Origin of the sequence: Ferrovibrio sp. (genome assembly GCF_046297595.1) — a bacterium.
Taxonomy (GTDB): domain Bacteria; phylum Pseudomonadota; class Alphaproteobacteria; order Ferrovibrionales; family Ferrovibrionaceae; genus Ferrovibrio.
This window is the reverse complement of the sequence record NZ_JBKBHT010000003.1, coordinates 537127-591091: the sequence shown is the minus strand read 5'-3', so window position 1 is coordinate 591091 and position 53965 is coordinate 537127. Positions and strand designations below refer to the sequence as shown.

At 64.8% G+C, this 53965-nt stretch carries 57 protein-coding genes and 1 tRNA gene (1 of these 58 cut by a window edge); 37 read left to right on the top strand and 21 right to left on the bottom strand.

The features are described from left to right. Positions 1–27: 27 nt before the first annotated feature. Positions 28–561 carry a TRAP transporter small permease subunit gene (locus tag ACK4FJ_RS11845; protein WP_409766659.1) on the top strand — a complete coding sequence of 178 codons (534 nt, stop codon included), beginning with the start codon at positions 28–30 and terminating at the stop codon, positions 559–561. Continuing rightward, complete coding sequence (locus ACK4FJ_RS11840; protein WP_409766657.1) at positions 558–1871, top strand: TRAP transporter large permease subunit; 1314 nt, start codon at positions 558–560, stop codon at positions 1869–1871. Before ACK4FJ_RS11845 ends, ACK4FJ_RS11840 begins: the two co-directional genes overlap by 4 nt. Before the next feature lie 12 nt (positions 1872–1883). Here ACK4FJ_RS11840 and ACK4FJ_RS11835 read toward each other — a convergent pair whose 3' ends face one another. Next, positions 1884–2486 carry a PilZ domain-containing protein gene (locus tag ACK4FJ_RS11835; RefSeq protein WP_409766655.1) on the bottom strand — a complete coding sequence of 201 codons (603 nt, stop codon included), beginning with the start codon at positions 2484–2486 and terminating at the stop codon, positions 1884–1886. 269 nt (positions 2487–2755) lie between these two features. Here ACK4FJ_RS11835 and ACK4FJ_RS11830 point away from each other — a divergent pair, with 269 nt between their 5' ends. The 4 genes from ACK4FJ_RS11830 to ACK4FJ_RS11815 all read left to right on the top strand — a co-directional run bounded on the left by ACK4FJ_RS11830 (position 2756) and on the right by ACK4FJ_RS11815 (position 7484). Next, entirely contained in the window at positions 2756–3883 is a 1128-nt protein-coding gene (locus ACK4FJ_RS11830; protein WP_409766653.1) for a pentapeptide repeat-containing protein, read from the top strand. Between the two features lie 124 nt (positions 3884–4007). Next, positions 4008–5237 carry a pentapeptide repeat-containing protein gene (locus ACK4FJ_RS11825; RefSeq protein ID WP_409766650.1) on the top strand — a complete coding sequence of 410 codons (1230 nt, stop codon included), beginning with the start codon at positions 4008–4010 and terminating at the stop codon, positions 5235–5237. 214 nt (positions 5238–5451) lie between these two features. Then, positions 5452–6672, top strand: a complete 1221-nt coding sequence (locus ACK4FJ_RS11820) for a pentapeptide repeat-containing protein (protein ID WP_409766648.1) — start codon at positions 5452–5454, stop codon at positions 6670–6672. Between the two features lie 251 nt (positions 6673–6923). Beyond that, complete coding sequence (locus ACK4FJ_RS11815; RefSeq protein WP_409766646.1) at positions 6924–7484, top strand: PAS domain-containing protein; 561 nt, start codon at positions 6924–6926, stop codon at positions 7482–7484. 48 nt (positions 7485–7532) lie between these two features. On the opposite strand, the gene ACK4FJ_RS11810 is transcribed toward ACK4FJ_RS11815, so the two are convergent. Then, complete coding sequence (locus ACK4FJ_RS11810; RefSeq protein WP_409766644.1) at positions 7533–7796, bottom strand: hypothetical protein; 264 nt, start codon at positions 7794–7796, stop codon at positions 7533–7535. Positions 7797–8074: 278 nt separating this feature from the next. On the opposite strand from ACK4FJ_RS11810, the gene ACK4FJ_RS11805 reads away from it, so the two are divergent. Next, a complete protein-coding gene (locus ACK4FJ_RS11805; protein WP_409766642.1) occupies positions 8075–8434 on the top strand; it encodes a hypothetical protein in 360 nt (119 codons plus the stop codon). 10 nt (positions 8435–8444) lie between these two features. Here ACK4FJ_RS11805 and ACK4FJ_RS11800 read toward each other — a convergent pair whose 3' ends face one another. Together ACK4FJ_RS11800 and ACK4FJ_RS11795 are read right to left on the bottom strand one after the other, a co-directional pair. Next, positions 8445–9056, bottom strand: coding sequence for a PAS domain-containing protein (locus ACK4FJ_RS11800; protein ID WP_409766639.1), 612 nt, complete (start codon positions 9054–9056; stop codon positions 8445–8447). A 114-nt stretch (positions 9057–9170) separates the two neighbouring features. Beyond that, positions 9171–9245 (bottom strand) — tRNA-Thr (locus ACK4FJ_RS11795). A gap of 253 nt (positions 9246–9498) precedes the next feature. Here ACK4FJ_RS11795 and ACK4FJ_RS11790 point away from each other — a divergent pair. Genes ACK4FJ_RS11790 through dcd form a run of 3 tightly spaced genes read left to right on the top strand, consistent with a single transcriptional unit; the run spans position 9499 to position 10854 of the window. Next, positions 9499–10083 carry a CYTH domain-containing protein gene (locus tag ACK4FJ_RS11790; RefSeq protein ID WP_409766637.1) on the top strand — a complete coding sequence of 195 codons (585 nt, stop codon included), beginning with the start codon at positions 9499–9501 and terminating at the stop codon, positions 10081–10083. Continuing rightward, positions 10067–10252, top strand: coding sequence for a hypothetical protein (locus ACK4FJ_RS11785; protein WP_409766635.1), 186 nt, complete (start codon positions 10067–10069; stop codon positions 10250–10252). The genes ACK4FJ_RS11790 and ACK4FJ_RS11785 overlap by 17 nt, the downstream gene beginning before the upstream one ends. A 47-nt stretch (positions 10253–10299) precedes the next feature. After that, entirely contained in the window at positions 10300–10854 is a 555-nt protein-coding gene (gene dcd / locus ACK4FJ_RS11780) for a dCTP deaminase (RefSeq protein ID WP_409766633.1), read from the top strand. Here dcd and ACK4FJ_RS11775 read toward each other — a convergent pair. Further along, a complete protein-coding gene (locus tag ACK4FJ_RS11775; RefSeq protein ID WP_409766630.1) occupies positions 10835–11362 on the bottom strand; it encodes a DUF6622 family protein in 528 nt (175 codons plus the stop codon). The genes dcd and ACK4FJ_RS11775 overlap by 20 nt on opposite strands. A 262-nt stretch (positions 11363–11624) precedes the next feature. Between ACK4FJ_RS11775 and murA the strand changes: the two genes are divergently transcribed. The 15 genes from murA to ACK4FJ_RS11700 all read left to right on the top strand — a co-directional run bounded on the left by murA (position 11625) and on the right by ACK4FJ_RS11700 (position 23684). Beyond that, complete coding sequence (gene murA, locus ACK4FJ_RS11770) at positions 11625–12905, top strand: UDP-N-acetylglucosamine 1-carboxyvinyltransferase (RefSeq protein WP_409766628.1); 1281 nt, start codon at positions 11625–11627, stop codon at positions 12903–12905. Between the two features lie 5 nt (positions 12906–12910). After that, positions 12911–13390 carry a DUF2948 family protein gene (locus ACK4FJ_RS11765; protein WP_409766626.1) on the top strand — a complete coding sequence of 160 codons (480 nt, stop codon included), beginning with the start codon at positions 12911–12913 and terminating at the stop codon, positions 13388–13390. Beyond that, on the top strand, positions 13387–14082 hold the full coding sequence (gene hisG, locus ACK4FJ_RS11760) for an ATP phosphoribosyltransferase (protein ID WP_409766624.1): 696 nt from the start codon (positions 13387–13389) through the stop codon (positions 14080–14082). The genes ACK4FJ_RS11765 and hisG overlap by 4 nt, the downstream gene beginning before the upstream one ends. Beyond that, positions 14082–15383 carry a histidinol dehydrogenase gene (hisD, locus tag ACK4FJ_RS11755; protein ID WP_409766622.1) on the top strand — a complete coding sequence of 434 codons (1302 nt, stop codon included), beginning with the start codon at positions 14082–14084 and terminating at the stop codon, positions 15381–15383. The genes hisG and hisD overlap by 1 nt, the downstream gene beginning before the upstream one ends. Continuing rightward, positions 15380–15871: a UPF0262 family protein gene (locus ACK4FJ_RS11750; protein WP_409766620.1), complete on the top strand. Its 492-nt coding sequence runs from the start codon at positions 15380–15382 to the stop codon at positions 15869–15871. The genes hisD and ACK4FJ_RS11750 overlap by 4 nt, the downstream gene beginning before the upstream one ends. 5 nt (positions 15872–15876) lie before the next feature. Beyond that, entirely contained in the window at positions 15877–16329 is a 453-nt protein-coding gene (locus tag ACK4FJ_RS11745; RefSeq protein ID WP_409766618.1) for an arsenate reductase ArsC, read from the top strand. Between the two features lie 66 nt (positions 16330–16395). Then, positions 16396–16794, top strand: a complete 399-nt coding sequence (locus tag ACK4FJ_RS11740; RefSeq protein ID WP_409766616.1) for a hypothetical protein — start codon at positions 16396–16398, stop codon at positions 16792–16794. Between the two features lie 121 nt (positions 16795–16915). Then, positions 16916–17659, top strand: a complete 744-nt coding sequence (locus tag ACK4FJ_RS11735; protein WP_409766614.1) for an SIMPL domain-containing protein — start codon at positions 16916–16918, stop codon at positions 17657–17659. A gap of 177 nt (positions 17660–17836) precedes the next feature. Next, entirely contained in the window at positions 17837–19063 is a 1227-nt protein-coding gene (locus ACK4FJ_RS11730; protein ID WP_409766612.1) for an ATP-binding protein, read from the top strand. Between the two features lie 116 nt (positions 19064–19179). Next, positions 19180–19737 (top strand): molybdopterin-dependent oxidoreductase, encoded by a 558-nt coding sequence (locus ACK4FJ_RS11725; protein ID WP_409766610.1) that lies wholly within the window; start codon positions 19180–19182, stop codon positions 19735–19737. Positions 19738–19933: 196 nt separating this feature from the next. After that, positions 19934–20152: a translation initiation factor IF-1 gene (infA, locus tag ACK4FJ_RS11720; RefSeq protein WP_144067704.1), complete on the top strand. Its 219-nt coding sequence runs from the start codon at positions 19934–19936 to the stop codon at positions 20150–20152. A gap of 21 nt (positions 20153–20173) precedes the next feature. Further along, positions 20174–20779, top strand: a complete 606-nt coding sequence (locus tag ACK4FJ_RS11715) for a Maf family protein (RefSeq protein WP_409766608.1) — start codon at positions 20174–20176, stop codon at positions 20777–20779. Positions 20780–20792: 13 nt separating this feature from the next. Further along, positions 20793–22409 (top strand): ribonuclease E/G, encoded by a 1617-nt coding sequence (locus ACK4FJ_RS11710; protein ID WP_409766606.1) that lies wholly within the window; start codon positions 20793–20795, stop codon positions 22407–22409. A 2-nt stretch (positions 22410–22411) separates the two neighbouring features. Continuing rightward, entirely contained in the window at positions 22412–22627 is a 216-nt protein-coding gene (gene yacG, locus ACK4FJ_RS11705; RefSeq protein ID WP_409766604.1) for a DNA gyrase inhibitor YacG, read from the top strand. Between the two features lie 220 nt (positions 22628–22847). Beyond that, the gene (locus ACK4FJ_RS11700) at positions 22848–23684 is read left to right on the top strand and encodes a VacJ family lipoprotein (RefSeq protein WP_409766602.1); all 837 of its coding nucleotides are present in this window, start codon (positions 22848–22850) and stop codon (positions 23682–23684) included. A 59-nt stretch (positions 23685–23743) separates the two neighbouring features. Here ACK4FJ_RS11700 and ACK4FJ_RS11695 read toward each other — a convergent pair whose 3' ends face one another. The 3 genes from ACK4FJ_RS11695 to ACK4FJ_RS11685 form a co-directional block, all read right to left on the bottom strand. Beyond that, the gene (locus tag ACK4FJ_RS11695; protein ID WP_409766601.1) at positions 23744–25837 is read right to left on the bottom strand and encodes an ATP-binding protein; all 2094 of its coding nucleotides are present in this window, start codon (positions 25835–25837) and stop codon (positions 23744–23746) included. A 71-nt stretch (positions 25838–25908) separates the two neighbouring features. Next, on the bottom strand, positions 25909–26430 hold the full coding sequence (locus ACK4FJ_RS11690) for an N-acetyltransferase family protein (RefSeq protein ID WP_409766599.1): 522 nt from the start codon (positions 26428–26430) through the stop codon (positions 25909–25911). 2 nt (positions 26431–26432) lie between these two features. Further along, positions 26433–27377 carry a hydrogen peroxide-inducible genes activator gene (locus tag ACK4FJ_RS11685; RefSeq protein WP_409766597.1) on the bottom strand — a complete coding sequence of 315 codons (945 nt, stop codon included), beginning with the start codon at positions 27375–27377 and terminating at the stop codon, positions 26433–26435. Positions 27378–27552: 175 nt separating this feature from the next. Between ACK4FJ_RS11685 and ACK4FJ_RS11680 the strand changes: the two genes are divergently transcribed. The 5 genes from ACK4FJ_RS11680 to sugE all read left to right on the top strand — a co-directional run bounded on the left by ACK4FJ_RS11680 (position 27553) and on the right by sugE (position 32606). After that, a complete protein-coding gene (locus ACK4FJ_RS11680; RefSeq protein ID WP_409766595.1) occupies positions 27553–28095 on the top strand; it encodes a peroxiredoxin in 543 nt (180 codons plus the stop codon). A 74-nt stretch (positions 28096–28169) separates the two neighbouring features. Further along, positions 28170–28736: a carboxymuconolactone decarboxylase family protein gene (locus ACK4FJ_RS11675; protein ID WP_409766593.1), complete on the top strand. Its 567-nt coding sequence runs from the start codon at positions 28170–28172 to the stop codon at positions 28734–28736. 380 nt (positions 28737–29116) lie between these two features. Then, positions 29117–31615, top strand: a complete 2499-nt coding sequence (locus ACK4FJ_RS11670) for a methyl-accepting chemotaxis protein (RefSeq protein ID WP_409766591.1) — start codon at positions 29117–29119, stop codon at positions 31613–31615. 12 nt (positions 31616–31627) lie between these two features. After that, the gene (locus tag ACK4FJ_RS11665; RefSeq protein ID WP_409766589.1) at positions 31628–32167 is read left to right on the top strand and encodes a PAS domain-containing protein; all 540 of its coding nucleotides are present in this window, start codon (positions 31628–31630) and stop codon (positions 32165–32167) included. 118 nt (positions 32168–32285) lie between these two features. Then, on the top strand, positions 32286–32606 hold the full coding sequence (gene sugE / locus ACK4FJ_RS11660; protein ID WP_409766587.1) for a quaternary ammonium compound efflux SMR transporter SugE: 321 nt from the start codon (positions 32286–32288) through the stop codon (positions 32604–32606). Positions 32607–32609: 3 nt separating this feature from the next. Here sugE and ACK4FJ_RS11655 read toward each other — a convergent pair whose 3' ends face one another. From ACK4FJ_RS11655 to ACK4FJ_RS11630, 6 genes are all read right to left on the bottom strand, one after another. Further along, positions 32610–33317: an ABC transporter ATP-binding protein gene (locus ACK4FJ_RS11655; RefSeq protein ID WP_409766585.1), complete on the bottom strand. Its 708-nt coding sequence runs from the start codon at positions 33315–33317 to the stop codon at positions 32610–32612. Positions 33318–33319: 2 nt separating this feature from the next. Continuing rightward, positions 33320–34087 (bottom strand): ABC transporter ATP-binding protein, encoded by a 768-nt coding sequence (locus ACK4FJ_RS11650; protein WP_409766583.1) that lies wholly within the window; start codon positions 34085–34087, stop codon positions 33320–33322. Continuing rightward, positions 34084–35373, bottom strand: coding sequence for a branched-chain amino acid ABC transporter permease (locus tag ACK4FJ_RS11645; RefSeq protein WP_409766582.1), 1290 nt, complete (start codon positions 35371–35373; stop codon positions 34084–34086). Before ACK4FJ_RS11645 ends, ACK4FJ_RS11650 begins: the two co-directional genes overlap by 4 nt. A 3-nt stretch (positions 35374–35376) precedes the next feature. Then, positions 35377–36327 carry a branched-chain amino acid ABC transporter permease gene (locus tag ACK4FJ_RS11640; RefSeq protein WP_409766580.1) on the bottom strand — a complete coding sequence of 317 codons (951 nt, stop codon included), beginning with the start codon at positions 36325–36327 and terminating at the stop codon, positions 35377–35379. 94 nt (positions 36328–36421) lie between these two features. Then, on the bottom strand, positions 36422–37672 hold the full coding sequence (locus ACK4FJ_RS11635; protein ID WP_409766578.1) for a branched-chain amino acid ABC transporter substrate-binding protein: 1251 nt from the start codon (positions 37670–37672) through the stop codon (positions 36422–36424). Between the two features lie 120 nt (positions 37673–37792). Beyond that, the gene (locus ACK4FJ_RS11630) at positions 37793–39115 is read right to left on the bottom strand and encodes a serine hydrolase domain-containing protein (protein ID WP_409766576.1); all 1323 of its coding nucleotides are present in this window, start codon (positions 39113–39115) and stop codon (positions 37793–37795) included. A 184-nt stretch (positions 39116–39299) separates the two neighbouring features. Between ACK4FJ_RS11630 and ACK4FJ_RS11625 the strand changes: the two genes are divergently transcribed. Then, complete coding sequence (locus tag ACK4FJ_RS11625) at positions 39300–40052, top strand: FadR/GntR family transcriptional regulator (RefSeq protein WP_409766574.1); 753 nt, start codon at positions 39300–39302, stop codon at positions 40050–40052. 7 nt (positions 40053–40059) lie between these two features. On the opposite strand, the gene ACK4FJ_RS11620 is transcribed toward ACK4FJ_RS11625, so the two are convergent. Beyond that, positions 40060–41262 carry a branched-chain amino acid ABC transporter substrate-binding protein gene (locus tag ACK4FJ_RS11620; RefSeq protein WP_409766572.1) on the bottom strand — a complete coding sequence of 401 codons (1203 nt, stop codon included), beginning with the start codon at positions 41260–41262 and terminating at the stop codon, positions 40060–40062. A 136-nt stretch (positions 41263–41398) separates the two neighbouring features. Then, positions 41399–43675, bottom strand: coding sequence for an NADP-dependent malic enzyme (locus tag ACK4FJ_RS11615; RefSeq protein ID WP_409766570.1), 2277 nt, complete (start codon positions 43673–43675; stop codon positions 41399–41401). Positions 43676–43821: 146 nt separating this feature from the next. Between ACK4FJ_RS11615 and mutS the strand changes: the two genes are divergently transcribed. The 4 genes from mutS to ACK4FJ_RS11595 all read left to right on the top strand — a co-directional run bounded on the left by mutS (position 43822) and on the right by ACK4FJ_RS11595 (position 48129). Beyond that, positions 43822–46479, top strand: a complete 2658-nt coding sequence (mutS, locus tag ACK4FJ_RS11610; RefSeq protein WP_409766568.1) for a DNA mismatch repair protein MutS — start codon at positions 43822–43824, stop codon at positions 46477–46479. A gap of 53 nt (positions 46480–46532) precedes the next feature. After that, positions 46533–47336, top strand: coding sequence for a substrate-binding periplasmic protein (locus tag ACK4FJ_RS11605; RefSeq protein WP_409766566.1), 804 nt, complete (start codon positions 46533–46535; stop codon positions 47334–47336). Positions 47337–47594: 258 nt separating this feature from the next. Further along, positions 47595–47804, top strand: a complete 210-nt coding sequence (locus tag ACK4FJ_RS11600; protein ID WP_409766564.1) for a cold-shock protein — start codon at positions 47595–47597, stop codon at positions 47802–47804. A gap of 16 nt (positions 47805–47820) precedes the next feature. Further along, a complete protein-coding gene (locus ACK4FJ_RS11595) occupies positions 47821–48129 on the top strand; it encodes a YkgJ family cysteine cluster protein (RefSeq protein ID WP_409766562.1) in 309 nt (102 codons plus the stop codon). 15 nt (positions 48130–48144) lie between these two features. Here the strand turns inward: ACK4FJ_RS11595 and ACK4FJ_RS11590 are convergent, their stop codons facing one another. Continuing rightward, entirely contained in the window at positions 48145–48354 is a 210-nt protein-coding gene (locus ACK4FJ_RS11590) for a GNAT family N-acetyltransferase (protein ID WP_409766559.1), read from the bottom strand. A gap of 266 nt (positions 48355–48620) precedes the next feature. Further along, positions 48621–48983, bottom strand: a complete 363-nt coding sequence (locus ACK4FJ_RS11585; protein WP_409766557.1) for a GFA family protein — start codon at positions 48981–48983, stop codon at positions 48621–48623. 506 nt (positions 48984–49489) lie between these two features. On the opposite strand from ACK4FJ_RS11585, the gene ACK4FJ_RS11580 reads away from it, so the two are divergent. Together ACK4FJ_RS11580 and ACK4FJ_RS11575 are read left to right on the top strand one after the other, a co-directional pair. Further along, complete coding sequence (locus ACK4FJ_RS11580) at positions 49490–50749, top strand: threonine synthase (protein WP_409766555.1); 1260 nt, start codon at positions 49490–49492, stop codon at positions 50747–50749. A 4-nt stretch (positions 50750–50753) separates the two neighbouring features. Next, positions 50754–51293, top strand: coding sequence for a hypothetical protein (locus ACK4FJ_RS11575; RefSeq protein ID WP_409766553.1), 540 nt, complete (start codon positions 50754–50756; stop codon positions 51291–51293). Here ACK4FJ_RS11575 and ACK4FJ_RS11570 read toward each other — a convergent pair. The 3 genes from ACK4FJ_RS11570 to ACK4FJ_RS11560 form a co-directional block, all read right to left on the bottom strand. Next, entirely contained in the window at positions 51290–51802 is a 513-nt protein-coding gene (locus tag ACK4FJ_RS11570; RefSeq protein ID WP_409766551.1) for a DinB family protein, read from the bottom strand. The genes ACK4FJ_RS11575 and ACK4FJ_RS11570 overlap by 4 nt on opposite strands. A gap of 124 nt (positions 51803–51926) precedes the next feature. Beyond that, positions 51927–53084 carry a TAXI family TRAP transporter solute-binding subunit gene (locus tag ACK4FJ_RS11565; RefSeq protein ID WP_409766549.1) on the bottom strand — a complete coding sequence of 386 codons (1158 nt, stop codon included), beginning with the start codon at positions 53082–53084 and terminating at the stop codon, positions 51927–51929. A gap of 32 nt (positions 53085–53116) precedes the next feature. After that, positions 53117–53965, bottom strand: the final stretch of a protein-coding gene (locus ACK4FJ_RS11560; protein WP_409766547.1) for a TRAP transporter permease. The gene runs 1191 nt beyond the window's last position; the window shows 849 of its 2040 coding nt (coding positions 1192–2040); its start codon lies off the right edge, out of view — the gene reads right to left on this strand; the stop codon is at positions 53117–53119.

The following is a 53965-nucleotide window of genomic DNA, read 5'->3' as shown; positions in this document are numbered from 1 at the left end:
TCTTTCCGCCTGTTGTCCGGAGCAGCCATGCCGCCCGTCATCGCCGGTTTCGTCGGCGTCGTCACCGCCGTCAACCGCGCGGCCTTTTATTTTGCGATTCTGCTGATCTATCTGATCGCGCCGGTCATGCTGATCGACGTGGTGATGCGGTATGCCTTCAACGCGCCCACCGTCTGGGGCATGGAACTGGCCGTTTTGCTGTTCGGGCCGTATTTCCTGCTGGCCGGTCCCCATGTCTTGCACCTGAAGGGTCATGTGGCGATGGATCTGGTGCGCCAGCGGCTGAGCCTGAAGGCCGACCGCCTGGTCGAGCTGGTCAACCTGCCGATCATCATTGCCTTCTGTGGCATCCTGATCTGGTTCTCGGCCCCGGCCGCCATCGATTCCTTCAATTACGGCGAAACATCCTTCTCGGCCTGGAACCCGCCGATCTGGTGGACCAAGGCCGCCGTTCCGCTGTCGCTCGTGCTGATGCTGCTGCAGGCGCTGGCCGAATTTCTGCGGGTGCTGTTCCGCGCGCCGGGCACCGCCGGTCAGCATCCTGAGGAGGCCGCGCTGTGAGTTCCACCGCCATCCTCATCCTGATGTTCGGCGGCCTGACGCTGTTCATGCTCACCGGCCTGCCGATCGCCTTCGTGCTGGGCGGCCTGTCGCTGCTGATCACCGTGCTGTTCTGGAATCCCCAGGCGGTGATTATCCTGGTGCTGCAGATTTTCGACACCATGAAGTCGGAAGCCCTGCTGGCCATTCCACTCTACATTTTGATGGCGGCCCTGCTGTCGCGCTCGGGCGTGATCGAAAAGCTGTATCGCGCCATGGAATTGTGGTTCGGCCGCCTGCGCGGCGGCCTGGCCGTCGGCACCGTGGTGATCTGCGTGATCATGGCGGCGATGACCGGCGTGGTCGGCGCCGCCGTCACCGCCATGGGCATGCTGGCCCTGCCCGAGATGCTGCGGCGGAAATACAGCCCCGAACTGGCCACCGGCACGATCTGCGCCTCGGGCACGCTGGGCATCCTGATTCCGCCCTCGGTGCTCACCATCGTCTATGCCGTCACCGCCCAGGTTTCCATCGGCAAGATGCTGATCGCCGGCATCGTGCCGGGCCTGATCCTGGCGGCGCTGTATATCGTCTATATCCTGCTGGTGGCCTGGCTGAAGCCCGGCGCCGCGCCATTGCGCGAGGATTATGCGCCGGCCCCGCTGCGCGAGCGGCTGGCGGCGCTGAAGGCGCTGGTGCTGCCGATGCTGCTGATCGTGCTGATCCTCGGCTCGATCTTCCTCGGCATCGCCACGCCCACCGAGGCCGCGGCTGTGGGTGTATGCGGCGCGCTGATCGCCGCCGCGCTGGAGAAGAAACTGAATCTCGATGCGCTGGTCTCGGCGGCGGCCGATACCGGCAAGGCAACGGCAATGATCCTGTGGATCACCATCGGTGCGAAGGCCTATGTGGCGATCTTCACCGGCCTGGGCGGCGCGGATTCGCTGCTCGGTTTGATCAGGTCGCTGGAGGTTGGACCCTATGTGATCCTAGCCGTGATGCTGCTGATCCTGATCTTCCTCGGCACCGTGCTGGATGAAATCGGCATCATTCTGCTCACCGTGCCGGTCTTCATCCCGATCGTGAAATTCCTCGGCTTCGACGAGATCTGGTTCGGCGTGCTATACGCCATCACGATCCAGATGGGTTATATCACGCCACCCTTCGGCTACACGCTGTTCTACATGAAGGGCGTGCTGCCCAAGGCGCTGCATATGGGCATTGTCTATCGCGGCGTGATGCCGTTCTTCCTGCTGCAGGGTGTCGGGTTGCTGATCGCCATGGCTTTCCCGGGCCTGATGACGATTCTGCCGCGCCTGATGGAGAATTGACGCCGGAACGCGCTATTCGGCCTTCGGCGTCACCACATGCGGTCGGCCGGCGCGGAGCATCAGCAGGGCCATGTCGTCCAGGTCGGTCGACAGGCGGCCGAGCGTCACGCCGCCGGCATGCATCAGGCAATGCACGCCCAGTTCGCTCACGGCCTTCACCGTGGCGGCGACCGAATTCTTCTCGCTGGCCAGATAGAGCTTGATGCGGCTGTTGGGCTTGAGATCGATGCGCGGCGCGAAAAGGCAGCCTTCGAGAGACAGGTTGGTGACGGTCCCCTCGGTGACGCCGCCGGCATGTTCCAGCCTGGCGGCAATGCGGGTGTCGCGACGGTCGAAGCGGCGCCGGTTCACGGTCGCCTTCTTCGCTGCCGCCTTCTTCGCCGGTGTTTTTTTGGCCGCGCTTTTGATCTTGCCAGCCGTTTTCGGCTTCGCTTTGGCTTTTGCCTGAATCTTCGCCTTGGTTTTCACCTTGGCTTTGGTCCCGGTCTTGGTACCGGCCTTCGCCCGCGCCGCGCGGGCCTTAGGCGCGGCCTTGGTCTTGGGCTTGGCCTTGGGTCCTGATTTGGAGCGGGCTGGGCTGGGTTTGCGGGTCGCTTTCCGGCTTGCGGCGGCCATAACGCGCGTCTCTCCTTGCATCTCGCGCCACAGTAGCGAGGCTGCTGGAAAGAAGGAAGGACAAATAACGGCTTGGTCATATTACAAAAGCATGGCGACGCCGGCGCCGATTATCTAAAGTGGCATGGCATGCCTTCAAACGAGCACAGAAAATAGTCGCCATGTCCGCGCGGATTCCGCCGGAGCCCGTCGTCTGGGCCTTATCGCGTCACAGCGCCTACCTGAACAGTCGCCCGGGCGGAGTCCGGCTGCAGCGGCGCAGCGAGGACATGTCCGACCTCAAACTCGACGGCGCCATCTTGGATGATGCCATTCTGCCCGGCTGCAGTTTTGCCGGTTCCTCGCTGCAATCGGCGCAGTTCGTCCGTGCCGACCTGTTCGGCAGCGATTTTACCCATGCCGACCTGACCCGCACGATGTTCGACCGCGCCGATCTGCGCGGCGCCAACTTCCTGATGGCGACGCTGAAGCAGACCTCCTTCCGCCAGGCCGATCTGCGGCCGGGCCAGATCGTGCGCCATGAAAAGGAAGGCGAGGAAAAACCCGAGGACGTGCCGGTAAACATGTCGGGCGCCAATCTCGACGAGGCCAATTTGGGCCATGCCCATATGGACCAGGCGAATATGAGCAATTCCAGCGCGGTCGGCGCCACCTTCGTCGGCGCCTCGCTGTTTGCCGTCAATCTCACCGGCGCGGATCTTTCGGGCGCCGATTTCTCCGGCGCGCGGCTGAAGGACACCACTTTCGTCGGCGCCAATCTGGATGGTGCGAAGCTGGCCGGCTGCGATCTGCGCGGTGCCAACCTGCGCAGCGTGGACCTCACCGGCGTCGATCTCACCGGCGCGAATCTTCAGGGTGCGGTCTATCGCAGTCAAGTGCAGCTGCCGGCCGAGATCGAGGCAAAATTGAACGCCCACGGCAAGTGGATTGCCTCCAACGGCCTGTCGGGCGAACGCGCGGTGTTCAGCAACATGAAGCTGCCCGGCGTGGATTTCTCGAGCTGCGACCTGCGCGCCGCCATCTTCCACGACACCAATCTGGCCGGCGCCTATTTCACCCGCAGCCAGCTGCTGTTCGCCAGCTTCATCAATGCCGACCTGCGCAAGGCGAATTTCGACCAGGCCAGTCTGGGGGGGGCCAATCTCTCCGGTGCATTGGTGGCCGGTGCCGTGTTCCGGGGGGCCCAGCTTGTCGGGGTCGAAATCTTCAACGCACTGAACCAGCGCACCGGCAAGACCATCTTCCCCCGCTTCGACAATGCCGACCTGACCGGGGTCGATCTTCGCGGCGCGGTTGTGGAAGGTGTTGATTTCTCTAGTACTATTTTCGACAAAGTGAATATCGGCGGCGCCGATCTGCGCCAGTGCACCGGCATGCGCAGCGGCAAGCGCGGCTGAGCCGACCCCGTTGCCCCTGGGGAAGGCAAGAATTGTAATATTTTAACAATTATGCAGTTTGTGGTTGCCTGTGGGTAACCGCGCTTCCTAGCTTCCGAGTATGTACTAGCAGGCGTTGTTTTCTATGCAGGACCGTTCCCTTCCGCCGCACGATATTCAGGTCATCCTGTCCCGGCATGCCGCCTTCTTGGCCGGCCGGCCGGGTGGCGCGCGCCTGCAGCAGGCGGGCGGGCAATATGCCAACCTGCGGCTCGACGGCGCGATGCTGGACGATGCCATCCTGTCGCGCGCCACCTTCGGCAATGCGTCCCTGGCCGGGGTGCAGTTCCGCCGTGCCGACCTGTTCTGCGCCGATTTCCAGAATGCCGACCTGACCCGCGGCGTGTTCGACCGTGCCGATCTGCGCGGTGCCAATATGGGGCGCGCCATCCTGCGCCATGCCTCGCTGTCCCAGGTCGATCTGCGACCGGGCCAGATCATGCTGGCCGAGACCAACGAGAGCAAACAGGTCAACGCCAATCTCGATGGCGCCAAGCTGGATGGCGCCGATTTCAAGAATTCCCAGATGGACAATGCCAGCATGGCGGTGTCGTCTGCCGTCGGCGCGTCATTCAGTAACACCAGCATGTTCGCGGTGAATCTCGCCGGTGCCGACTTGTCGGGTGCCAATCTTGCCGGCGCCAAGCTGAAGGATGCCAACCTGATCGGCGCCAACCTTGCTGGTGCCAAGCTGAAAGGCTGCGATCTGCGCGGCGCCAACCTGCGCAATGTCGATCTATCCAAGGTGGATACGGATGGCGTGGCCCTGCAGGGTGCAGTCTACCGCAAGGGCGATGCGTTGCCCGAGGACATCGAGAATTTGTTGAAAGCGCACAGCACTTGGATAGCCACAAACGGCGCCGAAGGTGAACGCGCCGTGCTGAGCCAGCGCAATCTCGATGGCTGCAATTTCGGCGGTTGCGACCTGCGTGGCGCGGAATTGCACGACGCCTCGCTGCAGGGCGCGGATTTCTCCAATGCGCAGATGATGTTCGCCAGTTTTGCCGGTGCCAATCTTGAAAAGGCCTGCTTCGACATGGCCGACCTGTCGGGCACGAATTTCTCGCGCACCAATCTGGGCGGCAGCCGCTGGCGCAGCGCACGCGTGGTCGGCGTCGACCTTTACAACGCCCGCAACCAGCGGACCGGCAAGGTGATCTATCCGCGTTTCGACGAGGCCGACCTGACCGGTGCGGACCTGCGCGGCGCCATCCTGGAGGGCATCGATTTCTCCAGCGCGAAGCTGGAGAAGATCAACATCCAGGGTGCCGATCTACGGCAATGCATCGGTATAGGTGGCGGCCGCCCCAGCTGACCAGGCGGGCGTGCCCAGCCGTGGCGCTTCTCCTTGATCCGCAGGCAGATTTTTCAGGTTAACGGATATCAACTCCCTGCAGGGGCAACCGCTGGCTATGGTGCCCGTCATAAGGGCCGCCATGAATCGCCTTGCAGGTGTTTGGAAGGCTGACGTAATCTACTTGCTAGAAAATAGTTAACGGCTTTTCTCGCAGAAAGTGGGTCATCCGCCGATGGGCGAGCTGAAATTTCCGTCCCAGCAAATCACCGTTGCCCTGTCGCGTCATGCGGCCTGGGCTGGCGGCCGGTCGGATGGCGAGCGGTTGCAGCGTCGCGGCGAGGATCTGTCCTTCCTGCGGCTCGACAACGCCAAGCTGAACGATGCGATCCTGGCGCGCTGCCTGCTTACCGGCAGCTCGTTGGTCAAGGCCGAGCTGCGCCGGGCCGACCTGTTCGCCGTCGATTTCATGCGCGCCGATCTTTCAGGCGCGGTGCTAGATCGCAGTGACCTGCGCGGCGCCAACATGATGAAGACCGTCCTGCGCGGCGCCTCGCTCAACCAGGCCGACCTGCGCCCGGGCCAGATCGTGGTCGATGACGGCACCACCAAGGAGCGCTCGGCGAATTTGAGCGAAGCCAAGCTGGATGGCGCCGATCTGCGCTCGGCCCAGCTCGACGAGGCCAACATGGCGGTTTCGTCCGCCACCGGCGCGAATTTCGCCAATGCCAGCATGTTTGCGGTCAACCTGGCCGGCGCCGATCTCTCGGGCGCCAATCTCACCGCTGCCCGCCTGCGCGATGTGAACCTGCTGGGTGCCAAGCTGGAAGGCGCGCTGCTGCAGGGCGCCGACCTGCGTGGCGCGAATCTGCGCAACGTGGACCTGTCCAAGGTCAACCTCAAGGGCGTCGATCTCTCGCATGCCACCTATCGCAAGACGGCCAGCCTGCCGACTGAGATCGAGGTGCTGCTGCATGCCCACAGCCGCTGGATCGCCACCGGTGGCCAGGAAGGTGCGCGTGCCGTACTCAGTGGCCGGAAGCTGGCCGGTTGCGATTTCTCCAGCTGCGACCTGCGCGGCGCCGAGATGCACGGCAGCGACCTGAAGGGCGCCGATTTCTCCAACGCCCAGCTTCTGTTCGCCAGCTTCCTCGGCTCGGATCTCGCCAAGGCGAATTTCGACCAGGCCGATCTCGGCGGCGTCAATTTCGCCAATGCCAATCTTGCGGCCGCCACCTTCCGCGGCGCCAAGCTGGTCGGCGCGCCGCTGTTCAGCGCCAGCCATCAGGCCACCGGCCGTACGCTCTATCCCATGATGATGGATGCCGATCTGACCGGCGCCGACCTGCGGGGTGCCGTGCTCGACCGCGTCGATTTCAGCCGGGCCAAGCTGGCCAAGGCGAATTTCGCCGGTGCCGATCTGCGTGACTGCGCCGGCATCAGCGGCGCCGCCTGAATTCCTGAAAAGAAAACGACCGCTACATCGGCATCGGCCGCTCCTGACTGCGGCGGAGACAGCGACTGCACGCTGCAAAGAAAGTCTGATCAGCAGCCAATCACGGGATAAGCTGATTGTTTATTGCAATATGATCGAAATTTACGATCATATATGCGGCCTGGCGAAACGTTATTGCGGCTTGGCCGCCTTACCAATCATAGTGGACAGGAATTGGCCTCAGGCTTTGCCAGCGGAGCGGGAAGAACTCCATGCGTTTCGCCGAGAAAATCGACGAGGAAGACCTCCGGCAGCTTTATTTCTACTGGCTGTCGAAAAAGACCAGCCGGTTTCCGCCGCCGCGCTCGGCAATCGACCCGTCCGAGATTCGCCGCCTGCTGCCCTCGCTGTTCATCATCGAAGTCGATCATGAACAGCAACGGTTCCGCTATCGCCTGGCCGGTGCCGATGTAGAGGCGCTGGTGCAGACCAAGCTGCATGGCCGCTGGCTGGACGAGGCGTTGCGCTCGCCGCTACGCGAATTCTTCGATGAAGGTTTCTGTATCGCCGCCTTCGACAAGAAGGTGCATTTCCGGCGCAATACCCTGCATCTCGCCGGCCGGCCATATATCCGCTATTCGCGGCTGCTGCTGCCTCTGTCCGAAACTGGCGAGCGGATCGATCATCTGCTGGGATGCATCAAACTGGATGAGCAGATCAACACGCGCAACCCCAGCCAGGTGGAAGAGCACGAAATCACCATCGGCGATGTCGAGACATTCGAACTCGATGCCTACGAGATGCCGCCGGACGGCATTCAACTGGAAAACTGAACAACAACGGGATTGGGGATTGTGCGGCGGCCAGGTCCGGCCGGCAGCCTACATCTCCACCTGGCTCCAGGGGATGCTGCCCAGCGGTACGTCCTTCAGCTTGTCGACAAAGGGTTTGGCGCCGATATAGATCGGCGCGAGGCTGACGCCCTTGGCGACCAGCACGACCTCGTCCTTCTTCAGGCGCTGCTTGAAGGCGGCCATCGAACGCTGCGCCATTTCCGGCGTGGCCACACCCGCTTCCGAAACCATGATCAAGGTCACGACCTTGCCGTCGATCTGGTAATTCACGAATGGATAGCGCTGCGACATTTTTATCTGCTCCCCCGGGATAACACCCCTGCGTGCAGCCCGAATAATAATATTTCATATAATGAGAAAGCCCTAACGAATTATGATTAACACTACTCCGCTAAACGTGATTGCATAGCTGGAACATATTCTCGCGAGCCCTTTGCGTTGTCCGTTTCACCTGGGTCAGGTGACCGTTGCCACAAACTGTCGTGAAGTCGGCGCGCCATGACTTGGTATCGTCCGTTCCCGTGCCATCTTCTCCGCAGGCGGTTTTTGCACTGCCGAAGGAGAAGACCATGAACTCGATCCGTATACCGGCCTTTACCGTATTTGCATTCGCCATTTTGACTTTGACCTTGGCCCTCGCGCAGCCGGCCCGGGCCGGCATGATCGAAGTCGCGCCGGGTGCCGTCGGCCAGATCGATGTGGCAGACCGCGGCAGCTACACGACGATAACCATCAGCAACGCCGGCACGGTGGCAGGTCGGCTCGAGCTCGGTGCGCCAGCGGGCCAGATCGTCGAGGTGCCGGCCGGTGGCAAGGTGGAGCTGTACGGAGCCTATGGTCAGGGCGGCAGCTATCTCGCGGTGAAGAACAGCGGCAGCGTGCCGCTGCGTGTGCTGACCCGGTATCAGGAAAGGGTCCGCCTGCCCTGATCCAGGCCGATCATATCCCGAGGCGGGGGAGCGGCGCGCGATCCTGCTGCGGCAGGGGCTGGAACGTGTCGCGATCCAACGCCAGGAAAAAGCCGTCGCGGAATTCGCCGCGCCGGCTGATCTCGCTGATCGAACGCGGCTGCAACGGCTTTTCGCTGGGCCAGACCTGCACGCTGAATATCCTTGCCGATACACCGGGCTTGCCATGGCTGATCGGCAGCATCAGGCGGCGCGTCGCGGCGTAGCCCTCCACATCCCAGCGGAACACGCTTTCCGAATAGACCGGCACGCGCTGGTGGAAGGCGGTGGCGTAGATGCGGTTCATATAGTCGAGGTAGCTGCCATGCATGATCTCGCCGGTGGTCCTGCCGGTGAAATCATAGGTATAGCGTTCGACATGGGCCGAGCCGACCAGGCGATAACGCCAGTTCACCCCATCGTTGTCTCCGTCGGACTCGGCCGGCTCGGTGATCAGGAGATTCGGCCATAACGAAGGCGGAAGGTCGAGAGGATCGATGTCGGCGCGGTCCGGCATCAGGCGGCCTTGCCGCAGCGCCTGCCAGTAGGCTGCCACGACTGCCAGGGCCGGTTCGTCGGCAAAGATCGGCTGCTGCGTCATCATGCCTGCGTCGGCTCCATTATGTAGCCGACGCAAGAGCCTGCATAGCCAATCCGGCTGGATGCGACCGGGCCCTGCCGGTGCAAGACGTTCAGGCGGCGAAGAGGGGGGTGGAGCTGGTGCTGCTGGCGAGGATTGAACTCGCGACCTCCTCATTACCAATGAGGTGCTCTACCACTGAGCTACAGCAGCCCGGGCCCGGCCGGAAACATGGCGGGCCTAAACAGACAAGCCGGCTTTGGGCGGCAGCCCGGCCGGCGTCGGGCGCGGAAACTGCCACAGCCGGGCAGATCACGCAAGCCGGACATAACGACTTTTGGCAAAAGGCATATTTGCCCTTTTTTCCATGGCCTTGTCTGATCCCGGCCCTGCGTCCCGCTGCCTCCTTGACGGCACCACCGTCGCTTGGCTATCGCTAGGGGCCCGCCAGCCCTCCGGAGTCACCATGATCGGTGCGGAAACCCCCACGGCCGCCGCAGAGATCGAGCGCAAGTTCCTCGTGCGCGACACGGGGGTTGTTGCCGGCCTGGCCGGCACGCCGCTGGTGCAGGGCTATTTCGGCGGCCTGGAGGGCTGGACCCTGCGGCTGCGCACTGCCGGCGAACGGGCCTGGCTGACCCTGAAATCCGCCCAGACCGGCATGACGCGCCAGGAAATCGAAAGCCCGGTGCCCTTCGAATTGGCCGGCCGCCTGCTGGCCGTCCTGCCGCCTGACCAGATCATCAGCAAGATTCGCTACCGCCTGCCGGTGGAAGGCAGTGGTCTGGCCTGGGAGATCGACCGTTTCCTCGAACGCCATCACGGCCTGTGGCTGGCCGAAATCGAGCTGCCGCGCGCCGATTATCCCGTCGCGCTGCCGGCCTGGCTCGGCCCCGAGGTGACCGGCGATCCGCGCTATCACAATGCCGCCCTGGCCGCGTCGCCCGGCGGGGCCGCGCCGCAGCCGGCGCCGCCGGAACTGCTCGCCATGGCGCGCCGTCTGCTCGATGGCGCCACGCGGGACGATGGCCTTCATGCCGGCGCGGACTGAACGCGAGGCGCGGCTGGCGCAGAAGCTGCGTGCCAACCTTGCCCGCCGCAAGCAGCAGGTGCGGGCCAGGGAAAGCGATTCCGCGGAAAACGACTCCGGTCAGGAAGCCGACCGCAAGGCCGGCACCGCAACTCTTCCGGGCCTTGACCGCGACGACCCGCCCGCGTAAGCCCGCTGGCAGGCAATATTTCCGTAACGAAGAAGGGATCGCCGCCGATGGCCGTCATGTCCGATATCTGGATCCGCCAGATGGCCCGCGAGCATGGCATGATCGAGCCCTTCGTCGAGGCGCAGAAGCGCGAGGGCACGATTTCCTTCGGCCTGTCCTCCTATGGCTACGACGCCCGCGTGGCGCGCGAGTTCAAGATATTCACCAACGTGAACAGCGCCGTGGTCGATCCCAAGGAATTCTCGCCGAATTCCTTTGTCGATTTCGACACCGATGTCTGCGTCATCCCGCCCAATTCCTTTGCGCTGGCGCGCACGGTGGAATATTTCCGCATCCCGCGCGACGTGCTGGTGATCTGCCTGGGCAAAAGCACCTATGCGCGCTGCGGCATCATCGTCAATGTCACGCCGCTGGAACCCGAATGGGAAGGCCATGTGACGCTGGAATTCTCCAACACCACGCCTTTGCCCGCGAAGATTTACGCCAACGAGGGCGCCTGCCAGTTCCTGTTCCTCAAGGGCGACCAGCCCTGCGAGGTTTCCTACGCCGATCGCGCCGGCAAATACATGGGCCAGCGCGGCGTCACGCTGCCGAAGCTGTAGAACTCCCTGCTGCGGCACGATAGCGCCGCCACAATGCCACGCTCCAGCCGGTGAAATAGCCGGCGCTCGCGCCCGACACCGCGATGGTGGTTTGGATGAACATGGCCTTGTTCGCCGGCTGGATTGCTGCCGCCACGTTCAAAACATAATGCGCGAAGAAGAAGATCAGGTTGCGCGCCAAAGGCCAGATACTGGCCGGCAGCGTGATGCGGCGGGCAACGGGGTCGGCGCTTAAAATCCGCGGTCCGGTCGCCAGTCCCAGCAACCCGCCGCCGGCCAGGCCAGTCAGCCACAGTCCGGCGATGGTCGCGGCATCGAATGGCCGTCCGGCCACGCCTGACAGGCCCCAGATGATAAAGATGGCCGGCACGATGGCCACCCGACCCAGCGCCACATTGCGCTGCTTCAGGCTCAGGCAACCCAGCCAGACCAGCAGAGCCAGCAGGCCCCAGACCCAGACCGGAGTGCCGCTGAGAATGCGGCCGGTGATGGCAAGAAACGTGGTCATGCTGTTTTCTCCCCTCCAGCAACGGCAAGCTGGGTGGCGGCAGGCTGGTCCGGGTTGGCGGGGGCAGCAATGGCAAAGGCGGCTGCCTGTGACCGGCTTCACATGCCACGGTGCTGGTGCCCCGTGTTACCCTCCGGGCCGGTCGCGCTCCCGCCCCGCGCGGCCCCGCACTGGCGATTCGCGCCCCGTTGCGCTAGACAGACGTAACAAGTTTGGCGTGGCCTTGGCTGTTTGGCCGAAGGTCCTTTGGAATCAAGGCGTTATGGATCGAATTCGGTTGCGCGGCGGTCGGCCGCTGGAAGGCAGCATCAGCATCGGCGGTGCCAAGAACGCGGCCCTGCCGCTGATGGCGGCCAGCCTGCTGACCGGCGATACCCTCACGCTGTCCAACGTGCCGCACCTGGCCGACATCGCCACCATGGCGCAGCTGCTGCAGCAGCATGGCGTCGATGTGTCGATGGATGGTGGCAACGGTACGCCGGAAGGCCGCACCATCCACCTCAACGCCGCGAAGATCGACTCCACGCTCGCGCCCTACGACATCGTGCGCAAGATGCGTGCTTCCGTACTGGTGCTCGGCCCGCTGCTGGCGCGTTTCGGCGAGGCCGAGGTTTCGCTGCCCGGCGGTTGCGCCATCGGCACGCGGCCGGTCGATCTGCACATCATGGGCCTGAAGGCGCTGGGCGCCGAGATCAATGTCGAGAACGGCTATATCAAGGCCCGCGCGCCGAAGGGCCTGAAGGGTGGCGTGGTGCGTTTTCCGATGGTGTCGGTCGGCGCCACCGAAAACCTGCTGATGGCGGCCACGCTGGCCGAGGGTACCACGGTGCTGGAGAACGCCGCGCGTGAACCCGAGATCACCGATCTGGCCTATTGCCTGGTGGCGATGGGCGCGATGATCGACGGCATCGGCAGCGAGCATCTCACCATCCACGGCAAGAAGTCGCTGCATGGTGCCGAACATCGCATCGTGCCCGACCGCATCGAGACCGGCACCTTCGCCGCCGCCGCCGCGATCTGCGGCGGCAAGGTGGAGTTGCTGAACACGCGGCTCGACCTGATCGAATCCGTGGCCGACAAGCTGCGCGAGGCCGGCTGCGACGTGGCTGAAACGGCGCGCGGCATTTCCATCGGCCGCAACGGCAGCCGGCTGAAGGGCGTCGATTTCCTTACCCAGCCCTATCCCGGTTTTCCCACCGACATGCAGGCCCAGGTAATGGCGGCGATGTCAGTGGCCGAGGGCGCCTCGATGATCACCGAGTCGATTTTCGAGAACCGCTTCATGCATGTGCCCGAGATGGCGCGCATGGGCGCCAACATCGTGGTGCATGGCGCCTCGGCGCTGGTGCGCGGCGTGCCGAAACTCACCGGCGCGCCGGTGATGGCCACCGACCTGCGCGCTTCCGTGTCGCTGGTGCTGGCTGGCCTGGCCGCCGAAGGCGAGACCATCGTCAACCGCGTCTACCACCTGGATCGCGGCTACGAGCGGCTGGAGGAAAAACTGGCCGCCTGCGGCGCCCAGATCGAGAGGCTGAAAGACTGAACGCCATGGCACCGCCGCGTTTCATGCCGCTGAAGCTGCGCGCCGAGGATGTCGAAGACATCACGGTGCTGTCGGCCTGCCTGCAGGACGCGACGCTGCATGCCACCGACATGACGTTCCAGCCGCGCCAGCGCCGTTTCGCCCTTGTATTGAACCGCTTCCGCTGGGAAGACGAACATCTGGCCGACCGTCAGCGCCTGCTGATCCGCGCCGTGCCCCATGTGCGCGTGCCCGCCGGCCTGCATTTCGAGGGTGTGCTGAAGGTTCAGACCAACGGCATCGACCGGCAGGATGCAAAGACGCCGCTCGAACTGCTCTCTATTATGGCCGAGCCGGCCGACGAGGCGCCGGGTGCGCTGCTCACGCTGGTTTTTGCCGGCGGCGGTGCCGTGCGGCTTGATGTCGAATGCGTCGACGCCCAGATGCAGGATATCGGCCAGCCCTATCCGGTGCGCCACGCGCCCAAGCACAAGGAAGTGTCATGAACGCCGCCTCTTCAGACAAGCTGGTGATGGCCCTGCCCAAGGGCCGCATCCTGAAAGAGGTGATGCCGCTGCTGCGTGCCGTGGGCATCGTGCCGGAGCCAGAATTCGCCGACGAGAACAGCCGCAAGCTGCGCTTCGCCACCAGCCAGCCCGATATCGAGCTGATCCGCGTGCGCAGCTTCGACGTCGCCACTTTTGTTGCCTTCGGCGCCGCCCAGCTCGGCGTGGCGGGCAATGATGTCCTGATGGAATTCGACTTCCCCGAGATCTACGCCCCGCTCGACCTCGATATCGGCCATTGCCGCCTGTCGGTGGCCGAACCGGTGGAGCTTTCGGCTTCCGACGATCCGAAACGCTGGAGCCATGTCCGCGTCGCCACCAAATATCCGCATGTGACGCAGAAATACTTTGCCGCCCGTGGCGTGCAGGCCGAATGCATCAAGCTGAATGGCGCGATGGAACTGGCGCCCACGCTGGGCCTGTGCCGCCGCATCGTGGATCTGGTCTCCACTGGCGCTACCTTGAAGGCCAATGGCCTGGTCGAAGTGGAAATCATCGCGCAGGTCACATCGCGCCTGGTGGTGAACCGGGCCGCGCTGAAAACCCGGCCGCTGCAGGTCGGTGGCTGGCTGGAGAAATTCCGCGCCGCCGTCGATCAGGCAGCGGCTGCGAAGAAGAAAGTCGCCGTCTGATGCCCTTTTCGCTCAATACCAGTGACAAGGATTTCGCCGCGCGGTTCGACGCGATGGTGAAGGCCAAGCGCGACGCCGAGGCCGATGTCTCGGCCACGGTTGCGCAGATCATCGCCGATGTGCGCAAGCGCGGCGATGCCGCCCTGCACGAGCTGAACCAGAAATTCGACAAGGTGGATTCGGCGAAGCTTGGCCTGCGCATCACTCAGGCCGAGATCGATGCCGCCGCCGCACAGGTCGATGCCGCCACGCTGAAGGCCCTTGAGGTTGCCGCCGAACGCATCCGCCTGTTCCATGCCCGCCAGAAACCGGCCGACGATTTCTACACCGATGCGCAGGGCGTGAAGCTGGGCCATCGCTGGACGCCGCTGGATGCCGTGGGTCTTTACGTGCCGGGCGGCAAGGCGGCCTATCCGTCCTCCGTGCTGATGAACGCAATCCCCGCCGTGGTGGCCGGCGTGCGGCGCGTCGTGGTCACGCTGCCCACGCCGGGCGGTGAGCTGAATCCGCTGGTGATGGCGGCGCTGAAGCTGGCCTGCGTCACGGAGGTCTACCGCGTCGGCGGTGCCCAGGCGGTGGCGGCACTGGCCTATGGCACTGAAACAATCGCACCGGTTCACAAGATCACCGGGCCGGGCAACAGTTTCGTCGTCACGGCCAAGCGGCTGGTCTTCGGCCAGGTCGGCATCGACAATCCCGCCGGGCCTTCCGAGATCCTGGTGGTGGCCGACAATAAAAACGACCCGGCCTGGATCGCCGCCGATCTCCTCAGTCAGGCCGAGCATGACGAGGTGGCGCAGTCGGTGCTGATCACCGACGATGCCGCCTTCGCCGAACAGGTGGGCGCCGCCGTGCGCCAGCAGCTCTCCACCATGCCGCGTACGGATATCGCCACGGCCAGCTGGGAAAAGTTCGGCGCGCTGATCACCGTGAAGCAGCTTGCCGATGCAGCACCCCTGGTGGATGCCATCGCGCCCGAGCATCTGGAACTGGCCATCGACGATCCGCAGGCGCTGGCCGCAAGGGTGCGCCATGCCGGCGCGATCTTCCTCGGACGGCACACGCCGGAAGCCGTGGGCGATTATGTGGCCGGGCCCAACCACGTGCTGCCGACGGCCGGTGCTGCGCGTTTCGCCTCGGGCCTCAACCTGCTCGATTTCATGAAGCGCACCACGCTGGTGCAATGCGACCAGGTCTCGCTGGAAAAGATCGGCCCCGCCGCCGTGGCGCTGGCCGAGGCCGAAGGCCTGCAGGGCCATGCGCTGTCGGTCGCCATTCGCCTGAAAAAAGGAGCGGCATGACCGAGAAGGCACCGCCCGCCACGCATCGCCTCGTCGATGTGCAGCTCGACGAGCGTACCGTCGTGCGGCGCAGCGCCGATATCGAGCATGAACAGCGCGTGGCGATCTTCGACCTGCTGGAGCAGAACGTCTTCTCGCCCGTCGGCGCCCATGAGAACCAGGGTCCGTTCCAGCTTGTGCTGGCGATCGAGGATAACCGCCTGGTCTTCGATATCCGCGACGAGGGTGCGACACCGCTGGGCAAGATCATCCTGGCGCTGTCGCCCTTCCGCCGCATCGTGAAGGACTATTTCGAGATCTGCGACAGCTATTTCCAGGCGATCAAACGCTCCTCGCCGTCGCAGATCGAGACCATCGACATGGCGCGCCGTGGCGTGCACAACGAGGGGTCCGAGTTGCTGCGCGAGCGGCTGAAGGGCAAGATCGACACCGATTTCGATACCGCCCGCCGGCTGTTCACCCTGATCTGCGTCCTGCATATCCGGTAAGCCATATGAGCGATCGGCTTCCCGGCAGCGTGCTGTTCTGTTGCACCATGAACAGCGTGCGCTCCCCCATGGCCGAGGGTATCCTCAAGGCGCTGTACCCGAAGCAGGTCTTCGTTGATTCCGCCGGTGTGCGCAAGCAGCCGGTCGATCCGCTCGCGGTCGAGGTGATGGACGAGATCGGCCTGGACATCTCGAAACACCGCTCGAAGACTTTCGACGACCTGGAAGACAGCTCCTTCGACCTGATCATTTCGCTGTCGCCCGAGGCCCAGCACACGGCGGTGGACATGACCCGCACCATGGCCTGCGATGTGGAATTCTGGAACACCTTCGATCCCACCATCGTCGAAGGCACGCGCGAACAGCGCCTGCAGGCCTATCGCGAGGTCCGCGACTTCCTGATGAAGAAAATCCGCGCCCGTTTCACCCGGACGGCGGTTTCCGCCGGCGGCGATTGACCTGCGTCAAGGCGTCTTGATGCGGCAGGTGTAGGCTTCCAGCATCGTTCGTTGGAGGGAAACACGATGTCGCATTACCACGCCGTGGTCTGGCTCGATCATGCCGAGGCCCGGGTCTTCCAGTTCAATCAGGAAGATGTCGAGAAACTCACGGTGCATGGCCACAAGCACCACCTGCATCACAAGGCCAGTTCCGTCATGGGTTCGGGCCGCGAACCGGCCGATATCGCCTTCTATACCGAAATCTGCCGCGCTCTGGACGGCAGCAGCGAAATCCTCGTGCTCGGCCCCGGTGCGGCCAAGCTGGAATTCATCCGCCATGTGCACAAGGCGGTGCCGCAGGTGGAACCGAAGATCATGGGCGTCGAGACCGTCGATCACCCCACTGATGGCCAGGTGGTGGCCTATGCCCGCAAGTATTTCCATGCCAAGGACCGCATGCGCCCCCTGCTGGATACCCACTGATCCTGTCATGTGCTGCGGGGCCGGCCACCCGGCCCCGCCGTCTTGCGGTTCCGGCTTTTTGCCGCAAAGTCGCCATGGTTCTCCGGTTATGCTGCGGCAAACGATCCGGAGATTCACTGCCATGGCGCCTTCCCGTTTGATCTTCCCCGCTTTCGCCGCCGCATTTCTGCTCGCTTCAGGCGTCGCCGCTGCCCAGACCGCGCAGCGTGTGCTGCCCGACGATGCCACGCTGCTGACCCTGAACGAGCAGGCCGAGCGCGACGTCACGCCCGATACCATCCGCGCCCGCCTGGTGGCGCAGGCCACCTCCGAACAGGCCGCTGCCGCGCAATCCAGCGTCAATGCCGCCATGACCAAGGCGCTGGCGCGCGCTCGGTCGCTGGGGCTGGAGGTTGAAACCGGCGGCTACAACACCTGGCAGGAAACCCCGCCGCGTCCGCAGGCGCTGCCGGCCGGCACCAAGCCGCCCGCGCCGGTGTGGCGCGCGCAGCAGAGCCTGATCCTGAATGCGAAGGAGGATGCGAAACTGCTGGAAGCGGTGGGCATCCTTCAGGGTGAAGGTCTGGCATTGCAGGAGCTCGGCTACATGATTTCGCGCGAGCAGCAGCGCAGCATCCAGGACGATCTGGTGGCCGAGGCGTTGCAGCGCCTGACCGCGCGGGCGCAGCGCGCGGCAGCGGCGCTGGGCATGGAATTCACCGGCTGGGCGCGTGTCGGCGTGCATGGCGGCGGCGTGTCGCGGCCGATGCTGATGCGTGCCGCCGAAGCCAAGGGCATGGCGGCCGGTGTGCCGCCGGTAACTGCCGCCGGCGAGCAGACGGTGAGCATGACCGTGGATGGCGAGGCGATCCTCCGGCGTCGCTGATCAGGCGCCGCTGATCCGATTCCGGCATGTCATGCGGCATGATTTCCATTTCCGGTCGCGGTTGCATCATGGTTAATCGCACAGGCTGTCATCTCCGCGCAAAGCAATGCTTGCAGGGGCGGGGGTCCGCCTCTATTTAAAAACGCTTCGCAAGCCATCCCCGAGAGACTTGTTCCCTTGGTCGCCGCACCCCTGCCATCCGACGAAGCCGCACGCCTCACGGCGCTGCGTCGCCTCGCCATCCTGGACACACCATACGACGCGCGCTTCGATCGTCTGGTGCAGATGGCGACCCGCGTCTTCGGCACCACGGGCGCGATGATCAGTCTGGTCGATTCCGACCGGCTCTGGTTCAAGGCCCACAGCGGCATCGATCTGCGCGAGGTTCCACGCGAACATGGCCTCTGCGCCTGGGCGATTCTGAAGGATGAAGTCTGCGTCATCGAGGATGCCTCGCAGGATGGCCGTTTCACCGACAATCCCTTTGTGGCGGTCGAAGGTGGCCTGCGCTTCTATGCCGGCGCGCCGCTGATCGGCCATGATGGCCAGCCGGTCGGCACGCTGGCGATCTTCGATGGCGTCGCGCGCCGCTTCGACGAAAACGCGCAGCTGCAGTTGCGCGAGATGGCCGCTCTGGTGGTGGACGCGCTGGAGCTGCATCGCGCGCTGGTCGAAACCGAAACCGCCAGCGAAGAGGCCATGCGGGCATCGCGTTCGAAAGGCGAGTTCCTGGCCTTCATGAGCCATGAGTTGCGCACGCCGCTCAATGCCGTGATCGGCTTCGCCGAACTGCTGGAGACCGAAGCCTATGGGCCGCTCGGCGACAGCCACTACAAGGATTACGCCGGCCTGATCGGCCGCGCCGGCAAGCATCTGCTGGAAGTGATCACCTCGATTCTCGATCTCTCGCGCATCGAGGCCGGCAAGATGACGCTTACGCTCGACCGCCTGAAGGTGGTGGACGAGGCTGATGCCGTGATCTCGCTGCTGATCACCCAGGCGCGGCAGAAGGAATTGTCGCTGGTGATGGATGCCTCGCTGCACGACCTGCCAGCGCTGCAGGCCGACTGCAGCGCCTTCCGCCAGATTCTGCTCAACCTGATTTCCAACGCGATCAAGTTCACGCCGGCCGAAGGCCGCATTGTGGTGAGCGGCCGGGTGGACGACCATGGCGCCCTGCGCGTCAGTGTCAGCGACGACGGCCCCGGCATCGCGCCGACCGATCTGGCGCGGCTGGGCGAGGCCTTCTACCAGACTGGCCCGAAGAACCAGCGGCGGCAGGGCACCGGCCTGGGGCTGGCCATCTCGCACCGCCTGATGGCCCTGCATGGCGGCAGGCTGCTTATCGAAAGCGAACTCGGGCGGGGCACAACGGCGACGATGGTTTTCCCGGCCGCCAGCTGAGCGGTTCATCCTGGGTGGCCGGTACCAGCTGCCGATTCTAAAAATCAATTCACTGGACGATCATCGGCTTCCCGCGTAACCAGAGCGGGATGAAACACCTTCGGGAGGACGATGTTATGCGTATTCTTGTTGCCCTGTTTGCCCTTTGTCTGTTCGCTGTCATGCCGCCGCGCGCGGATGCCGCCGGCCTGGGCCAGCCGAGCGGCCCGGTGGTGCTCACGGTCCACGGCAAGATCGTCCAGACCAATCGCGGCGCGGTGGATGCCTTCGACGATGCCTTCTTCAAGTTCGGTAATGTCGCTTTCGACAAGGGCGCCGCCTTCGATCTCGCCATGCTGGAAAAGCTGGGCATGAAGACGCTGACCGTGAAATACGACACTTGGCCGAAGGCCTATCGTTTCGAGGGCCCGCTGCTGCGCGACGTGCTGAAGGCCGTCGGCGCTTCGGGCAAAAATGTGAAGGTCTATGCCATCGACGGTTACGGTGCCGAGATTCCGATGGCCGAGATCGAGAAATTCGATGTGCTGCTGGCGCTCAAGGCCGATGGCAAATATCTCGGCCTCGGTGGCCGCGGCCCCACCTGGGTGGTGTTTCCGCGCGATGCCAGCCCCGAGTTGAAGAAGCAGGACGACGCCAAATGGGTCTGGTCGGCCATCCGCATTGAAGTGGAATAGGCCGCATTGAGGTGGAATAAGCCGTCCGGCGGCGGTTTTTCACATTTTGTTCCGTTTGGGCGTGGCCTCCCCATACCTCGGGGTGGGCTGCGCTTGATTTTCCGGCCCGTTGCGCGCATGTTCTCGCCCGCGCTGCATGGCGCACCCTGTGCTGCGTCGTTTCCGGACGCGCGACTACCGTAAAAACAGAGGCTGAATGGCGAAGGAAGAATTGCTGGAGTTCCCCGGCGTGGTCGACGAGTTGCTGCCCAACGCGATGTTCCGGGTCAAGCTCGACAACGGCCATGAAGTGCTGGCCCATACCTCGGGCAAGATGCGCAAGAACCGCATCCGCGTCCTGGCCGGCGACAAGGTCATGGTGGAAATGACCCCTTACGACCTGACCAAGGGTCGCATCACCTTCCGCTTCAAGTAAGCCTGGTCAGGGGCCGGAATCGTGGCCGTGCCACCTCTTGTCTTGGCCCCGCTCGTATTGGCTTCCGCCTCGCCGCGCCGGCGCGATCTGCTGGATCAGATCGGCATCCGGCCGGCCGAAATCCGCGCCGCCGAACTCGACGAAACCCCGCTTAAGGGCGAATTGCCGCGTGCGCTGGCCGCGCGCCTGAGCCAGGCCAAGGCCCGGGCCGTGGCGCAGCAACGCCCCGATGCCATGGTGCTGGCTGCCGATACCGTGGTGGCCCTGGGCCGCCGCATCCTGCCCAAGGCCGAATCCGACGCCGAAGTGCGCCACTGCCTGGGCCTGCTGTCGGGCCGGCGCCACCGCGTGCTGACCGGCCTCTGCCTGATCCATCCCGATGGCCGCACGGTCAGCCGCACGGTGGAAAGCATCCTGCGCTTCCGCCGGCTGGACGATGCCGAGATCGCCGCCTATCTGCGCTGCGCCGAGGGCCTGGGCAAGGCCGGCGGTTATGCCATCCAGGGCCGCGCCGCCATGTTCGTGGCCTGGCTCGGCGGCTCGTATTCCAATGTGGTCGGCCTGCCGCTGGCCGAAACTGCCCAGATGCTGCGCGGCTTCGGCTACCCGCTGTGGCCGGAAAACTAGTATAGTCGATTCGATGGCCAACGAGCTGCTGATCGATGTGGGGCTGACCGAGACGCGCGTCGCGCTGGTCGAGGACGACCGCCTGGTGCATCTCGATCTCGAACGGCCCGAACGCGATTCCGCGCTCGGCGCGATTTTCCTCGGCCGCGTGCGGCGCATCGAAAAGGGCCTGCAGGCTGCCTATGTTGATATCGGCCTCAGCCGCGATGGCTTCCTGGGTCGCGACGACCTGGCGGGCGCCAATGGTTCCGGCGGCGACAAGCCGATCGAGCAATGCCTGCATGAAGGCGAAACCGTGCTGGTGCAGGTCAGCCGCGATCCGGTCGGCGAGAAGGGCGTCAAACTCACCTGCCGCATCACCCTGCCGGGCCGCTTCCTGTCGCTCACGCCGTTCGATCCCGCCGTGCGCGTTACCAAGCGGATCGGCCAGGATGCCGAACGCATGCGGCTGGCCGCTGTGATGCAGAGCCTGATGGCACTGGCCGACCAGACGCCGCTGGAAGTCACCGCCCGGCTGCAGCGCGAGATGAGCGAGCGGCTGCAGCACCGCGCCGGCGACCGCCGCGTCGCCAGGCCGGTCAAGCGCGAACCCGAACGCCGCCAGGGCGAGGAACGCCGCAAGGCCATGGGCTGCATCGTCAACGCCAATGCCGATGGCGTGTCGAAAGAGGAATTATTCGCCGATCTCGAACGCCTGCGCGCACGCTGGATCGCCATCGAGGAACGTCGCGCCAGGGCCGCATCCGGTTCCGACGTGCCGGCCGAATTGTGGCGCGAGATGGGTCCGGTGGGCCGCGCGCTGCGCGATTTCGTCGGGCAGAAGCTGGATCGCATCCGCGTCAATGCCGCTGCCGGCTTTGCCGAGGCGCGCGCCTGGCTGTTCGAGCATGCGCCCGATTATGTCGCCAGGCTAGAACGCTTCGACGATTCCGCCGGCCTGTTCGAATTGTTCGAGATCGAGGCCGACATCGCCGCCGCGCTGGGACGCCGCGTGGAACTGCCCTCGGGCGGCGCCATAGTGTTCGGCGAGACGGAAGCGCTCACTGCCATCGACGTGGATTCCGGCCGGGCCTCCGGCCGCAGCGGCCAGGCCTTCGAGGAACAGGCATTGCAGACCAACCTGCAGGCCGCCATCGAGATCGCACGCCAGCTGCGCCTGCGCGGCATCGGCGGCATCGTGGTGATCGATTTCCTGCATATGGAAAACGCCGCCTATCGTGCCCAGACGGTGAATGCCCTGCGCAATGCCCTGAAAAGCGATCCGGCGCCGACCAAGGTGCTGGGCATGTCGGCCCTCGGCCTGGTCGAGATGACGCGCAAGCGCATCGGTGAGCCGCTGGCCGCCAGGCTGTTCGAGAATTGCCCCACCTGCGACGGCGACGGGCGGCTGCCCTCGCTGCCCGCCGTACTGGCCGAATTGCTGCGCCGGGCCTGGCGCGAGGCCAGCAGCGGCGGACCCGGCGGCACGGGCGGCGGCAAGCTGGAAATTGCCTGCGCGCCCGAGGTGGCCGCGCTGGTGGACGCCGATCTGCGCGCCCGGCTGGAGCGCCAGATCGGTGCCGTGGTGCAGGTGAAGCCCGAAACCGGCCGCCGCCGCGAATCCTTCGCCGTCAGCCGGCTGGGGCATTGACCATGCCGTCCGCGAAAGCCTGCCCGATCTGCGGCAAACCGGCGGTGGAGAAGCATGCCCCGTTCTGCTCGCCGCGCTGCGCCGATGTAGACCTGAACCGCTGGCTGAAAGGCGCCTATGCCATCCCGGCGGTGGAAACCGACGATCCGGACGACGAATCCGGGGCGGAATCCGGCACGGGCAGCGGCGGCGGCCGTCCGGATCCGTCCCTGCATTGACGGCCGTCAGGTTGTACTGTCGGTCCGGTTGTGGCTGCTGGGCCGACCCCTCCGATTCGGATGGGCAGGCCTGTTGCAGAACTGCATCACCCCCTCGGAAAAAGCGAGAGTTGTGAACAGTATGGCCGGCTGCCGACCGGCCGGTCCGGGATTCGGCTTGCCCGCGGCAGCGGGATATCTGATAAGCTTACTGTTCAGAAGTATAAGAGGTTCCAAACCTATGCCCGTTGCCCCGCTCTCGTCCGGCCAGCGCCTGTCGTACTGGAAGACTTTTGCCGCCCTCGCCATTCTTGCCGGCGGCGTGCTCAGCGGTTGCGCCACCCCGCCCGCCGATCCGCAGGGCCGTGCCGCTTATGAAGAGAATAACGATCCGCTCGAGCCGGTGAACCGTGCCCTGTTCGAATTCCACCAGGTGCTCGATCACTTCCTGCTCAAGCCGGCGGCTTTCACCTACACGATGCTGGTGCCCGAGCCCGCCCGCGACGGCGTGCGCAACGCGCTGCTCAACCTCAAGACCCCGGTCTTCCTCGCCAACGACCTGATGCAGGGCGAGACCGGCCGCGCCGGCGTCACGCTGCAGCGCTTCGCCATCAATTCCACCGTCGGCGTCCTCGGCGTGATCGATGCTGCCGACAAGTGGTTCGGCATCCCGGCGCACACCGAGGATTTCGGCCAGACCCTGGCCACCTGGGGCGCCGATGAAGGCCCGTACCTGTTCATTCCGGTGATCGGCCCGAGCAATCCGCGCGATCTGGTCGGCCTGGCGGCTGACTCGGCGATGGACCCGCTCAACTGGTATCTGCACAACACCGATCGCGAGGGCTGGATCTATGCCCGCACCGGCCTGGCCGGCCTCGATGCCCGTGCCGAGCTGCTCGATACGCTCGACAATCTGGAAAAGACCTCGCTGGATTATTACGTCACGCTGCGCAGCGTCTATCGCCAGCGCCGCGCCGACGAGATCGCCAACCGCAAGCCGCGCCAGCCGTCGGTATCGCCGACGATCAGCCAGGCCGCCGACGCGGGCAGCGAGATCGAGGTCAAGCCGGCCAAGTAATCCAGGCCGCATTTCCTGCTTCACACGGCGCGCCCACAAGGCGCGCCGTTTTTTGTTGTTCATTCAGGCTTGGGCGCCGGTGTGACGCATTGCGGCGGGAAGCGCAGGGTCACCTCCGTGCCCTGCTGCGGCGCTGATCGCACCGAGATCTCGCCGCCATGCAGTTCCATCAGTTTGCGGCAGATGCTCAGGCCCAGGCCGCTGCCTTCGATGCGCCGTATGCCGGCATCCGCCTGCCAGAAGGGCTCGAACACGCGCGGCAGGTTCTCCGGCGCGATGCCGATGCCGGTATCGGCCACGACCAGTATCACGCCGCCATCGTCCGAACGGCGGCCGCTGACCGTGATGGTGCCGCCATTGGGCGTGAACTTCATCGCGTTGCCCAGCAGGTTGATCAGCACCTGCTTGATGGCGCGGGCATCGACGCAGATCTGCGGCAGGTCGGCATCGAGCCGGCTGACCAGTTTCAGCCCTGCCTCGCGGGCGCGGCCGCGCACCAGGCGCAGGCTGTCGTCCACCAGGTCCTGCGGCAGATGCGCGCCCGGCTCCAGCACCAGCTTGCCGCTCTCGATTTTGGAAACGTCGAGGATGTCGTTGATCACGCCCAGCAGGTGATGCGCGCTGCGGCTGATATCCTCGGCATATTCGAAATATTTCGGCGATTGCGGGCCCAGCATCTGGTTGGCGATCATGTCGGCAAAGCCGATCACCGCGTTCAGCGGCGTGCGCAGTTCATGACTCATATGGGCGAGGAATTCGCTCTTGGCCCGGTTGGCGGTTTCCGCCACCTCGCGCTGGCGCGCGTAGCTCTCGACCAGCCGTTCGCGCTCGGCCGCCTGTTCGCGCAAAGCGGCTTCCAGCTGCTTGCGCTCGGTGATGTCGGTGGCGATGCTGCCCACCGCCAGAAGCTTGCGCCGTTCGTCATAGATCGGGAAGCGGACGAGGATGAAGTCGCGCTCGCTGCCATCGCGCAGGTTACTCTGCGAGTCGAAGACCAGGGCCTTGCCAGCGGCGACGGTGTCGGCGATCTGCCGGTCGAAGCGAGCGGCGATGTCGGGCTGAAAGAAATCATGCGCGGTGCGTCCGATCATGCGTTCCGACGGTATCTTGAGCAGGTCGGCGTAATGCCGGTTCACCATCAGGTATCGGCCCTGGGCATCCTGCAGAGCCATGACGATCGGCGGATTGTCCATCATGCCCTGCAGCAGCGCCTCGCTGGCTGCACGTCGCCGCAACTGGCGCCAGGTGGCCCATAACGCGGCGACCGCGCCCAGTGCGACAATGCCGAGCAGCAATCCGTAACCGATGGCGGCGCGCCGCCAGTTGCTGTCGATGTCATGCTGCTCGACCCGCAGCATGACATTGATGGGGAAACCGGACAGGCGCGACCAGTAGAGGATCGTGTCGTCGATGGTGACATGGCCGCGCTCGCCGTCGATGAATCCGGTCAAACCCGCCAGTTCGGCGGCCTGGTCCTGCGGCCAGCCGACGATCAGCCGGCCCTGTTCATGCACCAGCGCTGCCGTCGACACCGGCAGGCCGAGATAATTCGGATCCAGCAGGTCGTTGCCGGTGATGTTCAGCGAGGCGACGATCACGCCGGCGAAACGCCCGTTGCGGTCGGTCAGGCGGCGACTCAGCCATAGGCTACTTGCGCTGTCGGTCCAGCCGGCGGAGATCTGCTGCAGCGTTCCGCCGCGATGGCGGTCGAAGGCCGGGTGCCAGGCGACATCGAGCGGCATCGCGGCCGTGCCGGTGGAAAAGCGTCGCGTGCCCTCCGTGTCGTAGACATGCACGCCATCGACCTGCGGCAGCATGGCGACGCGTTCGCCCAGCGCCTCGGCAATCGCGGTGCTCAGCTCCAGGCCTTGCGAAACACGGTCGCCCAGTTCGGCGCCGCCGAATTGCAGCAGCAGGTCGGCCACGTCGATCTGGTGCTGCGCCGTATCCGCCAGGCTGCGGCTCAGGCCGGCGGCCTGCAGATTGATGCGGTCGCGGTCGGCATCGCGCAGGTTTAGCACCAGGGCATAGATCAGGACGCTGGCGGCGACCAGCAATGCCGCGACGACGATGACGACGGCGCCGAAGCCGCGTGGTATGCCGCGGCCGCGCCGCGGGATCGGTGCCGTCGTGTGAGTCTTCCGCTCGGTCATCCCGGATCAGTTTCCCGGCCCGAGTCTGTCACAGGTCATTGCGGAACGACAAAGGTTTTATGGCCGGGGTTCTATCGCCGGGCTTCATGACTGGGAAACCATGTCCGGTCGGCCTGCGCCGCCAGTGCCGCAATCGCCGGCTGGGTGATGCGGTAGGGCAGCCATTCCTTCAGATGGGTGATGCCGATGCGATGGTAGAATTCGCGTGTCGGGTTCCAGTCCAGCACGTTTAGGTCGAGTCTTTTGCAGCCGCGTGCATCGGCGATGGCGGCCAGCGCGGTAATCAGCTGCCGGCCCAGGCCATGGCCGCGCGCGCGTTCCAGCACGAACAGGTCCTCGACATAGATCCCGGCGCGGCCTTCCCAGGTGGAGTAGTTGTGGAAGAACAGCGCGAAGCCGACCGGTTCGCCATCCAGTTCGGCGATCAGGGCCTCGAAGCGTTTCTCGATGCCGAAGCCGTCGCGCAGCACATCCTCGGGCGTGATCTTCACGCTGCTCAGCGGTTCATTCTCGTAAATCGCCAGGGCCTGCACCAGGCTCACGATGGTGGCGGCATCCGCCGGCGTGGCCGGGCGGATCAGGGTCTTGCTCATGCTCAGGCTTTCTTGCTCTGTGGTTCGGAGACGGGCTGTTTCAGGGCAGCGACCAGCGCCTCGCCGAACAGCGTGAATTCCTTGGCGCGCTGCGTGCCGCGGCGCCAGGCCAGGCCGATATGGCGTGCCGGCGCCTTCGCCTTGCCCTCGTTGGCCAGCGGTCGCGTCACCACGTCGGTGCCGCGCAGAATGCCGGCATCCAGCGCCAGCCGCGGCAGCAGCGTGACGCCAAGGCCGCTATCGACCATCTGCACCAGCGTGTGCAGCGAGGTGGCGGCGAAACCGTCGCGTCGCGGCGACGGCGGCAGGCGGCAGGCGGCCAGCGCATGGTCGCGCAGGCAATGGCCGTCTTCCAGCAGCAGCAGCGGCGCATCGGCCAGGTCGTCCAGCTTCACCGACTGGCGTTTGGTCAGCGCATGATCGCCGCGGCAGGCCACCATGAATTCGTCGTCGAAGAGTTCCAGCGTATCCAGCGCGCTGCCTTCATAGGGCAGGGCGATCAGCAGCAGGTCCAGCTTGCCGGCCTGCAACTGCTCGATCAGCCGCGCGGTCAGGTCCTCGCGCAGGAACAGCCTCAGGTCGGGGAAGCGGCGGCGCAGGGTGGGCAGCACGCGCGGCAGCAGGAAGGGCGAAATGGTCGGGATCACGCCCAGCCGCAGCGGCCCGCTCAGGGGCGCGGCGGCGGCACGGGCCACCAGCACCATCTCCTCGGCCTCGCGCAGCAATTCGCGCGCCCGCCCGGCCAGGTCCTCGCCCAGGGGGGTCAGCACCACCTTACGTTTGGTGCGGTCCACCAGGGCGGCGCCGAGCTGGGTTTCCAGCTCCTGGATGCCGGCCGACAGCGTCGACTGGGTCACGAAACAGGCCTCGGCAGCTTTGCCAAAATGGCGGATTTCCGCCAAAGAGACCAGATAGCGCCATTGCCGCAGGGTGGGCAGGTTCAGCATGGCTCATTTAAATCGACTGTCTCGATTATTTTCAACGAAATTATCCGTTGGAACGATGATTAGAAAGCGTCTAATAATCACTGCGAGCGGGAGACGGGGGCATCACCTATGCCTCGACCAGCCCCGCCGCCCCAGACCTGAGACCGTTTCGTATCCAAGAGAGGAGCGTATTTAAATGCTGACCATCGGCGACAAGTTCCCCGAATTCAACCTCAAGGCCGTCGTTTCGACCGACCCGAAGAAGGCCTTCACCGACATCTCGAACGAGTCCGACAAGGGCAAGTGGAAGGTCGTGTTCTTCTGGCCGAAGGACTTCACCTTCGTCTGCCCGACCGAGATCGCGGCTTTCGGCAAGCTGAACGGCGACTTCAACGATCGCGACACCGTCGTCTACGGCGTGTCGACCGACAGCGAATTCGTCCATCTGGCCTGGCGCAACAACCACGCCGACCTGAAGGACCTGCCGTTCGCGATGATCGCCGACATCAAGCGCGAGCTGAGCCAGAATCTCGGCATCCTCGACAAGGCCGAGGGCGTCTGCCTGCGTGCCACCTTCATCGTCGATCCGGAAGGTATCATCCGCTTCGTGTCGGTGAACGACCTCAGCGTCGGCCGCAACCCGCAGGAAGTGCTGCGTGTGCTCGATGCCCTGCAGACCGACGAACTCTGCCCCTGCAACTGGCAGAAGGGCGAAGAGGTCCTCAAGCCCGCCGCCTAAGGCAACACGGGATCCCGCCGCGCCCGATGCAGCGCGGCGGGGCTCCGCCACACAGATTTTCCAAGGAATTCGTCATGAGCCTCGAAAGCCTGAAGAACCGCCTGCCCGACTATGCCCGCGACCTCAAGCTCAACCTGGGCTCGCTGGCCGCCGAACCGGGCCTGACCGAGCAGCAGCGCGCCGGCACCTTCATCGCCTCCGCGCTCGCCGCCCGCGAACCGTCCACGATCCGTGCCATCCTGGCCGAATTCGGCCCGCAGCTTTCGCCTGAGGCGCTGACCGCCGCCAAGGCCGCCGCCGCGATCATGGGCATGAACAACATCTACTACCGCTTCGTCCACCTGATGGGCGAGGGCAATGATGAGAACCAGTACAAGACCCTGCCGGCCAAGCTGCGCATGAATGTGATCGGCAAGCCCGGCGTGGAGAAGGTCGATTTCGAACTCTGGTCGCTGGCCGTGTCGGCCGTGAAGGGCTGCGGCATGTGCCTGGTCGCCCACGAGCATGAACTGCGCAAGGCCGGCATGACCGCCGAACAGGTGCAGCAGGCCGCGCGCATCGCCGCCGTGGTGCATGCCGTCGCTGTCACGCTGGATGGCGAAACCGCCATGGGCGAGGCCCTGGCCGAAGCCGCCGAGTAAACGCATCCGCGAATAAACATCCGTTTGTCTGCCGGGCTCTCCCGCCCCTCCGCCCGGCAGATCTGGGGCCGCCGCGACAGTCCCCGTCTCAAAACCGCGGCGGCCCCTTATTTTTCAGCCCGTCATTGAAATTTCATGGCCGCGCTTCTGGCACGACACCCATCCAGTCGTGTCCGATGCTGCTGGCGCGGGTAATTCCCGCAGCTTGGTCGTTATTTTTCAACCGTGAAGCGCCGCTTCCTGCATTTAACCGCGATGACGTGGCGTTAAATTACGGTAACATGCTGAAATTCCATATATCCCCTGTTAACGACCAACGGTAGATTGTGGTTATCCACAATTCACGGACCGCCGTAGGCGGACGATCACTGGGGTCGACAATGCGTATCCGCGCCAGTTTCCTGCTTTTCGTTGCATTGATCGGCATCATCGTGCTCGGCCTTGCCGGCTGGGTGATAAACGATGGCCTGCGCGAACGGGCCAATGTGATCAATGCCCGCGGTCTGGCGGCCACCCAGGGCGAATTGCTGCGGCTGGTCGAACTGATCGGCATCGAACGCGGCGCCTATAACGCTGCCCTGCGCGACGAAAAGACCACCGATCCGAACGGCGATTTTCTCGCCAAGCCGCGCAAGGCATCCGACGACACCATTGCCGCCGCGCTGGCCAACGGGCGCGCATCCGGCCATCCCGCCATCGATCTTGCCGCCATCCAGGCGATCCAGGCCACGCTGCAGGACTGGCGCAAGAAGGTCGAGGCGGCCGTGACCAAACCGATGGCCGAACGGCCGGCCGAGGTGATGAACGGTTATGTGCCGGCACTGGCCGACATGGTCAACAAGCTGGCGCCGCTACTGAACCGGATCGATTCCGCGATCAGCCGCTCGGATGACGATGTGGCGATGCCGATGACGATTGCGCGCTTGGCCGCCGACATGCGCGCCGAAGCCAGCATCCGCGGCACCACCACGGTGAACGTGATCGCGTCGGCCAAGCCGATCCCGCCGGCCACGCGCGTGTTCCTGGCCGAGCAGACCGGCAAGGTGGACGCGATCTGGGCCCGCGTGGTCATGACCATGGGCATGATCGATGCGTCGCCGAACCTGAAGGAAAAGGTCGAGCAGACGCGCAAGGGCTTCTATGTCGACCTCAAGCAGATGCTCGATGGCATCTATGCCGCCAGCGACAAGGGTGAGGCCTATCCCTTTGCCAATATCGGCGAATTCCGCTCCAAGCAGAATCCGCTGCTCTACACGGCAGGCTACATGCGCGATGCCGCCATCGCCGATGCGCTGCAGGTGGCCGACGCCCTGATCGCGGAGCGGACACGCCACGTTATCTTTGAGAGCGGTATTGCCGCCATCGGCGTGCTGATCCTGGTTATCGGCGCGATATTCTTCCTGCGCCGTGTGATCGCGCCGCTCGGTGCGATCACCGAGACCATGACGCGCATCTCGCACGGCGAATCAGCCGAGATCGGCTATGTCGAGCGCAAGGATGAAGTGGGCGATATGGCACAGGCGCTCAGCGTCTTCCAGAAGAATGCCGAGGAAAAGGCTAAGCTGGAAGCCGAAGAGCGCGCCCGGGCCGAAGGCGAGGCGAAGCGCATGGCGGGTCAGCGTGAGGCGGAAGCGGCCATAAGCCGCGAGATCGCGCAGTTCTGCGCCGCTGTCGGCGACGGCGACTTCTCGCGCCGCATCGATCTTGCCGGCAAGGATGGCGTGTTCGCTGAACTCTCGCGCCAGCTCAACGGCCTGGCGGATACCATGCAGGGCGTAATGAACGATCTGGGCGGCGTGCTGCAGGCCATGGCCGGCGGCGACCTGACCAAGAACACGTCTGGCAGCTACAAAGGCGCCTTCGCCTCTCTGGCCCAGGCGGCAAGCGACACCGTGGCCCGCCTGCGTGATTTCGCCGGTCGTCTGGCCGAAAGCGCCGATACGGTGAAGACCGCTTCGGCGGAGATTTCATCGGGCTCGCAGGACCTGGCGCAGCGCACGGAATCGCAGGCAGCTTCAATCGAGGAGACGGCAGCCTCGATGCACGAGATCACCACGACGGTGAAGCAGAATGCCGATAACGCCCAGGCCGCCAACCAGCTGGCCGTCGCTGCCCGTGACACGGCGGAGAAGGGCGGCAGCGTTGTGGCCGATGCCGTCTCGGCCGTGACGCAGATCGAAACCAGCGCGCAGAAAATCTCCGATATCGTCGGCCTGATCGACGAGATCGCCTTCCAGACCAACCTGCTGGCGCTGAACGCCAGCGTGGAAGCGGCGCGCGCCGGCGAGGCGGGCAAGGGTTTTGCCGTGGTGGCGCAGGAGGTGCGGGCGCTGGCGCAGCGGTCGGCCAATGCGTCGAAGGACATCAAGGCGCTGATCCAGGAATCCAACGCCCAGGTAAAGACTGGCGCCAGCCTGGTGAACCAGACCGGATCGTCGCTGACCGAGATCGTCACGGCAATCAAGAAGGTGAGCGACATCGTGGCCGAGATCGCGGCCGCCAGCCGCGAGCAGGCCACCGGCCTGGAGCAGATCAACACCGCCGTCGGCCAGATGGACGAGATGACGCAGCGCAACGGTGCGCTGGTCGAAGAGACATCGGCCTCGGCGCAGAATCTGGCCAGCCAGGCGGGCGAGCTCTCGGCGCTGGTCGGTTTCTTCAGGCTCGACGGCACCTTGGTTTCTACGCAGAAACCAGCCGCCTTGAAGCCTGTTGCCGCCGCGCCGGCAAGTGCAAAGCCGGCGGCGCCACCGCCTGCCGCAACTCGGCCCGCCGCAGGAAAGACTCCCGCTGGCAATCCCCCTGCGAGTACCCCAAAGCCCGCGAGTGCAAAGCCGGCCTCTCCTGCGCCGGATGGCGACGATTGGCAGGAATTCTGATATGCAGTCCCGATGACGGGACGCCATCATTCCGCTCCGGTACAGCTCAGTACGGCGCAGCCGCGCAAGGTGATCTGTGCCGCGCCCGACATTGTTGCGCCGCATGTGATCGACCCGCGCCTGCTGCGGCTGCTGCGCGACTGGCAGGGTTGGTGCGGCAGTCGCCCTTTGCCGTCGCGCAACGATTTCGGCGCCGAGGACCTGCAATACCTACTCGGTCATGTTTTCCTGCTGGATGTTGTGCCGGGCGAGGGCGGTCCTCGTTTCCGCTATCGCCTGTTCGGCAGCGCCGTGACGATGTATCGCGGCTTCGATCTCACCGGCCAATTCCTCGACCAGCATCCCGATCCGGCCTTCGCCAGCCGCGTGCATGAAGCCTACCTGCAGTCGATGCAGGCACGGCTTCCGCTCTGGGCCACGGTCAGCGGCTTCACCATGCATGGCCTGTCGGCGAATTTCGAAGGCATGATCCTGCCCCTGGCTTCTGACGGCGAAACGCCCGACATGATGCTGTCGGCACAGATCATGACGCCGGGCGACGACCCGGCTTGACCCGGCCGCGCGGTCGCCCCATATGGCCCGCGCCATATCATTCCAGCCGGGATGACCCGGCCTTCCCGGACGGATCGGTGGGGACGACCCTGCCAGCGCAGCGAAGGAGCGATTCGCCATGGCATGGGTCATTCTGTTTTTCGCCGGTCTTGCCGAGGTGGGCTGGGCCGTGGGCCTGAAATATACCGAGGGTTTCTCGCGGCTCTGGCCCACGCTTGCCACGGTCGCATCGATGATCGTCAGTCTGTGGCTGCTCGGCCTGGCGCTGAAGGACCTGCCGCTCGGCACCGCCTATGCGATCTGGACCGGCATCGGCACCATCGGCACGGCGATCCTGGGCATCGTGCTGTTCGGCGAAAGCGCGGCCGTGCTGCGGCTGGTCTGCATCGGCCTGATCGTGGCCGGCATCGTCGGACTCAAACTAGCGACGCCGGCCTGAGGCTTAAACCTCCAGCCACTCCTTGCGGATGGCGGCGTCGTCGAGCAGCTGCTGCGGCGTGCCTTCGAATACCATGTGGCCATGGCCCATCACATAGAGCCGCTGGCAGATCTTCAGCGCGATGGTCAGCTTCTGCTCGACCAGCAGGATCGAGACGCCGCGCGACGCGATGCGTTCCAGCAGCTTGCCGACATGCTCCACCATCATGGGCGACAGGCCCTCGGTCGGCTCGTCCACCATGATCAGGTCGGGATCGCCCATCAGGGTGCGACACATGGTCAGCATCTGCTGCTCGCCGCCCGACAGCACGCCGGCCGCCGTGTCGGCGCGTTCCTCCAGGCGGGGAAAGATCTCGAACATGTCGGCCATCGACCAGCGCCCACCGCCCTTCGTCGATTTCTGGCCCAGATAGAGATTCTCGCGCACAGTGAGCGCGGGAAATATATCGCGGTTCTCGGGCACGTAGCCCAGGCCCAGCCGCGCGATCTCGTGCGGCTTGCGGCCCACGATCTGCTCGCCCTTGAACAGGATCGAGCCTTGCGGCGGCACGTCGCCCATGATCGCCTTGATGGTGGTGGAGCGACCCACGCCGTTGCGGCCCAGCAGCGAAACGATTTCGCCCGGCATCACCGTGAAGGTCACGCCATGCAGGATATGGCTCTTGCCGTAATAGGCATGTAGGTCGCGGACATCGAGCATTGCTTCAGCCATGATCAGTGCTCCGCTTCCCCATGAGCCTCTAGGGCCTGCCCCAGATAGGCTTCCTGCACCGCCTTGTTGCCGCGGATCTTCACCGGCGTGTCGCAGGCGATGATCTGGCCGTAGACCAGCACGCTGATGCGGTCGGCCAGGTCGAACACCACGCCCATGTCATGCTCCACCATGATCAGGGTCCTGCCTTCGGTGATCTTGCGGATCAGGGCGACGAAATGCGCGGTCTCCGAGCGGCTCATGCCCGCTGTAGGCTCGTCCAGCATCACCACCTCGGCACCGCCGGCAATCGTGATGCCGATCTCCAGCGCGCGCTGCTCGGCATAGGTCAGCAGGCCGGCCGGCATCATGGCGCGCTCGGCCAGGCCGATCTGCTGCAGCACCGCCTCGGCGCGGGCATTGGCATCGTCCGTCTTGCGGATGTTCTGCCAGAAGGAATAGCGATAGCCCATCTGCCACAGCACGGCACAGCGCAGGTTCTCGAACACGGTCAGGCGCGGAAAGATGTTGGTGACCTGGAAGCTGCGCGACAAGCCGCGCCGGTTGATCTGGTAAGGCTTAAGCCCGGTGATGTCCTCGCCGTTCAGCCGGATGCTGCCGCTGGTCAGCGGGAAGCGGCCCGAGATCAGGTGGAACAGCGTCGACTTGCCGGCGCCGTTCGGCCCGATGATGGCGTGGCGTTCGCCTTTGGCCACATCCAGCGACACGCCCCGGATGATCGGCGTGGCGCCGAAACTCTTGTGCAGGTCTTCGAGGGCTAGCGCGGTCATCGCACCGCCTCCTTACCATGGGCGGCTTCCGAATAGGCCGCAGCCAGTCTCGGGCCATAGAACCGGCCGAGCCAGATTCCCGCGCCGAGCAAGGCGAGCGCTGCGATCCAGGGCGGCGCGGTATTGGAGGCGAAGGCAATGCCCAGCATCGCCATGGCCGGACCGTCGGTGGCCGCCTTCACCATCTGGTGATGCGCGGTTTCGATCAGCAGGGTCAGGCCGGCCAGGCCCATCAGGGCCGGCACGGCCATCACGGCGTAATGCGGCAGCACACGCAGCAGCGTGCCGCGCTGCCACAGCGGCTGGTGCAGCATGATCAGGCCGGCCATACCGCCCGGCGCGAACATCACCATGCCGATGAAGATCAGGCCGAAATACAGCATCCACGCCCCGGTGATGTCGGACAGCATCACCTGCAGCAGCGTGACCAGCACGGCGCCCAGGATCGGCCCGAAGAAATGCCCGATGCCGCCGATATAGGCCATCAGCAGCACCACGCCCGACTGCGCGCCCGAGATGTTCACGGCATTCATCAGCTCGAAGTTGATCGCGGCCAGGCCGCCGGCGATGCCAGCGAAGAAGCCCGAGATGCAGAAGGCGATGAAGCGCACCATCTGGGTGGAATAGCCGATGAATTCGGCGCGTTCGGGATTCTCGCGTACCGCGTTGCACATGCGGCCCAGCGGCGTGCGGGTGAAGGCGAACATCAGCACGATACACACAAAGCACCAGGCGGCGATCAGGTAATAGACCTCGATCTGCGGCCCGAAGCGCACGTTGAACAGGGTGAGCATCTTGGTGCGGTTGGCCGTGATGCCTTCCTCGCCGCCGAAGAAGCCGCGCAGGATCAGCGACAGCGAGGCGATCAGCTCGCCCAGGCCCAGCGAGATCATGGCGAAGACGGTGCCGGCGCGCCGGGTCGAGACGGCGCCGAAAATGATGCCGAAGACCAGCCCCATCAACCCGCCCGCCAACGGCAGCACGGGCAGGGGGATCGGCAACTTGTCGGCGGCGATCACGTTCATCGCATGCACCGCCAGGAAGCCGCCCAGGCCGTAATAGACGGCATGGCCGAAGCTGAGCATGCCGGTCTGGCCCAGCAGCATGTTATAGCTGAGCGAAAACACGATCATGATGCCCATCAGGCACATGGTGGTGAGTGCTGCGCCCGAGGTGAAGATTTTCGGCAGCACGATCATAACGGCTGCGGCCAGCAGCCAGATGCCATAGCGGCGCAGCAGATCGAGCGGCAGGGAGGCGGGTTTGGTCATCGCGGAAATCGCCATGGCTCAGGTCTCCCGCGTGCCCATCAGGCCCGTGGGCCGGAAGATCAGAATCAGCACCAGCATCAGATACGGCACCACCGGGCCGATCTGCGCCACGGTCACCTGCCAGAGGTCGTTCAGCATGCCCTGCACCGGCCGCGCCATGCCAAGCGCGGTCAGCATGTCGCCCAGCGAATAGTTGATGGCAATGGCAAAGGTCTGGATCAGGCCGATCAGCAGCGAGGCGATGAAGGCGCCGGGCAGCGAACCCAGCCCGCCGAACACCACCACCACGAACAGGATCGGGCCCAGCACATGGGCCATGCTCGGCTGGGTCACCAGGGCCGGCCCGGCGATCACGCCGGCAATCGCCGCCAGGCCGCAGCCGCAGCCGAAGACCAGCATGAAGACGCGCGGCACGTTATGGCCCAGCATCGCCACCATGTTGGGGTGGGTCAGCGCGGCCTGGATGATCAGGCCGGTGCGCGAGCGCGTCAGCACCAGCAGCAGCACGACGAAGATCGCCACCGAGATCAGCAGCATGAACATGCGGAAGGCCGGGTAAGTGGTCTCGAACAGCGTGAAGGCGGAGAAATCCAGCGCCTCGGGCACGCGGTAATCCACGGGCAGCTTGCCCCAGATCATCTGCACCAGTTCCTCGATCACGAAGGCGAGGCCAAAGGTGAACAGCAGTTCGGGTACATGGCCCCATTTATGCACGGTGCGCAGGCCCCAGCGCTCGACGCCCGCGCCGATCAGGCCGACCAGCACCGGCGCGACGATCAGCGCGACCCAGAAATTGAGCCACTGGCTGATCTGGAAGCCGAAATAGGCGCCCAGCATGTAGAAGCTGGCATGGGCGAAATTCAGCACGCCCATCATCGAGAAGATCAGTGTCAGGCCACTGGCCAGGAGAAACAGCAGCATGCCGTAGAGCACGCCGTTCAGCGTGGAGAAGATCACCAGTTCCAGCAAGAAACGCCCCCGTAATTCCCAACCCGGCAACGATACGACAAAAAGGACGCCACGGCCCCGGTTTTCACCCGGGGCCGCGCGTCAGGCAAGCGCTTCAGCTCGGCTTGGCCATCTTGCAGGTGGTGGGCACGTCAGTATTGGCCATCGGCACCGTCGCGAACAGCTTCCAGCCCCAGCCGCTCTTCTCTTCGTCGAATTTCATGTCGCCCGCCAAAGGAGTCAGAGCCGAGATGTAGATGTCCTGGAAGAACTGATGGTCTTCCGCGCGCATGTAGGTCTCCTTGCCGTAGATGTTCTTGTACTTCATGCCGCGCAGCTTCTCGGCGAACACCTTCGGGTCGTTGGACTTGGCCTCGTTCATGGCCCGCGCCAGCATCTCCATCTCGTTGCGCACGCGCGGATACCACCAGCCCTGGCCCGCGCTTTTCTTGCGGAAGTCTTCTTCCCAGGCGTAGTTCTCCGGCGTGTTGATGTTGGCCAGGCCTTCCGTGATCTGGAACACGCGGTCCTTCAGGCCGGTCTGCTTGATCGCGGTCGGTCCGCCTGCGCCGCCGGCATAATAGGTATACCAGTCGACCTGCAGGTTGGCGTCGGCGGCGGCCTTCAGCAGCAGGGCGATGTCGCTGCCCCAGTTGCCGGTGATCACGCTGTCGGCGCCGCTGGCCTTGATCTTGGCCACATAGGGCGCGAAGTCGGTGATCTTGGCCAGCGGATGCAGCTCGTCGCCCACGATCTGGATGTCGGAGCGCTTGGCCTTCAGCATCTCGTTGGCCGCCTTGCGCACCGCATGGCCGAAGGAATAATCCTGGTTGATCAGGTAGACCTTCTTGATGCTGGGCTTGCCCTTCATGTAGCTGGTCAGGGCCTGCATCTTGATGTCGCTATGCGCATCCCAGCGGAAATGCCAGTAGCTGCATTTGTCGTTGGTGAAGGCCGGGTCGACCGCGGCGTAGTTGAGGTAGACCACCTCCTTGCCGGGATTGCGGTCGTTATGCTTGTTCACGAAGTCGATCATCGCCGCCGCCGCGCCTGAGCCGTTGCCGAGCGTAAGGATGCGGGCGCCGGCATCGATGGCCTTCTGCGCCGCGATCACGGTTTCCTGCGGGCTGAGCTTGTTGTCGAAGGTGATCAGCTCCATCTTCTGGCCGTTCACCCCGCCCTTGGCGTTGATCTTGTCGATCATGTACTGGAAATGCTTCACGCCATGCTCGCCGATCGGCGCCATGGCGCCGGAAAGCGGATCGATGAACGCGATTTTCACCTGCGACCAGGCCGGTGCTGCCAGCCCCAGGCCGGCCGCAAGCGCGGCAATGGCCAGGCCTGTCCCATAACGACGAGTCGGCATTGTTTCCTCCATCCAGTTATGTCGCGGCGGCTTCCGGTCCGCCGATCCGCCGGTCTAGCGGCGAATTCCTGTATTCGGTTCTGCCTGTCTGTGTTCAGGTCGTGTGGGGTGTGTTTCCTCTCACTTCACCATCGCCGCGTAGACCATGTTGCGCACCAGGGCGCGGTAGGTCAGGCGCTGTTTCGGCGACTGCATCATGAACACGACGAACATCTTTTCCTTCGGGTCGACCCAGAAATAGGTGCCGCCGGCGCCGCCCCAGTAATAATCGCCGGCGCTGCCGGGATCGGCCGAGACACCGCTATCCGTGCGCACGCCGAAACCGAGGCCGAAGCCATAGCCGGGGCCGGGCAAGAAGTAAGGGCCCGGCACGATGCCACTGCCCATGTGATCGGATGTCATATAGGCCAGCATCTTCGGGCTCAAATACCGCTTGCCGCCCTGGGTGCCGCCATCCAGCAGCATCTGCAGGAAGCGCGCATAGTCCATGGCCGTGCCGGTCAGGCCGCCGCCGCCGGATTCGTATTTGCCCGCCTTGCGCGGATCGTAGAACACCACGCCGCCGCCCAGGCTGCGGTCATCGGGGAAAGGCTCGGCCACGCGGGGCTGCTTCGCGGCATCGGTGACGAAAAAGGCCGTGTCCTTCATGCCGAGCGGGCCGAGCACGCGGTCCTTCAGCACCTGGCCCAGCGGCTTCTTGTCCACCACCTCGATCACGCGGCCGAGGATGTCGGTGGAATGGCTGTAATCCCAGACCTTGCCGGGCTGATAGGCCAGCGGCAGCTTGGCGATGCGTTCGGCGAATTCGGCATTGTCGAATTCGCCGTCCATCACGCCGGCCTCGCGATACTGCGCCTTCACCAGGCCGGCGCCGAAAAAGCCATACGTAATGCCCGAAGTATGGCGCATCAGGTCCTGGATGCTGATCGCGCGCTGCGCCGGCACCAGTTCAAGCACCGGCTTGCCGTCGGGGCCGGGCTTTTCCACGCCCACCTGCGGCTTGGCGTAGGCGGGGATATAGCGGGCCAGCGGGTCGCCAAGCGCCATGCGGCCTTCTTCCACCTGCATCATCGCCGCCACGGTCACGATCGGCTTGGTCATCGAATAGATGCGGAAAATCGTGTCCCGCGTCATCGCCGCCTTGGTCTGCGGGTCGCGCACGCCCATCGCCTCGAAATAGGCGATCTTGCCCTGACGCGCGATCAGCAGCACGGCGCCGGGGATGACGCCGGCCTCGGAATCGGCTTTCAGACGGGTGGTGATGCGGGCCAGACGGTCGGGGGCAAAGCCAAGGGCCGCCGGGTCGCCCTGCGGCAGCAATTCCGCGGCGCGGGCACCGGCCGGCCCTGTGCCGCTCAGTCCTGTGCCGCTCAGCGGGACGTGAAACGCAAAGCCAATGGCGAGGACGGCCATAAAGGCCAGCCCGAAACGGCGCACTCTCATCAGCGTGGCCTCCCTGGACCATTTTTATTTTGCTTGGCGACCATGATTGTCGGACAATCCGACCTAAGTCAAACACTCAATTGCTGGACCCGGCTGGCGGAAATGCCGATCATCGCCCATTCTGCCGGTGGTCGCGAATCGCTGTGTCGGCCGCGCCGGAATCGGGTTCGGGATCGGGGGGTAAATGTCTGAGACGGCCGAGAAATTCACGCGCATCACGCCGGTGCCCGCCTATCAGATGGTGGCCGAGGCGATCGAGCGCGAGATTCTGTCGGGCCGCCTGCGCCCCGGCGATCCCATCGGCACCGAGGCCGAGCTGGTGCGCCAGTTCGGCGTCAACCGCTCCACCGTGCGCGAAGGCATCCGCCTGCTGGAACAGGGCGGCATGGTGCATCGCGATTCCAGTCGCCGCCTGGCCGTCGGCCTGCCGCATTACGACCGGCTGGCCACCCGCGCCAGCCGCGCGCTGATGCTGCATCAGGTCAGTTTCCGCGAATTGTGGGAAGCCACCATGGCGCTCAGCCTCGCCTCCATCGAACTGGCGGTGGACCGCGCCACGCCGGAAGAGATCGCGGCGCTGGATGCCAATATCGCCGCCACCGAAGCGGCGATGGACGATCCGGTCACGGTCGCCACGCTGGACAGCGAATTCCATCTGCTGCTCGAGAAATGCGGCCGCAACCGCGTGCTGGAACTGGCGCGCGAGCCGTCCAACATGCTGATCTATCCCACCACCAACGTGGCAGTGCGCGCCACCGAACATGGCACACGGCGCCTGATCGAGGCGCATCGCATGCTGGTGGAATCCCTGCGCCGGCGCGACCGGGAACTCGGCCGCCTGTGGACGCGCCGCCATCTCGACGACTGGCGCAAGGGCTTCGAGAAAGCCGGCATGGATCTCGACCAGCCGGTCGACCTCGTCACCGGCATGGTGTGAGCGGGTTTTACAGCGCGCCCATCCGGCACGAACTCGGCAGCGCGGTATCGGCGGCCTTCACCACACCGGCCGTCTTCCAGCCCCAGCCGGTCTTTTCCTCATCGAACTTCATCGTCGCATCCAGCGGGCCGAAGGAGGCGATCACCAGGTCCTGCAGCACCTGATGGTCCTGCGCGCGCATCGATGCAATGCCGCCATACATGGTCTTGCGCTGCGCCTTGGCCAGCAGCGGCGCGATCCTGCGCGGTTCGGCGCTTTTGGCCGCCAGCACGGCATCGTTCAGCATTTCCATCAGCAGGCGCGCGCGCGGCACGTTGAAGCTGCCGCCGAACCGCGCACGGTATGACGCGTCGAGGTCGTCGCTCATTACCATGTTGGAATGGCCCTCGATCACGGCGAACACACGATGCTCCAGGCCGGTCTGCCGCACCGCGGTCGGGCTGCCGATGCCGCTGGCGTAATAGGTGTACCAGCCGGCCTGCAGGTTGGCGTCGGCCGCGCTTTTCAGCAGCAGGGCCAGATCGCTGCCCCAGTTCCCTGTAATGACACCATCTGCATGACTGGCCTTGATCTTGGCCACATAGGGCGCGAAGTCGGTGATCTTGGCCAGCGGATGCAGCTCGTCGCCCACGATCTCGATATCGGGCCGTTCGGTCTTCACCATCTTCAGCGCCGCGGCGCGCACGGCCTGGCCGAAGGAATAATCCTGGTTGATCAGGTAGACTTTACGGATCTGTTTCTGCGTGGCGATGAACTTGGCCAGCGCCAGCATCTTCATCTCGGCATGGGCATCGAAGCGGAAATGCGCCGGGCTGCATTTCTCGTTGGTCAGCGCCGGATCGATCGCCGAGATGTTGAGGAACAGCACGGTTTTGTCGGGATAGCGCTCGTTATGCTTGGCGATGAATTCGTTCAGCGCGCCGGCGGCGGCCGAGGAATTGCCTGCCACGATGATGCGGATGCCGGCATCGATGGCCTTCTGCGCCTGGATGATGCTCTCCTGCGCGTTCAGCTTGTTGTCATAGCCGGTGATCTCGTAGCTGGCCTGCGGCGACGCCAGGCGCTCGGCCATGAATTTCAGGTGGTTCAGCGCATTCTCGGTCACGGCGGCGGCAGGCCCCGACAGCGGATCGATGAAGGCGATGCGAACTGTCTCGGCCCGCGCGTTCAGCGACAGGAAAACAACAGCCAGGAAAGCGAGAATGCGCATGATCAACTCCGCAGCAAAAACTGCGCGGAGGGTAAGAAAAAGCCGCCGCGATACAAGGCGCGGCGGCTCAATAAATGTCAAATAAACAGGTGTGTGCTGATGATCAGCGCGCGTTCTACGCCACCCCACGCCCGCATTAGCGCGCGTTATAAGCAGCCAAGGCGGCGAGGTTGACGATGTCGCTCACAGAGGCGCCCATCTGAGCGATCTGCACCGGCTTTTCCAGGCCGATCAGCAGCGGGCCGATCACCGTGCCGCCGCCCAGTTCCTGCAGCAACTGCGACGACAGCAGGGCCGAGTGAATACCCGGCATGATCAGCACGTTGGCGGGGCCCGACAGGCGGCTGAAGGGATAAATCTTCATCAGGTCGGGATTGAGTGCTGCCGCCGCCGACATCTCGCCGTCATACTCGAATTCGGCGCCATGGCCGCCGGCATGCAGCGCGTCGAGCTCCATCACGGCCTGGCGCACCTTTTCCACCACGCCGCCCGGCGCGTTGCCGAAATTGGAATGCGACAGTAGGGCCACGCGCGGCTCGTGGCCCATCTGGCGCGCTACGCCGGCCGCCTGCACCGCGATCTGGCAGAGGTCCTTCGCCTCGGGCAGTTCGGTGATGGTGGTGTCGGCCATGAACACCGTGCGGCCCTTGGCCACGATGATCGAAAGCCCCATCACGCGCTGGCCGCGCTGGGCGTCGATCGCCATGCGGATGCCGTCGTAACTCACCGAATAGGTGCGCGTCACGCCGGTGATCATCGCATCGGCATGGCCGTTGGCCACCATGCAGGCGCCGAACACGTTGCGGTCCAGGTTGACCAGCCGTTGCGCGTCGCGCTGCAGCATGCCGCGGCGCTGGTGGCGCCTGTAGAGGAACTCGGTATAGCGCGCGTTATGCTCGCTGATGCGGGCATTGTGGATTTCGCAGCCATCCAGGTTCTTCAGGCCGATGGCCTGCATGGTCGCCTCGATGCGCTCGCTGCGGCCGATCAGTACCGGCGTGCCATAGCCGGCATCGCGGAAGGCCAGCGCTGCGCGGATCACGGTCTCTTCCTCGCCTTCGGCGAACACCACGCGCTTGGGATTCGCCACCACCTGGTCGAAGAAGATCTGCAGGCTGCCCACGGTGGGGTTCAGCCGCGCGCGCAACTCGGCGGCATAGGCCGCCCAGTCGGTGATCGGCTTGCGCGCCACGCCCGATTTCACGGCGGCCTTGGCAACCGCCAGCGGCACGTCGACGATCAGGCGCGGATCGAAGGGCGAGGGGATGATGTAGCCGGGGCCGTATTTCGGGCGGTCGCCCTTGTAGGCGGCGGCGACCTCGTCGGGCACGTCCTGGCGCGCCAGCATGGCGATGGCCTCTGCCGCCGCGATCTTCATCTCGTCGTTGATCGTCTTCGCCCGCACGTCCAGCGCGCCGCGGAAGATGTAGGGGAAGCCCAGAACGTTGTTCACCTGGTTCGGGTAATCCGAACGGCCGGTGGCCATGATCACGTCGCCGCGCGTGGCCAGCGCGTCTTCCGGGGTAATTTCCGGATCCGGGTTGGCCATGGCGAAGACGATCGGGTTGGCCGCCATCGAGCGCAGCATGTCGGGCGTCACCGCGCCCTTGGCCGAGAGGCCGAAGAACACGTCGGCACCCTTCATGGCGTCTTCCAGGCTGCGCGCGTCGGTTTTCACGGCATGGGCCGACTTCCACTGGTTCATGCCGTCGGTGCGGCCCTGATAGACCACGCCCTTGGTGTCGCAGAGGATGACATTCTCATGCCGCATCCCCATCGCCTTCATCAGCTCGGTGCAGGCGATGCCGGCGGCACCCGCGCCGTTCACCACCATCTTGGCATCCTTGATGTCGCGGCCGGTGAGCTGCAGGGCGTTGATCATGCCGGCGGCGGCGATGATCGCCGTGCCGTGCTGGTCGTCATGGAAGATCGGAATGTCCATCAGCTCGCGCAGGCGCTGCTCGATCACGAAGCATTCCGGCGCCTTGATGTCTTCCAGGTTGATGCCGCCGAAGCTGGGGCCGAGGAAGCGCACGCAGTTGACGAATTCGTCGACACTCTCGGTATCGACCTCAAGGTCGATGCAGTCGACATCGGCGAAGCGCTTGAACAGCACCGCCTTGCCTTCCATCACCGGCTTGCCCGCCAGCGCGCCGAGATTGCCCAGACCCAGCACGGCGGTGCCGTTCGAGATCACCGCCACCATATTCCCGCGCGAGGTATAGTCGTAGGCGGTGTCGGGGTCCTTCTGGATTTCCAGGCAGGGAGCGGCGACGCCCGGGCTGTAGGCCAGGCTGAGGTCGCGGGTGGTGGCCATCGGCTTGGTCGGCACGACCTCCAGCTTGCCGGGCTGGCCCATTTTGTGGAATTCGAGGGCGTCGTCGTAAAGTGACGGGCTTTTCGATTCGCTCATTTTTCTCTGTGTTTCCGGTTTTCACACGCGGGCGGTTTTCGCTCCCGTGGAGCATCATAAGGCCAAGGCCAAAGAGGTTAAAAGCCCCGGGGGGTTAAAAGGCCCGCGTGCTGTGCTATGTCTGCGGGCTGCATAATATTTCGCCCATGAACAAACCCGAGCTCACCCTTCCCCCCGGAACGTCCCCGCTGATGGCGCAGTATCTGACCATCAAGGCGGCCTATCCCGGCTGCCTGCTGTTCTACCGGATGGGGGATTTTTACGAACTGTTCTTCGACGACGCGGCCACGGCCGCCCGGGCGCTGGACATCGCGCTGACCAAGCGCGGCGAGCATGACGGCCAGCCGATCCCCATGTGCGGCGTGCCGGTTCACGCGGCGGAAGCCTACCTCTCCCGTCTCATACGCCAGGGTTTCAAGGTGGCGGTCTGCGAACAGACCGAAGATCCGGCGGAAGCCAAGAAACGCGGCTCGAAATCGGTGGTGCGGCGCGACGTGGTGCGTGTGGTTACGCCCGGCACCATCACGGAAGACAGCCTGCTGGAATCCCGCCGCAACAACTACCTCGCCGCGCTGGCCCAGGCCGGCGGCGCCGATGGCAGCCTGGCGCTGGCCTGGCTCGACATGTCCACCGGCGAATTCGGCCTGACGGAAACAACCTCCGCGTCGCTCGGCGCCGACCTCGCCCGGATCAACCCGCGCGAGCTGGTCCTGCCCGAAAGCCTGCTGGCCCGGGCCGAATTACGGGCGCTGTTCGAACAACTCGATGTTGCGCTCTCTCCCATGCCCTCGGCGCGCTTCGACAGCGTCTCGGGCGAACGCCGGCTGAAAACCGCGCTCGGCGTCGCAGCACTCGATGCCTATGGCGATTTCAGCCGCGCCGAATTCTGTGCCGCCGGCGCGCTGCTCGATTATGTCGAGACCACACAATGCGGCAAACTGCCCCGCCTCGATCCGCCGGCCCGGCAGTCGCCCACCAGCGTGATGGCCATCGACCCGGCCACGCGGCGCAACCTCGAACTGGTGGAAACCACGTCGGGCAACCGCGACGGCGCGCTGCTCTCCTGCATCGACCTCACGCTCACCGGCGCCGGCGCGCGGCTTCTTGCTCAGAGATTGCAGGCCCCGCTCACCGATCCGGCCCAGATCGCGGCGCGCCACGATGCCGTGGGCTATCTGGTCGACACGCCCCGCCTGCGCGACGATATCCGCGGCGCGCTGGAGAAGGTGCCCGATCTCGCCCGCGCGCTCTCGCGCCTCTCTTTGGGCCGCGGCGGCCCGCGCGATCTGTCCTGCCTGCGCGACGGCCTGGCCCAGGCGCAGGCCCTGCAGGCACGGCTGGGCGCCGAAACGATGCTGCCGCCGGCTCTGGCCGACCTGCGCGACGGGCTGGGCAGCCACGATGCGCTGGTGACAACGCTGGGCAATGCCCTGGCCGATGAACTGCCGATGTACACGCGCGATGGCGGCTTCATTCGCGCGGGCGTCGATGCCGCGCTGGACGAACTGCGTGTACTGCGCGACGAAAGCCGCCGTCACATCGCCGCTCTGCAGGACAAATACGCGCAGGAAACCGGCATCAATACGCTGAAGATCCGGCACAACAACATGCTGGGCTATTACATCGAGGTGGCGCCCAAGCACATGCCGCAGATGGGCGCGCAGTATATCCACCGCCAGACCATGGCGAATGCCGTGCGTTACGCCACGCCCGAATTGTCGGAGCTGGAGAGCAAGATCGCCCAGGCCGCCGACCGCGCGCTGAAGCTGGAACTGGAAATGTTCGAACGCCTGGCGGCCGAGGTTCTGGCCCGCGCCGAGGCCATCACGCGTGCCGCCCAGTCACTCGCCGCGCTGGACGTCACCGCGTCGCTGGCCCTGCTCGCCGTGCAGCGCAACTGGGTGCGGCCGCAGGTGGACGACAGTTTCGCCTTCCATGTCGAGGCCGGGCGGCATCCGGTGGTGGAAGCCGCCCTTGAACGCAGCGGCCAGGGCGAACGCTTCGTGGCGAATGACTGTGATTTAGGCGAGGGCCGCCGGCTCTGGCTGCTCACCGGCCCGAACATGGCGGGTAAATCCACCTTCCTGCGCCAGAATGCGCTGATCAGTGTGCTGGCGCAGATGGGCGCGTTCGTGCCGGCGGCGAAGGCGCATCTCGGCGTGGTGGATCGCCTGTTCAGCCGCGTCGGCGCGGCGGATGATCTCGCGCGCGGGCGCTCCACGTTTATGGTCGAAATGGTGGAGACGGCGGCGATCCTGCACCAGTCCGGCCCCAAGGCGCTGGTGATCCTGGACGAGATCGGCCGCGGTACCGCCACGTTCGATGGCCTCTCGATTGCCTGGTCGGTGGTGGAATACCTGCACGAGAAGAACCGTTGCCGCGGCCTGTTCGCCACGCATTACCACGAGCTGACGGCTTTGGCTGAAAAGCTGCCGCAGCTCTCCAACCACACGCTCAAAGTGAAGGAGTGGGAGGGCGAGCTGGTCTTCCTGCACGAGGTCGGCCCGGGCGCGGCGGACCGCTCCTACGGCATCCAGGTGGCGAAACTCGCCGGCCTGCCCGATGCGGTGCTCAAACGCGCCTCCGCCGTGCTGCATACGCTGGAGAAGTCCAACCAGACCGGCGGCTCGGCCAAACTGGTCGATGATCTGCCGCTGTTTTCCATGGCGCCGCCGCCGAAGGTGGAGGCGGCAACGAAACCGTCGGAGGTGGAGCGCGCGCTGAAATCCGCCGATATCGACGCGCTTTCGCCGAAACAGGCGCTCGACCTGCTGTATCAGCTGAAGGCTTTGCTGAAGCCGTAAGGGCCGCAGATTCCCGCTATCCGCTATCCGCGCGCTGCGTGTATGATGCCGTCATGAGGATCGCAGTCGCCGCGCGCTGTCATGTTGCGGCTCTGCTGGCCGTTTGCATGCTGCCGTATTCGGCGGCAGGAACGGCGGCGGCGCAGACAATGCCTGTGCGTGCACCGCCCTTGCATGCGTCCGCGTCCGCAGAAGCCCGCGTGCTGATCAACGACGCGCCGCCCTACCGCATCGTCAGCCGCGCGCGCGGCGACGAGGGCCATAGCGGCATCTATGTCGATATCCTGCGCGCGCTGGCGGCCGAAACGCGCCTGACCCTGCATTTCATCGAGGCGCCGTTTGCGCGCGGCTTTCCCATGATGCGGGCCGGCGAGGCCGATATCATGCTGGGCCCCAACCGCACGCCCGAGCGCGAGGCCTATCTGCTCTATCTCGATCCGCCGCTGCCGGCCGAGGCGAAAATCTTCGTCACCCGGCCGCAGAGTCCGCGCATCGCGCGGTATGAAGACCTGCGCGGCCTGCGCATCGCCGTGTTGCGCGGCGCGCGGTATTCCAGCCGTTTCGACGGCGATGCGACGCTGGAGAAAATCCCCGTCGCCGATTACGACGCCGCCCTGCGCCTGCTGGGCGGCGAGCGCGTCGATGCCGCCATCATGCCCGAGCAGCAGGCGCGCTGGCTGCTGCGCGGGCAGCAGCTCAACTGGCCGCTTTCGCCCTACCGCATCGAGGGCAGCCCGTCTTATATCGTGCTGTCGCGCGCCTCGCCGCTGGTAACGCGCGCGGCAGAGCTGGAAGCGGCGTTGCGCCGCCTGCAGGACAGGGGCGAGATCGCGCGGATATTGCAGCTTTACAGCTAACCGCATTGTCGACGCCGTGTTGCGAACCAGCCGCAGGCAGCGGCTCAAAACCTGGCGCCTAAAGTTTCGCCTTGTATTCGCCGCAATTAAAGCCTAGGGTCCGGCCATCGAAATTTTTTGGCCGGACCTTCTGGCTGTTCGCTCTGGCTTTGCCGGGCGCGTCTTCCGACTTTCTCTCCAAAAAAATCGAAAACCGGGCACCGGACGCAGTTTTGCTGCGCCTGGTTCCCTTCATTCATCCAATCCAAGGAACATCCCATGCAGACAGGCATTGTCAAATTCTACAACGACCAAAAGGGCTTCGGTTTCATCCAGCCGGAAGACGGCAGCAAGGACGTGTTCGTGCACGCCACCGCGCTGGAACGTGCCGGCATGAGCGCACTGCGTGAAGGCCAGAAGGTCTCCTTCGACACCGAACAGGACAGCCGCTCGGGCAAGACCGCCGTGCGCGCCATCCAGGCCGCCTGATCTACCTGATCGTCGCTTGATTCATCAGGCGATCCAGGGCGCGGCAGCCTTCGACTGTCAGAGCTGCGGCGCCTGTTGCGCGTTCTCGCGCGACTGGCCCCGTTTCTCGCTCGAAGAGGATGCCGCGCTCGCGCGCATCCCGGCCTGTTTCGTCGATGACGAGGCGGGCCGGATGCGTTGTGACGGCGACCGCTGCTCGGCCTTAAGCGGCACGGTCGGCCAGCACACCTCCTGCAAGGCCTATGATGTGCGGCCCGATGTCTGCCGCGAATGCCAGCCGGGCGACGAGGCCTGCCGCATCGCGCGCGACGCCTTCAATCTCTAGCGTTATATCCCGGCGTCACGGCCGTTCGGCCAGCATCAGCTGGGCGCGGCCCCAGTCGGTGATCCGCGCCTCGTTTTCCAGGATTCTGAATCCCGCCTTCTGATAGGCGCGGATGGCGCGTGCATTGTCGGGATCGGGGTCGGTCGCCACGAACGGCGCGCCCTCGGCAAACAGCCGTGCCACATGCTGGCGGATGAAGGCGCTGCCATGGCCGCGCCCCAGCATAGCCAGCGCGGCATCGCCGGCACGCCGATGCTCTGGTCGATGCCGAATGTGCCCGGCGGCAGGTCGCGATAGGGATGGTCGGCCCAGGCATGGATGGCGTAATCCTGCATGAAGGCGAAGGGCACGCCCGCATGGCACACGATCCACAGCCGCATCGCCGGCTCGTGCAGGTCGGCCGCCAGTCTTCGGTTTCCAGCCAGCCGCGCAGCAGCGGCAGGTTGGCCGCCGTCATGCGGCGGAAATCATAGCCCGGCGCCATGGCCGGCTCACATGCTGCGGCCGTCGTAGTCCATCACCGGCAAAGATTTCAGGTCCACATCGTCCAGGCAGCGCACGTTGATCGCCACCATGCGCGTGCCGTTCGGCGCCGTGCCGGTGGCGAACGAGGTTACGCCGCAGGTCTTGCAGAACAGGTGATGGATGTTCCTGGTGTTGAACTGGTAATCCTGCACGGCATCCTTGCCGCTCAGCAGCTTGAAGGCATCGGCCGGCACGAAGCTTAAAAGCGTGCCCTTCTTCTGGCAGATCGAGCAGTTGCACGAGATCACCGGCGTATCCAGCGCCGTGCTCACCTCATAGCGCACCGCGCCGCAATGGCAGCCGCCCTTGTGAATCGTGGCTTCCGCCATGTCCGTCCTCCCGTGCTGAAATCCTGCCGGTGTGATGGCTGCCGGCGGCCGCCAAGTCAATTCTGTGGCCCGCTCCAATGCCGGCCTTGTCTTGCAAGGCTATTTGTACTATATATGTTCTAATTTATAAATCTTTATATTCCTAGTTGCATATCCCGCCGGTCGGGCAGGGCAGAATGGAAACGAACACAAACGAAGCATAACGAACGCTGACGAAACAAAACGAAGCGTAACGAGCACAAACGAAACGTAACGAAGCAAAACGAACTCAAACGAACCCGAATGAACCTGAATCAACCCGGATGGGCAGAAATGGACCTGAATGGACCTGGATCGACCCGGATGGGCTGAAATGGACCCGAACGGACCGGAATGGTTCAAAACGGTCGCAAATGGCATCGCGGCGATCCGGCTCTCCCGACCGCCCCCGGCCCATGCTACGATTCGAGCGAATTCCCTCTGGGATTTATTGGCCCTGTTCAACCACATAGGCTTGCTTCCCCGTCATGACCGCCGCGCCCAGCCCCGTTTCGCAAAGCCTGATCCCCGAGACCCCCACCTTCGTCACCCATCTGGAATGCGGCATGACGGGCGAGCGGCTGCCGGCCGACACCCTGCATAACCTGTCGCCCAAGGGTTATCCGATCCTGGTGCGCTACGACCTGGTCGGGGTGAAGGCGGCGCTGACCAAAGACAAGATCGCCTCCCGTGCACCGAACTGGTGGCGCTATCGCGAGATGCTGCCGGTACGCAAAACCGAGAACGTGGTCTCCCTGGGCGAGGTGATGACGCCGGTCCTCAGCCTGCCGCGCCTGGCCAGGGCGCTGGGCGTCAGCGGCGAGATCATCGTGAAGGATGAGGGCCGCCTGCCCACCGGCTCGTTCAAGGCGCGTGGCCTGGCGCTGGCCGTCTGCATGGCGAAAGAGCTGGGCGTGAAGAAGATGGCCATGCCCACCAACGGCAATGCCGGTGCGGCGCTCGCCGCCTATGCCTCGCGGGCGGGCATCGAGACGGTGGTGTTCTGCCCTGACGACACGCCGCAGGTGAACATGAACGAGATCGCGCTGCAGGGCGCGCGGCTCTACAAGGTCAACGGCCTGATCAACGATTGCGGCAAGCTGGTCGGCGCCGGCAAAGAGGCGGCCGGCTGGTTCGATACCTCCACGCTGAAGGAGCCGTATCGTATCGAGGGCAAGAAGACGATGGGGCTGGAACTGGCCGAACAGCTCGGCTGGGAACTGCCCGATGCGATCTTCTATCCCACCGGCGGCGGCACCGGCCTGATCGGCATGTGGAAGGCCTTCGAGGAACTGGAGGCCATCGGCTTCATCGGTTCCAAACGTCCGAAGATGATTGCCGTGCAGGCGGCCGGCTGCGCCCCCATCGTGCGCGCCTTCGAAGGCAACGAGCGGCATGCCAAGCTGTGGGAGAATGCCCATACCGTGGCGGCCGGCATCCGCGTGCCGGCGGCGATCGGCGATTTCCTGATCCTGGATGCCGTGCGCAATTCCAGCGGTTTCGCCATGGCCGTGGAGGATGGCGCGATCACGGCGGCCCTGAACGAGGTGGCGAAACAGGAAGGTTTCCTGATGTGCCCCGAGGGCGCCGCCACCTATGCGGCCTACAAACAGGCCCTGACCGAAGGCAAAGTGAAAAAGAGCGACCGCGTGGTGCTGTGGAACTGCGCGGCGGGCCTGAAATACCCGATGCCCGATGGCGGCCAGCCGCTCGACCGCCATGGCGCGATCGATTTCGCGAGGCTGTGACGGCATGCCCGAAAAGCAGACTCCGGAACCGCAGACCACCGAGGCAGGATACGACATCCTCGTCTCCACGGTGGCCCTGCGACATCCGCTGCTGCGCCGCCTGCTGGCCGACTGGCTGCATGCCTCGCCGCCCGGCGGCCTGCCCGGCCATGATTTCGCCGCGCCATCGCGCCTGGATTACATGCAGGGGCAGATCGTGGTCTTTGACGTGGTGCCACAGGCAGACGGCGTTCCGCGGTTCCGCTACCGCTTCGTCGGCGCGCCGCTGGTGGCCCGCCGCGGCCGCGACGTCACCGGCACATGGATGGACGAACATACCGATGCGCTGGTGGCAAAGATCGGGCCTCAGGCCTGCGGGGCCGCCATGCAGGCGCGCCGGCCGGTGCATGTGCGTTCGCGCCGCGAGATCGACGGCGAGACCTATGCGCTGGAATACCTCGTGCTGCCGCTGGCCGATCCGCAGAGCGGGCGGATCGACCGCCTGGTGTCGGGCCAGATCTATCCCTCCCGCGCGCCGGTGCGCTCGGGCGGCGACCCGGCCTAGGCCGCACGCAGGAAATAGATCAGGTCGAGTTCCGGCGGATTGGTGCCGGCATGGCTCAGCAGGCCATGCACCTGGCCGCGATGATGGGTCTGGTGGTTGAAGAAATGCATCAGCGGCGGCAGCAGCAGATCGGTGAAACGGTTGCCGCGCATGTTGGCATATGAAAACGTCGATGCCAGGGCGGCCGGGTCAAGCCCGTCGCAGAAGGCGACGATCTCGGCATCCTTGGCCTCGCGCGCCTGGCGCAGGCCGGCGAAATCCTCATGCAGGATCTGGTTCAGGGCCTTCACATGCGCGGCGGGTTTGCCGGTGAAGCGGCCGAGCCAGACGCTGTCGCCCACCAGGATGTGGTTCAGCGTGGCGTGCAGGCTGCCGAAGAAGCTGGGCCGCGCGGCGTAATACTCCGCCGGCGGCAGCGCGGCGCAGGCGTCATAGAGGCGGCCATTGGCCCAGGCGTTGTAGCGCGCCATGCGGCGCACATGCTCAAGCAGGATGTCGGTGCTGGTCATGGGATCAGCGTATGGCGGGACCGGACGGCCGCAAAGCGCGGAATTGTCCGGCTGCAATTGCATAAAACTCAAACGGCCCGCCGGTGATGGCGGGCCGTCGAGTATCACATGGTGATTACCGTACTTACCATTCGGTCAGCACGGGTTCCATGCCTGCCTTGGCCAGGGCCTCGGCGCGGATCTTCTGCCAGCCGCTCATGGCTGCCTTGTCGTCGGCGTAAGTGGCCTTCTGGTGCGCGGCCCAGGCATCGGCCAGCACCTTCTGGCGCTTGAGCAGGTCGGCGTTGCTCTTGTCGTATTCGGGCTTCCAGACCTTGATCTCCTTGAAGTACTTGATGGCGCCTTCATGTACCGGCACCACCCAGTCGAAGACCTGGCGCTTGATGTCCCAGCCCACGTTGCCCGGCGCGGCGTCCTTGTAGTCGTTGAACAGTTCGACCATCGCCTTGGTCATGGCATAGACCTGCCCGGCATCGACCTTGTCGTAGGTCATCAGCACCGGATAGGGATAGGTCGCGCCTTCCACCGGCTTGTCCTTCGACAGGCCGGCGCCCTCGGTGCCCATGAACGGCACATAGAACGGCGCCTTGGCCTTCAGGCGCTTCCAGCCTTCCTTGTCGTTGTGCGGAACCACCGGCCAGGTGATGCCGCGCGGCGAGGATTCGATCTGGAAGGCCTTGCCCGAGATGGTCGAGGTGAAGGCGGCATCCACCTGGTTGTTGATGATGCCGTCCATCGCCTGACCGAAGCCGCCGAATTCCACCTTCTGCACGTCGTTCCAGGTCAGGTTGGCGAACGCGAGCAGCGCGGTGATGTTCTGGTTCAACGACGGCGCACCGACCACCCAGGCCACCCGCTTGCCCTTCAGGTCGGCGATGGTCTTCACGCCGGTATCCTTGGCCACGGCCACGGTGAGCAGCGCGTCGGAATTGTTCAGCAGCAGCGAACGCACCGGTTGCGGACCCCAGTCCTTGGCACCGAACTCATACATGCCTTCCTGCGCCATGTAGGTGCCGCCGACGCCGTTGGCCGAGAAGGGCGCCTTGCCCTCGCGCAGCGGCACGGTGCGCGACACGTCGTTCTTGCCGGGCAGCACGCGCAGGGTCACGCCCTGCTTGTTCTTCAGCGCATTGCCGATGGCGACCGCCTGGTTGTAGCCGCCTGAGCCCACGTCATAGGCGGTCCAGGTCAGCTGGTCGGGCAGCTTCTGCGCAAATGCCGATGTCGACACGGCAAGCGCCGCGACGGCCCCCAGCAGGGCAAAGGTTTTGGTGTGACGCATCTTCGGTTTCCTCCTCGTGTTTTTACTCTTGGTCATGCGGTGACGGTATTGCGGTTGGTCAGCCGGAGCAGCAGGAAGGCGGCGAGGGCAAGGACCACGCCGATGGCCGCCAGAGTCAGGTTGCTGACGGGAATGAGGTTGCCGCCGGGCACGGCGAGCGCGAAGCCGGCCACCAGAAGCATGGCGCGCGCCAGCAGCCGCAGCGGCGATCCGTCCAGGCGGCCGGCGCCGAACAGGTAGCCCTGCATCGCACTGGAGATCAGCGCCACGCCCAGCGCGGCACTCACGATCACCGAGACCACCTCCATCGGTTCGCCCTTGAGGATCAGCGCCGGGTTGAGGGCGAAGAAGAAGGGGATGATGTAGATCGCAGCACCCAGCCGCATGGCCTGGAAGCCGATCTTGAACGGCGAGGTACGGGCGATGGAGGAAGCGGCGAAGGTGGCCAGCGCCACCGGCGGCGTGATGAAGGAGATCATGCCCCAGTACATGATGAACAGATGCACGGCCAGCGGATCGAGCCCGGCCTTCACCAGCGGCGGCGCCAGCACGATGGCGAGGAAGATGTAGCAGGCCGTCACCGTCATCCCCATGCCGAAGACGAAGCTGGTCAGCGCGCCCATCAGCAGCAGGATCAGGGCATTATCGCCGGCGAGATAGACCAGGTCGTTGGCCAGCGTGCCGGCGAGGCCAGTGACCGAGAAGGCGCCGATGATGAAGCCCACGCCGGCCAGGATGGCGACCAGTTCGGCCAGCGCCCGGCCAGTGGCGGCCAGCAGATCGAGCAGCTTTTCCCAGCCCAGGCGGTTTTTCGGCAGGATCTGGTTGATCACCAGCAGCAGGGCGGTGGCGGCAAAGGGGGCGACGGCCTCGCGCTGCTG

What these genes read in the sequence shown, in the direction of transcription:
- ACK4FJ_RS11835 (WP_409766655.1), bottom strand. Translation starts at nt 2,486, where the DNA reads ATGGCCGCCGCAAGCCGGAAAGCGACCCGCAAACCCAGCCCAGCCCGC.
- ACK4FJ_RS11775 (WP_409766630.1), bottom strand. Translation starts at nt 11,362, where the DNA reads ATGACCACGTTTCTTGCCATCACCGGCCGCATTCTCAGCGGCACTCCG.
- ACK4FJ_RS11805 (WP_409766642.1), top strand. Translation starts at nt 8,075, where the DNA reads ATGAACTCGATCCGTATACCGGCCTTTACCGTATTTGCATTCGCCATT.
- ACK4FJ_RS11570 (WP_409766551.1), bottom strand. Translation starts at nt 51,802, where the DNA reads ATGACCAGCACCGACATCCTGCTTGAGCATGTGCGCCGCATGGCGCGC.
- ACK4FJ_RS11845 (WP_409766659.1), top strand. Translation starts at nt 28, where the DNA reads ATGCCGCCCGTCATCGCCGGTTTCGTCGGCGTCGTCACCGCCGTCAAC.
- ACK4FJ_RS11650 (WP_409766583.1), bottom strand. Translation starts at nt 34,087, where the DNA reads ATGACCGCGCTAGCCCTCGAAGACCTGCACAAGAGTTTCGGCGCCACG.
- ACK4FJ_RS11625 (WP_409766574.1), top strand. Translation starts at nt 39,300, where the DNA reads ATGTCTGAGACGGCCGAGAAATTCACGCGCATCACGCCGGTGCCCGCC.
- ACK4FJ_RS11620 (WP_409766572.1), bottom strand. Translation starts at nt 41,262, where the DNA reads ATGCGCATTCTCGCTTTCCTGGCTGTTGTTTTCCTGTCGCTGAACGCG.
- ACK4FJ_RS11710 (WP_409766606.1), top strand. Translation starts at nt 20,793, where the DNA reads ATGGCCAACGAGCTGCTGATCGATGTGGGGCTGACCGAGACGCGCGTC.
- ACK4FJ_RS11665 (WP_409766589.1), top strand. Translation starts at nt 31,628, where the DNA reads ATGACGGGACGCCATCATTCCGCTCCGGTACAGCTCAGTACGGCGCAG.
- dcd (WP_409766633.1), top strand. Translation starts at nt 10,300, where the DNA reads ATGGCCGTCATGTCCGATATCTGGATCCGCCAGATGGCCCGCGAGCAT.
- ACK4FJ_RS11785 (WP_409766635.1), top strand. Translation starts at nt 10,067, where the DNA reads ATGCCGGCGCGGACTGAACGCGAGGCGCGGCTGGCGCAGAAGCTGCGT.
- ACK4FJ_RS11825 (WP_409766650.1), top strand. Translation starts at nt 4,008, where the DNA reads ATGCAGGACCGTTCCCTTCCGCCGCACGATATTCAGGTCATCCTGTCC.
- sugE (WP_409766587.1), top strand. Translation starts at nt 32,286, where the DNA reads ATGGCATGGGTCATTCTGTTTTTCGCCGGTCTTGCCGAGGTGGGCTGG.
- ACK4FJ_RS11800 (WP_409766639.1), bottom strand. Translation starts at nt 9,056, where the DNA reads ATGATGACGCAGCAGCCGATCTTTGCCGACGAACCGGCCCTGGCAGTC.
- ACK4FJ_RS11765 (WP_409766626.1), top strand. Translation starts at nt 12,911, where the DNA reads ATGGCACCGCCGCGTTTCATGCCGCTGAAGCTGCGCGCCGAGGATGTC.
- ACK4FJ_RS11695 (WP_409766601.1), bottom strand. Translation starts at nt 25,837, where the DNA reads ATGACCGAGCGGAAGACTCACACGACGGCACCGATCCCGCGGCGCGGC.
- hisD (WP_409766622.1), top strand. Translation starts at nt 14,082, where the DNA reads ATGCCCTTTTCGCTCAATACCAGTGACAAGGATTTCGCCGCGCGGTTC.
- ACK4FJ_RS11600 (WP_409766564.1), top strand. Translation starts at nt 47,595, where the DNA reads ATGCAGACAGGCATTGTCAAATTCTACAACGACCAAAAGGGCTTCGGT.
- ACK4FJ_RS11565 (WP_409766549.1), bottom strand. Translation starts at nt 53,084, where the DNA reads ATGCGTCACACCAAAACCTTTGCCCTGCTGGGGGCCGTCGCGGCGCTT.
- ACK4FJ_RS11735 (WP_409766614.1), top strand. Translation starts at nt 16,916, where the DNA reads ATGGCGCCTTCCCGTTTGATCTTCCCCGCTTTCGCCGCCGCATTTCTG.
- ACK4FJ_RS11685 (WP_409766597.1), bottom strand. Translation starts at nt 27,377, where the DNA reads ATGCTGAACCTGCCCACCCTGCGGCAATGGCGCTATCTGGTCTCTTTG.
- ACK4FJ_RS11820 (WP_409766648.1), top strand. Translation starts at nt 5,452, where the DNA reads ATGGGCGAGCTGAAATTTCCGTCCCAGCAAATCACCGTTGCCCTGTCG.
- ACK4FJ_RS11575 (WP_409766553.1), top strand. Translation starts at nt 50,754, where the DNA reads ATGCCCGAAAAGCAGACTCCGGAACCGCAGACCACCGAGGCAGGATAC.
- ACK4FJ_RS11750 (WP_409766620.1), top strand. Translation starts at nt 15,380, where the DNA reads ATGACCGAGAAGGCACCGCCCGCCACGCATCGCCTCGTCGATGTGCAG.
- infA (WP_144067704.1), top strand. Translation starts at nt 19,934, where the DNA reads ATGGCGAAGGAAGAATTGCTGGAGTTCCCCGGCGTGGTCGACGAGTTG.
- ACK4FJ_RS11670 (WP_409766591.1), top strand. Translation starts at nt 29,117, where the DNA reads ATGCGTATCCGCGCCAGTTTCCTGCTTTTCGTTGCATTGATCGGCATC.
- ACK4FJ_RS11680 (WP_409766595.1), top strand. Translation starts at nt 27,553, where the DNA reads ATGCTGACCATCGGCGACAAGTTCCCCGAATTCAACCTCAAGGCCGTC.
- ACK4FJ_RS11585 (WP_409766557.1), bottom strand. Translation starts at nt 48,983, where the DNA reads ATGGCGGAAGCCACGATTCACAAGGGCGGCTGCCATTGCGGCGCGGTG.
- ACK4FJ_RS11675 (WP_409766593.1), top strand. Translation starts at nt 28,170, where the DNA reads ATGAGCCTCGAAAGCCTGAAGAACCGCCTGCCCGACTATGCCCGCGAC.
- ACK4FJ_RS11605 (WP_409766566.1), top strand. Translation starts at nt 46,533, where the DNA reads ATGAGGATCGCAGTCGCCGCGCGCTGTCATGTTGCGGCTCTGCTGGCC.
- murA (WP_409766628.1), top strand. Translation starts at nt 11,625, where the DNA reads ATGGATCGAATTCGGTTGCGCGGCGGTCGGCCGCTGGAAGGCAGCATC.
- ACK4FJ_RS11645 (WP_409766582.1), bottom strand. Translation starts at nt 35,373, where the DNA reads ATGGCGATTTCCGCGATGACCAAACCCGCCTCCCTGCCGCTCGATCTG.
- yacG (WP_409766604.1), top strand. Translation starts at nt 22,412, where the DNA reads ATGCCGTCCGCGAAAGCCTGCCCGATCTGCGGCAAACCGGCGGTGGAG.
- ACK4FJ_RS11725 (WP_409766610.1), top strand. Translation starts at nt 19,180, where the DNA reads ATGCGTATTCTTGTTGCCCTGTTTGCCCTTTGTCTGTTCGCTGTCATG.
- ACK4FJ_RS11815 (WP_409766646.1), top strand. Translation starts at nt 6,924, where the DNA reads ATGCGTTTCGCCGAGAAAATCGACGAGGAAGACCTCCGGCAGCTTTAT.
- ACK4FJ_RS11745 (WP_409766618.1), top strand. Translation starts at nt 15,877, where the DNA reads ATGAGCGATCGGCTTCCCGGCAGCGTGCTGTTCTGTTGCACCATGAAC.
- ACK4FJ_RS11700 (WP_409766602.1), top strand. Translation starts at nt 22,848, where the DNA reads ATGCCCGTTGCCCCGCTCTCGTCCGGCCAGCGCCTGTCGTACTGGAAG.
- ACK4FJ_RS11790 (WP_409766637.1), top strand. Translation starts at nt 9,499, where the DNA reads ATGATCGGTGCGGAAACCCCCACGGCCGCCGCAGAGATCGAGCGCAAG.
- ACK4FJ_RS11810 (WP_409766644.1), bottom strand. Translation starts at nt 7,796, where the DNA reads ATGTCGCAGCGCTATCCATTCGTGAATTACCAGATCGACGGCAAGGTC.
- ACK4FJ_RS11635 (WP_409766578.1), bottom strand. Translation starts at nt 37,672, where the DNA reads ATGCCGACTCGTCGTTATGGGACAGGCCTGGCCATTGCCGCGCTTGCG.
- ACK4FJ_RS11690 (WP_409766599.1), bottom strand. Translation starts at nt 26,430, where the DNA reads ATGAGCAAGACCCTGATCCGCCCGGCCACGCCGGCGGATGCCGCCACC.
- ACK4FJ_RS11655 (WP_409766585.1), bottom strand. Translation starts at nt 33,317, where the DNA reads ATGGCTGAAGCAATGCTCGATGTCCGCGACCTACATGCCTATTACGGC.
- ACK4FJ_RS11580 (WP_409766555.1), top strand. Translation starts at nt 49,490, where the DNA reads ATGACCGCCGCGCCCAGCCCCGTTTCGCAAAGCCTGATCCCCGAGACC.
- mutS (WP_409766568.1), top strand. Translation starts at nt 43,822, where the DNA reads ATGAACAAACCCGAGCTCACCCTTCCCCCCGGAACGTCCCCGCTGATG.
- ACK4FJ_RS11615 (WP_409766570.1), bottom strand. Translation starts at nt 43,675, where the DNA reads ATGAGCGAATCGAAAAGCCCGTCACTTTACGACGACGCCCTCGAATTC.
- ACK4FJ_RS11740 (WP_409766616.1), top strand. Translation starts at nt 16,396, where the DNA reads ATGTCGCATTACCACGCCGTGGTCTGGCTCGATCATGCCGAGGCCCGG.
- hisG (WP_409766624.1), top strand. Translation starts at nt 13,387, where the DNA reads ATGAACGCCGCCTCTTCAGACAAGCTGGTGATGGCCCTGCCCAAGGGC.
- ACK4FJ_RS11590 (WP_409766559.1), bottom strand. Translation starts at nt 48,354, where the DNA reads ATGCTGGGGCGCGGCCATGGCAGCGCCTTCATCCGCCAGCATGTGGCA.
- ACK4FJ_RS11830 (WP_409766653.1), top strand. Translation starts at nt 2,756, where the DNA reads ATGTCCGACCTCAAACTCGACGGCGCCATCTTGGATGATGCCATTCTG.
- ACK4FJ_RS11630 (WP_409766576.1), bottom strand. Translation starts at nt 39,115, where the DNA reads ATGAGAGTGCGCCGTTTCGGGCTGGCCTTTATGGCCGTCCTCGCCATT.